This is a genomic window from Flavobacterium sp. FlaQc-48 (assembly GCF_044007335.1).
Classification (GTDB): domain Bacteria; phylum Bacteroidota; class Bacteroidia; order Flavobacteriales; family Flavobacteriaceae; genus Flavobacterium.
Window position 1 is genome coordinate 115,343 of sequence record NZ_JBIPCR010000007.1, and the last position, 57,671, is coordinate 173,013.

The 57,671-nt window shown below is 37.0% G+C and carries 34 protein-coding genes, 1 tRNA gene and 3 pseudogenes (1 of these 38 cut by a window edge); 32 read left to right on the forward strand and 6 right to left on the reverse strand.

The features are described 5' to 3' along the window. The 16 genes and pseudogenes from ACHRWY_RS13150 to ACHRWY_RS13225 form a co-directional block, all read left to right on the forward strand. On the forward strand, positions 1-13 hold the 3' end of the coding sequence (locus tag ACHRWY_RS13150) for a hypothetical protein (protein ID WP_395355191.1). It extends 563 nt beyond the left edge of the window; 13 of the gene's 576 nt are visible here — the last part of the coding sequence; its start codon lies off the left edge, out of view; the stop codon is at positions 11-13. Between the two features lie 27 nt (positions 14-40). After that, the gene (locus ACHRWY_RS13155; RefSeq protein WP_395355193.1) at positions 41-688 is read left to right on the forward strand and encodes a hypothetical protein; all 648 of its coding nucleotides are present in this window, start codon (positions 41-43) and stop codon (positions 686-688) included. Positions 689-770: 82 nt separating this feature from the next. Next, positions 771-1,502, forward strand: a complete 732-nt coding sequence (locus ACHRWY_RS13160; RefSeq protein WP_395355195.1) for a hypothetical protein — start codon at positions 771-773, stop codon at positions 1,500-1,502. Then, entirely contained in the window at positions 1,499-3,127 is a 1,629-nt protein-coding gene (locus ACHRWY_RS13165) for a hypothetical protein (protein ID WP_395355196.1), read from the forward strand. The genes ACHRWY_RS13160 and ACHRWY_RS13165 overlap by 4 nt, the downstream gene beginning before the upstream one ends. A gap of 13 nt (positions 3,128-3,140) precedes the next feature. Beyond that, complete coding sequence (locus ACHRWY_RS13170) at positions 3,141-12,647, forward strand: DUF6603 domain-containing protein (protein WP_395355198.1); 9,507 nt, start codon at positions 3,141-3,143, stop codon at positions 12,645-12,647. Between the two features lie 7 nt (positions 12,648-12,654). Continuing rightward, positions 12,655-14,157 carry a hypothetical protein gene (locus ACHRWY_RS13175; RefSeq protein WP_395355200.1) on the forward strand — a complete coding sequence of 501 codons (1,503 nt, stop codon included), beginning with the start codon at positions 12,655-12,657 and terminating at the stop codon, positions 14,155-14,157. Positions 14,158-14,161: 4 nt separating this feature from the next. Continuing rightward, a complete protein-coding gene (locus tag ACHRWY_RS13180) occupies positions 14,162-15,097 on the forward strand; it encodes a hypothetical protein (protein WP_395355201.1) in 936 nt (311 codons plus the stop codon). A gap of 2 nt (positions 15,098-15,099) precedes the next feature. Continuing rightward, the gene (locus tag ACHRWY_RS13185; RefSeq protein WP_395355203.1) at positions 15,100-19,077 is read left to right on the forward strand and encodes a hypothetical protein; all 3,978 of its coding nucleotides are present in this window, start codon (positions 15,100-15,102) and stop codon (positions 19,075-19,077) included. Between the two features lie 17 nt (positions 19,078-19,094). Continuing rightward, the gene (locus ACHRWY_RS13190) at positions 19,095-20,513 is read left to right on the forward strand and encodes a hypothetical protein (protein WP_395355204.1); all 1,419 of its coding nucleotides are present in this window, start codon (positions 19,095-19,097) and stop codon (positions 20,511-20,513) included. 2 nt (positions 20,514-20,515) lie between these two features. Then, on the forward strand, positions 20,516-27,574 hold the full coding sequence (locus ACHRWY_RS13195; protein ID WP_395355206.1) for an SDR family NAD(P)-dependent oxidoreductase: 7,059 nt from the start codon (positions 20,516-20,518) through the stop codon (positions 27,572-27,574). Between the two features lie 17 nt (positions 27,575-27,591). Further along, complete coding sequence (locus ACHRWY_RS13200) at positions 27,592-28,359, forward strand: aspartyl/asparaginyl beta-hydroxylase domain-containing protein (RefSeq protein ID WP_395355207.1); 768 nt, start codon at positions 27,592-27,594, stop codon at positions 28,357-28,359. Continuing rightward, positions 28,346-29,003: pseudogene (locus ACHRWY_RS13205) on the forward strand (IS6 family transposase). The gene ACHRWY_RS13200 and the pseudogene ACHRWY_RS13205 overlap by 14 nt, the downstream one beginning before the upstream one ends. A 106-nt stretch (positions 29,004-29,109) precedes the next feature. Next, the gene (locus ACHRWY_RS13210; RefSeq protein ID WP_395355209.1) at positions 29,110-31,602 is read left to right on the forward strand and encodes a T9SS type A sorting domain-containing protein; all 2,493 of its coding nucleotides are present in this window, start codon (positions 29,110-29,112) and stop codon (positions 31,600-31,602) included. Positions 31,603-31,683: 81 nt separating this feature from the next. Next, a protein-coding gene (locus ACHRWY_RS13215) for an IS6 family transposase (RefSeq protein ID WP_395355211.1) occupies positions 31,684-32,348 on the forward strand; the annotation gives its coding sequence in 2 pieces (ribosomal slippage) (positions 31,684-32,059 and positions 32,059-32,348; 666 coding nt in all). 309 nt (positions 32,349-32,657) lie between these two features. Continuing rightward, on the forward strand, positions 32,658-33,611 hold the full coding sequence (locus ACHRWY_RS13220) for a hypothetical protein (RefSeq protein ID WP_395355213.1): 954 nt from the start codon (positions 32,658-32,660) through the stop codon (positions 33,609-33,611). Positions 33,612-33,872: 261 nt separating this feature from the next. Then, positions 33,873-34,214, forward strand: a pseudogene (locus ACHRWY_RS13225) (DDE-type integrase/transposase/recombinase); the annotation flags it as partial. A 150-nt stretch (positions 34,215-34,364) separates the two neighbouring features. On the opposite strand, the gene ACHRWY_RS13230 reads toward ACHRWY_RS13225, so the two are convergent. From ACHRWY_RS13230 to ACHRWY_RS13250, 5 genes and pseudogenes are all read right to left on the reverse strand, one after another. After that, positions 34,365-34,445, reverse strand: a tRNA-Tyr gene (locus tag ACHRWY_RS13230). Between the two features lie 582 nt (positions 34,446-35,027). Beyond that, a pseudogene (locus ACHRWY_RS13235) lies at positions 35,028-35,414 on the reverse strand (peroxiredoxin family protein); the annotation flags it as partial. An 18-nt stretch (positions 35,415-35,432) separates the two neighbouring features. Continuing rightward, complete coding sequence (locus tag ACHRWY_RS13240; RefSeq protein ID WP_395355215.1) at positions 35,433-36,197, reverse strand: DUF4369 domain-containing protein; 765 nt, start codon at positions 36,195-36,197, stop codon at positions 35,433-35,435. Positions 36,198-36,456: 259 nt separating this feature from the next. After that, a complete protein-coding gene (locus ACHRWY_RS13245) occupies positions 36,457-36,897 on the reverse strand; it encodes a KTSC domain-containing protein (protein WP_041515768.1) in 441 nt (146 codons plus the stop codon). Between the two features lie 341 nt (positions 36,898-37,238). Then, positions 37,239-37,490: a hypothetical protein gene (locus ACHRWY_RS13250; RefSeq protein WP_395355217.1), complete on the reverse strand. Its 252-nt coding sequence runs from the start codon at positions 37,488-37,490 to the stop codon at positions 37,239-37,241. Positions 37,491-37,577: 87 nt separating this feature from the next. Here ACHRWY_RS13250 and ACHRWY_RS13255 point away from each other — a divergent pair, with 87 nt between their 5' ends. The 12 genes from ACHRWY_RS13255 to ACHRWY_RS13310 all read left to right on the forward strand — a co-directional run bounded on the left by ACHRWY_RS13255 (position 37,578) and on the right by ACHRWY_RS13310 (position 48,813). Then, entirely contained in the window at positions 37,578-38,120 is a 543-nt protein-coding gene (locus ACHRWY_RS13255) for a hypothetical protein (protein ID WP_395355219.1), read from the forward strand. Continuing rightward, positions 38,120-38,269, forward strand: a complete 150-nt coding sequence (locus ACHRWY_RS13260) for a hypothetical protein (RefSeq protein ID WP_395355221.1) — start codon at positions 38,120-38,122, stop codon at positions 38,267-38,269. Before ACHRWY_RS13255 ends, ACHRWY_RS13260 begins: the two co-directional genes overlap by 1 nt. 272 nt (positions 38,270-38,541) lie before the next feature. Then, entirely contained in the window at positions 38,542-38,769 is a 228-nt protein-coding gene (locus tag ACHRWY_RS13265) for a hypothetical protein (RefSeq protein ID WP_168199968.1), read from the forward strand. Next, positions 38,741-39,136, forward strand: a complete 396-nt coding sequence (locus ACHRWY_RS13270) for a YchJ family protein (protein WP_395355223.1) — start codon at positions 38,741-38,743, stop codon at positions 39,134-39,136. The genes ACHRWY_RS13265 and ACHRWY_RS13270 overlap by 29 nt, the downstream gene beginning before the upstream one ends. A 106-nt stretch (positions 39,137-39,242) precedes the next feature. After that, the gene (locus ACHRWY_RS13275) at positions 39,243-40,361 is read left to right on the forward strand and encodes a VWA domain-containing protein (RefSeq protein ID WP_395355224.1); all 1,119 of its coding nucleotides are present in this window, start codon (positions 39,243-39,245) and stop codon (positions 40,359-40,361) included. A 138-nt stretch (positions 40,362-40,499) separates the two neighbouring features. Continuing rightward, a complete protein-coding gene (locus ACHRWY_RS13280) occupies positions 40,500-41,963 on the forward strand; it encodes an AAA family ATPase (protein WP_395355226.1) in 1,464 nt (487 codons plus the stop codon). A 220-nt stretch (positions 41,964-42,183) separates the two neighbouring features. Beyond that, positions 42,184-42,777 (forward strand): 2OG-Fe(II) oxygenase, encoded by a 594-nt coding sequence (locus ACHRWY_RS13285; RefSeq protein ID WP_395355228.1) that lies wholly within the window; start codon positions 42,184-42,186, stop codon positions 42,775-42,777. 268 nt (positions 42,778-43,045) lie between these two features. Beyond that, positions 43,046-43,486 carry a MarR family winged helix-turn-helix transcriptional regulator gene (locus ACHRWY_RS13290; protein ID WP_395355230.1) on the forward strand — a complete coding sequence of 147 codons (441 nt, stop codon included), beginning with the start codon at positions 43,046-43,048 and terminating at the stop codon, positions 43,484-43,486. 1 nt (position 43,487) lies between these two features. Next, positions 43,488-44,813: a serine hydrolase gene (locus ACHRWY_RS13295; RefSeq protein ID WP_395355232.1), complete on the forward strand. Its 1,326-nt coding sequence runs from the start codon at positions 43,488-43,490 to the stop codon at positions 44,811-44,813. Positions 44,814-44,843: 30 nt separating this feature from the next. Beyond that, positions 44,844-45,698 (forward strand): EamA family transporter, encoded by an 855-nt coding sequence (locus ACHRWY_RS13300; RefSeq protein ID WP_395355233.1) that lies wholly within the window; start codon positions 44,844-44,846, stop codon positions 45,696-45,698. A 460-nt stretch (positions 45,699-46,158) separates the two neighbouring features. Continuing rightward, positions 46,159-47,445, forward strand: a complete 1,287-nt coding sequence (locus ACHRWY_RS13305) for a Glu/Leu/Phe/Val dehydrogenase (protein ID WP_395355235.1) — start codon at positions 46,159-46,161, stop codon at positions 47,443-47,445. Between the two features lie 144 nt (positions 47,446-47,589). Next, positions 47,590-48,813: a sterol desaturase family protein gene (locus ACHRWY_RS13310; protein WP_395355237.1), complete on the forward strand. Its 1,224-nt coding sequence runs from the start codon at positions 47,590-47,592 to the stop codon at positions 48,811-48,813. A 263-nt stretch (positions 48,814-49,076) separates the two neighbouring features. Here ACHRWY_RS13310 and ACHRWY_RS13315 read toward each other — a convergent pair whose 3' ends face one another. Then, the gene (locus ACHRWY_RS13315; RefSeq protein WP_395355239.1) at positions 49,077-50,675 is read right to left on the reverse strand and encodes a DUF6377 domain-containing protein; all 1,599 of its coding nucleotides are present in this window, start codon (positions 50,673-50,675) and stop codon (positions 49,077-49,079) included. A 480-nt stretch (positions 50,676-51,155) separates the two neighbouring features. Here ACHRWY_RS13315 and ACHRWY_RS13320 point away from each other — a divergent pair, with 480 nt between their 5' ends. From ACHRWY_RS13320 to ACHRWY_RS13335, 4 genes are all read left to right on the forward strand, one after another. Next, a complete protein-coding gene (locus ACHRWY_RS13320; RefSeq protein WP_395355240.1) occupies positions 51,156-51,680 on the forward strand; it encodes a DUF5004 domain-containing protein in 525 nt (174 codons plus the stop codon). An 8-nt stretch (positions 51,681-51,688) separates the two neighbouring features. After that, entirely contained in the window at positions 51,689-52,771 is a 1,083-nt protein-coding gene (locus ACHRWY_RS13325; protein ID WP_395355241.1) for a hypothetical protein, read from the forward strand. 121 nt (positions 52,772-52,892) lie between these two features. Next, positions 52,893-55,913, forward strand: coding sequence for a SusC/RagA family TonB-linked outer membrane protein (locus ACHRWY_RS13330; protein ID WP_395355242.1), 3,021 nt, complete (start codon positions 52,893-52,895; stop codon positions 55,911-55,913). Between the two features lie 25 nt (positions 55,914-55,938). Continuing rightward, entirely contained in the window at positions 55,939-57,444 is a 1,506-nt protein-coding gene (locus ACHRWY_RS13335; protein ID WP_395355244.1) for a RagB/SusD family nutrient uptake outer membrane protein, read from the forward strand. Positions 57,445-57,671: the final 227 nt, after the last annotated feature.

Consider the following 57,671-nt stretch of genomic DNA (forward strand, 5'->3'; position numbering starts at 1 on the left):
TACACAATTATAATCTAATAACCTTAAATCTTAAAATAACATGGAAAATAAAACAATAAGTTTTGTACCTACGAATCCTACTACTCCTGCACCTAATGGAAAAGATGGGCCAAAGGGGGCAAGCGGAACAAACGGAACTGACGCTTCTTATAGCTATGACGGAGGTAACTGCAAGCATAATTGCTCAAGCCCGGCTACTAGAGGTTCAGATGGAGGCCAGGGTGGTGCTGGCTTAAAAGGTACAGATGGGTTCGATGGAGTTGCAGGGCCTATCTCTACAATGACTTTAACTACTGTTATTGGAGACCTTACAGTTGTTGCCGGGGCCGGAAATGGACAAACCGGTGGTAACGGAGGTAATGGCGGGCCAGGAGGAGACGGTGGCTATGGAGGTAACTGGAATCCTAATGGTTATACTGATATAGGAAATAGCTGTAATGGCGGAAGCAATGCAGCTAACGGAAATACAGGTCCTCAGGGAACGGGCGGCCCAGGCGGTAATGCCGGTAACGGTGGGGCGGGAGCTCAGGTAATAATTTATTACACCGAAATTACAGGGAACATAACAACTAATATTGTTAACAGCCAACCTGGTGCAGCTGGTTCGGGTGGTGCAATAGGAGGTACTAATGGTGCTCCGGGTAAAGTAGGCGTACCGTCTAAAATTACGCTAATCCCATTAACGTAGTAAAAAATATTTGTTACATAACATTCCGGATACTTAATGCATCCGGTATTTTTCTATTCTATAATAATAATCTTAATGTATTATGATAATCAATGGTATAAACTATAGTATTTATATATCTGCAAAAGATGGATTAAATGGTACCCATGGCGCTAGTGGCATTATGGGTGCGAACGGAATTAATGGGAACAATGGCTCACGCACTGGAGGCTGGTTTCCAAAATGTACTTGTGCAACAAATGGCACACCGGCAGGTAATGGTACAGATGGAATCATTGGAAGCGATGGGACACCAGGTTCAGATGCTCCCGCCAGTTTTGTTATGACTGTCACGGATTTTGTCATTACTGGCCAAGCACTTAATATTTTAAGTCAGGCGGGGAATGGCGGAAATGGCGGAAATGGTGGAAACGGCGGAAACGGCGGAAACGGCGGAAATTCAGGTGTAAATGTAAGCAAGTGCCTTAGCGATAACTCATGTCCTTCTGCTACAGGAGGTAAGGGAGGCAATGGTGGAAACGGTGTTACCGGAGGCAATGGTGCTTCCGGGGGTGATGCAGGTAATGTTACAGTGTATTACTACAACTATTCTAACGATATGAGTAAGATGAACTTAAGCACTAATCCAGGACTGGGAGGACAGGGAGGTCTTGCGGGAAATCCTGGAAATCCTGGAAATGGAGGTACTAATGAAGGCGGTCCGTCACATGCTCCAAACGGTTATCCCGGAGGAAATTCGGGCGGAGGAAATCCTGCTGATAATGGAGCTGCGGGAATAGTTACTTTAAAAAAAATAACAAAAGTAATGCAATGAAAGATAGTGTCGCTTCTTTACAGGTTTTAATGGTACAGCTGGCCTCTCAGGCCGCTTTACCTACTCTTATTAAATCAGGGCCGCAGTTGCCGAATGGCTGGGTAACCTTAACAATATTTACTAGCAAGGCCTTAGGGACTGTTACACCTGTACAGGGCTTTTTGTCTGTAGGACCTGTTAATGAGGATGGTGACCTGGCTGTTACACTTTCCCTTGGAATTACGTGGAGTGCATATTATAAAAATAATGTAACGGGGTTTCCGGTTCCTGAAAACGACCTTAAACCCCTTCCATTAAGGATTATAGGTAAAAATGCGCCGCCGACAGTGCCGCCTGCAAAGCCGCCAATGGTATTAACGGTATTTGCTAATGCTTATTCCAACGTGCAAAACTTTATATGGGATAGCTTAACATTTATTGAAGAAGAATATAATGATATACCGTTCTATATAACAGGCATGGGGCCGGGAGCACCAATAGCCCAAATTTGTTCACTGGATTTTAAAAATGGAAATATAGGTCCCAAAAAACAGGATCCTCCAGCACAATTGGCAGAAGGATATACTTTTTCGACACCAGCATTTACAAATGTTGAATTTCAGACTTTTTATAATTCTTTGATCACCAAAAAAACTATGCCTGCACAGTATGCTGTTTGTGCAGCAACACCAAGCATAAGAGCCGATTTTTTTCCTTTAAATGATGGTTACTTTGCACTTGGGGCAATACAGTATATTAGGGGCTTAACTCTCCCTCAATATGATGTTCCCTGGTGGAACCGCAGTGATGTTTATTATTTAAAGCAGCTAGGAGGTGAACCCAAAAAAAATCTGATTATTCCGGTGTTAATTTCAAACCCGCCTGCCTTTTTTTCGCAAAATATGGCGTTTGTGTTATCGTTATTGACGGCTGTAACGTATCAGTTGGCACAGCATCCTGAATCAATAATAAAAATAAACATAACCCCTTACACACTGTATAAAATTATTGGTGACGGTACTACTTTTGCGGCCATTTTTCAAAGTCCTGATTCGGTTGTCGTGGCTTTTAGGGGTACAGTAAATTTTAAAGAGTATTACACCTATAATTGCCAGTCTACATTTGCTTCTGTTAATTTTATTAAGGATTCCGCAGCAGCAGTACATGCCGGTACAGCAGCAATTTATAATCTGCCTATTAATAATGCATCAACAACAGTAGCTGCTGCATTAATAGCAGAACTTAAAATTATTGCCCCAAATAAGAAACTGTATCTAGCAGGCCATGATATAGGCGGTGCAGTAGCCAGTCTGGCAGCAACAGATTATGCAATTAGCAAGTACGGCTTTAATGTAACGGCACTCTATACATTTGGCAGCACCTTATTTTCCAATATTACCTTTAAAGAATATTTTGAAAATAACATTGGCCCAAACAGTTATCAACTGTTAAGGCTTAAGGATACATCACCCAACGCAATTGTAACATTAGGATATCTTAGTTTGATGAACCCGATAACGGTAAATGGGCAGCTTGAAACAGAGGAAGCTACTTACCATTCGCTTGAAGGGTATATCAATTTGTTAAATCCTTATGAATCTTCACAATCTGCAAAGGATACAAATAGCACACCTACAGAACTATAAGTTTTATCATCCCATGGAAAACACATATTTTAACGATACAGAAACATTCACAGAGGATGCCTTAGGAGGCAATAACGGTGTTACATTTTCCGGTTTGGATCCTATTTTGGGCAGTCTGGGTGAAATGGTGGGCCTTCTTGATAAAGAAGAGTCTCAGGATGATACCTACAATCTTAATAATGCATGGTTTACAGATCCTATAGAAAAGACTAAAAGCGGATTTACAGAAAAATCATCTAATTTGGGAGATTTACTGGGTCAGATATTAGGCAAGGTAGGAGGTAATTCGCTTGGCATTCCGGTAAAAGATCCTGCTTTACTGGGTACATGGTATCCCGTAAAATATGATGATAAGGAAACCGGACTTTATTTTGTAACCTCTCAAAAAGGTACAGAAACTGTTTTAGGGCTGGGTATTCTGCACAGTTGGACAGTGACATCAGAGAATCCATTAATAAAGGTTAATGTTTGGGGCCAGATCCCTTTTATCAGGATTGATAAAGGAGAGGTTAACATTACTTTTGATACAAAAGGATATCCTATCAATTTTGGAATAGCGTTAGAAGGGGCTAAAACCGACAGCCCTTTAATAGATATTAATGATGTTTCTTTTAATGGAGTAAAAGTAAATGCCAGTATAGATCTTGCTGCTGCTTCTCCGTTTGATCTTTCGGTTATGGTGCTGGCTTTAAAGCTGGCAGGAGATAAAAAACCAAGCGACCGCACCCTTGCTGACCTTGAAGCCATAACAGGCCAGCAGATACTGGAAACGGTATCCAGCCTTTTTATTGGGGCTTTAAGTAAAGTGTTTCCAGATGAGAAACAACAAACAAGAATAGGCTATTTTGCTCCTTTAATGGGATTAACTTCTATAATTCCTAACTCAGACCAAAAATTACCTGTATTGGAATGGTATGAGTTGTTTAAAATAGCTTCAAACCCAAGTCAGTATCCTAATGGTGCAGCAACACCATTTTTAAACTGGTTTAATACTCTAAGTTCTAATCCTGAACAATTAAAAGCGTGGCTTTCCTGTCTGGGAGGTTTTATAAGCGATACTCCGGTAACTGCTACAGGAAGCGGTACAAGAGCAAATCCTTTCCAAGTCTCACTAATTAGCGTTGACAGTATTGGAAAACTAAATTTTACAGTAGGTACCGATGTAGTTTTAGAAGGTACCCGTTATTTTTATCCGGGTATATCATTTTCGGGCAAAGATATAATACTGGGCGATTCTGATGTTGCCTTTAATGTGGAAGCCGATTTGGAGTTCGCAAAATTCCAGCTAAGCGGAAGGAATGTATCGGCAGATCCTACAATCAATTTTCAGTTTAAATGTGCCCTTAATAATAAAACAGCTGGTAAACCGCTATGCGAATTTAATGAATACAGTTTTGGTAATCTTGAAGGAGGTATGTCATTTGGTTTATCCGGAAGTGTGGTTCCTTATTTCAGATTAAATAAGGTTGTAACCGATACCAGCTCTTTTGATACGATTGATCTGCTTTCTCCTTCTCAATTAGCTAATGCAGGTGCTTCATTATTGAGTGATGGTATCAAGACTTTACTGGGAGTGACATCAACTTCAACAAATACATTTGCTAATGGTGTAGCGTCGCTTATAGGTCTTACACGTCCAACAAGTGCTGCATCAGACTGGCCTGCAGAATTAGCAGTCCCGTTTGACGCTCAGCAGATGATTAATTCGATAACAAATCCAATAGGTGCATGGGCAGGATATTATCTGGAAGTCCTTAAGTATGCACCATTGGTCAATAATAAAACAGCATTTACATATATAGTGCAGGATTTTGCACAAATGCTAAATGCAGCAACTGGAGGAGAAACCATAACTGTAACCGGTGATGGTACGGCTGATTCACCTTGGAAAGCAGGTATCTCACTGGATGATATTTCTTTGCCTGCTTATTTAACGGCATATAATACAGTATTACCTAACGATGATACAAGGCTTGTTTTGGGATTATCATTAGAGCCGGAGCTAAACCTGCTGGATGTAAAGGTTGTTCCTTCTATAACGCTTGATTTTGTAAGTGTGGATTTCCCTTCTGGAAGTACAGGAAACACACAAATAAGCGCTAACTGGCTGCCACTTATTGCCGCAAAGTTAACATTGCCCGACGGTTTTGAGACACCCGAAGCAGCAGGTATTTCTGTAAGTGTGGATAAATCTCAGCTATCTGCTGCATGGAGTAGATTTAGTGGCTGGAACTGGTCGTTATTTGTAAATAAGCCAACTTTGAAACTGGATGGTAACGATCTTGCACTTGGACAGGACCTTAATTTTGATGACCAGTCTGCACTGGAAGATCTGGTAATAAACGGTGTAAAAACTTTTGGACCATTTCTTGTAGGGGCATTGGGCGCTTTCTTAATGCGTACTAATACGAGAGCCGGATTATTTACAACAGGGGCTTTTGGCCTGCTCACAGATATTTCTAAATCCACTATTTATCCGAAAGGGTTTAAATGGGATGGTTTTACACAATTTAAAATTTCAAGTTTTGCTGCTCCCTGGGGAGATATAAGAAACCAGTTTGCCGATAATTTCAACACCGATAATAAGGCTAAAAGTTTATTGGCATTGCTTTCATGGACCATTAATCCAGATTTACAAACACCTCCGGATATAACGGGCAGCGGTACCTTTATTGATCCTTATAAAACACCTATACCTAAAAACTTTGAAATACCGGTATGGTACGATACAGTCAGTAAGGTAATAGGAACAGGAATAGGCCGTAATGATGTATACCAATACAATGACAAGAAAACGAATCTTAATTTCCAGTTTGATCTTGAGACAAGGTTAAATGCCATAGAATTTTCTTTGGCAACCGGAGATTTTATAACTACTAATTGTCCGTCTTTCAGCCTTCTGGGAACGTTATCTAATCCTGATGGCCTTTTGATAGATTTACCTCTTAATGCAGGAAGTGTTGGCAAGGTAATATTAGGATTAAATTTAAGCATAGCAGACTCAGGTATAAAATTTGAACCTGTAGTAACTATGCTTGATGTAACGCTGGCAGGACAGGAAAAAAGGGATTCGTTAACGCTTGAAGAAATTTTAAGCCCTGATTTTGCAGCGAGCCTTCAGCAGGCATTTTATACCATCTTAAATGAGGCGGTACAGGTTGCCGTTGCACAGGTAAAAGATGTACAAGGCTTTAAAACGGCATATGAACTTCTGTCTTTATTAGGACTGGTTATAGTCCGGGTAGAAGAAGAAGATCCTTATGCCATAAATATTGCAGGGTGGAACGGACTTATTTCTAATTTTGATACCTATATCGAATCGCAGCTATCTTCCTTATTGACTGATGTCAATGTAAGAAAGCAGTTATTCTCCTTTTTAGAAGATATTTTTGATATTAAAATTCCTGACTTTCCAAAACCACTTCTCGATCTTTTAAATGCACTGGGTATATGCGGGCCGGCTTCCCAAGGGTATCCTTTATATCCTAAAGCTTTACTTGAGATAGCTTCAAATCCGGTTAACAGTATAAGAGACAGGTTTGAAAATTTATTCACTAATACAGAAGTATTACAAGCACTAACAAGAGAGCTTGTACAGGATCTTCAGCCGGCAAAATGGGGTAATTTCACTTTTAGTACAAACAGTAGTGGAGTAGTAACTCTGGCGATTTTACCGGAAAATGCATTTAAGCTGGGTACATTTGCAGAGTTTAGCGGTACTATAATTCTGGATCTTATTAACAAATCTATGCAGTGCACGCTTAATGCCTATTGTCCGGTATTAGAGTTGGCATTAAGTAATACTATAAATTTAACCTATCCTTTAACTACAGATAATATCTTCACTTCAAAATTAATTTGGGGTGATGGCAGTAAACCTTCTGCAGATCCGCTGCAATTGTATCCTTTTGATGGAGGCACTTTTGTAGATCAGTTATCTAAAATAGCACCAGCTTATGTCCTTAATGTGCTTTTAAATGCAGTTCTGGAAGACAGCTTGTTAAATAAGTATCCTTTCCTGCAACAGGTATTTGAAGGTCTTGGTTTAGCTAAAAAAACGAATAGTTCCCAAAATAAGGATCTTCTTTTAGCAGCATCAAACAGTCAGGAATGGAGCATGGAGTCTATATTAGGGATACTAAAAGACCCGCTGCCATGGCTTTTATCAGATAGTGTACTAGGACTTAACGGCAAGTTTAATGTAGCTTCACTTGTAAAACTTCTAAGTAATTTACCCGAAGTGTCAACTGCAAATGGTATAAAGGCAGCTCCACTTACAAATGGGGTAAGTATTACTGGTCTGCCTTATGATCTGGCTATAAACCTGACGGGAGAAAACGGACTGGCTTCATTTCAGTTTGGTACTACAGAAATAGACATTGCCGGAGGTACGGCTGTGTTGGATAATCTTAAATTAAAAGTAGATCTTGACGCTAATTTTCAGCCCGCATTTTCGGGAGGAGTAGATATTTCTACTAAATCGGCTGATATTCCTTTCTTTATATCTACCGGGTTTGATAAAGAATTTCTACTTAAAATATCAAGGGGCACTCCGGCAGAACCGGAAGACTTAAACCTGCAATTACTGCCATTTTTAGGATGGGGGAATATCGCAGGCCAGGCTGCGGGACTAGCAGCTGTAACCCTTATTAAAGACCTTACACCTAAATTGCTCACGGCATTGGCACAAACAGGAGCAAAACCATTTATAGATAAAATGACAGACTTTGCATCGTCTGTAGAGGTAGGTAAACTAGCCGATGCATTATTAAAAATACTTACGCCACAAAACTTTATAGATAAAACACAGCCTGAATTACTTGAGTTAATCGAAGAGGCGGGCTTGAAATGGTTAAAAGAGAGGTTCAGCGAAACGAATTCCGCAACAACTGCTATTGCTGTAAAAACATTACTGGATACGGTATTGCCTACCCAGATATCGACAGACAAGGGACTTGTGTTGTTTTCTCCGGGTGCGAATATGCCGGTAATAAAAGCAGGTTTAAATAACAAGAATCTGTTGGGCTTATGGGCTGGGCTGGAAATGCCTTCACTTAAGATAGTTGATATTACTATTTCTGATACAGGTGCAGGTATTGATATTGCCACAGGTAAATTCGATTTTAATTTTGGGTTTAATGTTATGGTACCTATTGAAGGTACTTCGGGACCGTCTATTAATCTGGAATACGTTTCGGATAAAGGTTTTGTATTATCTCTGGATCCACTGACCAATAAGAAAGAATCGGGTCTGGAAAATTCAAGCCTTAAAAGGCAGTTACTGCCGGAGTTTTTCCCTGGGCAGGGTTCATTATCCGACAGGATGTCCGAATGGATATTCAGCGTATTTAAAAATGTTGTTCCAAGATATATATCCGCATTGGTGCTTAATCAGGATAGTGTGCATACATGGCTGGAATCGCCGGTTATAAGTACTGGATCGGGAGTGCCAACACCTGCATTGCTTCTTGAAGCAACCTCACTTATTATTGGCGAGGGCAGTACCGCTAAAAAATATTACCTTAACTCTTTTGATAACCTCAGCAATATAACGCCGCAGGCTTTCTTTGGGAATCTGCTTAAAACGTTGATGCAGAATGAGATTACGATACTGACTTTTGGAAAAGATAATAAATCGAAGATAGTAATAGGTCCGGAATCTGGTAAGACGGGCAGTTATGGCCTTCATCTTTTTGCACCCGATCTTAAGATTGCAGCACTGCCTAATATTGTGTTGCAGTTAGGCGATAAAAATGATGACTGGATAAAAGGCAGTGGCGGTGAAGTTAGCAATTCCGGGATTGGTATATATATACCTATCACTGTAGATGCTAAAACTAACGAAATATCGGCCGATTTTAGTAATATAAACCTTGTACTGGATAATGTAGGATTCGATATTGTAGGTACTGAGGGTAAACCTCTCGTAGACTTCAGCAGGTTTGTAATACAAGCCATTAAGCCAAGGGTTTTATTTGATCTGAAATTAAATGGTGGCGACCCTACGGTAACATTTGGTGCTGGGGTTACGCTGGAAAATATAGGAGTTTCATTGTCACCTTCTACAATGGCATCTGGGGGTAGTGCAAATCCTATTGCAAGCAACTTGTTAGGATCAGGTGATGAAAAAAGTAAAGATAATCCGCCAACCAACCCTACATTTTCTGTAACAGCAGGTTATATCAATAAGGCCTATATTAATCTTAAGAGCAATACAGGCAATGGTACCGAGGTTATACTGCCTGTTCAAAGGGGATTTGGGCCACTGTTTGTAGACAGTCTGGGGTTACGCTGGGATGCTGAAAGCATAGAGAAGTATTTGCATTTTCTTTTTTCAGGAAGCGTAGAACTTGCCGGACTAAAAGCAACACTTATAGGGCTGGACGTAGGATTGCCTACAAAAAAACCAACAGATTTTGGTATTTATACTCTGGATCTCCAGGGGTTGGATATTAGCTTTAAGGGAGGAAGCGTTAGTCTGGATGCAGGCTTACTTAAACAAACAGAACCGTTTTTATGTTATAACGGAACAGCAGTTATTAAAGGAGGTTCATTCTCTTTAATGGCATTGGGATCTTATGCACAAATACCGGTATCTGATAAACAAGGTGCAGACACAGTTCCGTCGTTATTTGTATTTGGGGTATTGAATGCTCCACTGGGAGGTCCGCCTGCATTTTTTATTACAGGCATAGCCGCAGGTTTTAGCTACAACCGCTCTATCCAGATTCCATCTGTAGAGAAAGTACAAAGCTTCCTGTTGGTTAAAGGTGTAGTAGATGGCAGTTTTACAAGTAATGACCCTGTTAAAGCCCTTACAGAACTTTCGGAAATTGTTAAACCGGAGATAGGGCAGTATTGGGTAGCCGCCGGATTAAAATTCAAATCATTTGAGCTTATTAATACCGTTGCAATATTATTTCTGAGCTTTGGTAAAGAATGGGATATTAATTTGTTGGGGTTAAGTTATGCAACCCTGCCACCGGAAGTACCGGATATCGCAATTGCCTACTTTGAGCTGGCTATAAAAGTATCATTCAAACCAAGTGAAGGAATCATATCGGCAGAGGCAAGGCTGACGCCAAACTCATATGTGCTTACTAAAGACTGTAAAGTAACAGGAGGATTTGCCTTTTACTTATGGTATAAAGACATTACTACGAAAGATTATAAAATAGCTGCGGGTGACTTTGTAATAACATTGGGTGGCTATCACCCGGCGTTCAATGCACCTGTTTATTATCCTGATGTGCCGCGTTTAGGAATGCAATGGAAAATGGATATTGCTGTAGGTAAGATAAGTATATCCGGAGGCGTATATTTTGCACTATGCCCTACAGCCATTATGGCGGGAGGTTACCTTAATGTAAGCTATGAGCTTGGGCCGCTTAGTGCCTGGTTAAATGCTTATGCTAATTTCCTTATTGAGTGGAAACCATTCTACTTTAATGTAGGTATTGGTATTACTGTCGGGGTTTCTTTTGGAACAACCATTGCCGGTGTATCTATAACGCTTAAAGCTGAGCTTGGTGCTAAACTTAATCTTGAAGGTCCTCCTACACATGGATCCATAGAGGTGAACTGGTATGTAATTTCATTTACGATACCTATTGGATCTGGTAAATCTCCAATAGATAACCAGCTTACCTGGGCACTTTTTGAACAAAGCTTCCTGCCAAAATCAGGGCAATCAGTTTCAAAAAACTTAATGCTTAAAGATACCAGTGGTGGTTCACAGGAAATTGTGAAATGGAATGCAGATTCCGGTTTGCAAAGCACCAATAAAGATAGTGCGGTATGGATGGTAAATCCGGTTCCATTCTCTGTTTCGGTTCAGTCGGCAATCCCTGCAAATTTAGTAACCGTAAGCAACTCAGGATTTGAACAGAACGGTAAGGCGGTAGGAGTACGTCCTATGGGATATATCACAAACCTTGAAGCGCCATTAAGTATCTCTATAGTTGATGGAGCTGGGAATGAGGTTGATCTTTCTGCAAGAGGAATTACAATGACTGCTATAACAAACGGTGCCCCTTCAGCATTATGGTCAAAAGAAATGCTGGACAAAAAACAGGCACCAGACGCAGAAACGATGCTTATTGATGGAGCGTTGTTTGGGGTAACAATAACTGCAGATCATTATGTCATTGCAGGTAATATACCGGCATTTAATATAGATAATTTAAAATATGATAATAACGCGATCAGGCTGTTGCCATATGCTTTAGTACCAAATTATCCCGCAGCACCGCTTTACCCTGATCAGAACAGATCATACACGATAATCAAAGAGTCTATCATGAACAGTGATGTAATTGTTAAGCGTAACGCTGTGTTCAATGCTTTAAGGGCAAGTAGCATTGCAGCACCTGATAGTCCGGATCTTTCTGTAATGGCTTTTGCCGCAGAAATGATACTTCAGGATCTTCCGGTTATTGCAAGACTTGGCATTTATCAAAATGGCGGACAATCTGTAAAAGGAACTCCGAGAACAGCGGTAAGAGGAGTTAAAAAAGCAGCATCATTGAAAAAAGAAGTAAGGCAGCCGTTGTTACAGGGTATCTTAAAAAGATATACTACAAGAGCTGTTATGAAAGGCAGTGAAGACATATCTTCTTTAAGTGCAATGCCGCTATATTCAACCAAGGTAAGGGCTAAATGGTCTGACAAAACAGTTGATCCTGTTTCTGTGGATAAAAAAGAAATAGCTTCTGTGGATTTTATAACCATTCATGATGGAGGTATAGCTTTATGGGAAACGGATGTAAACACTGTTGTTACTGTGAAAAACGACGGTAATCTTCCTGTTCTTATATTCACTTTTAATAAATATGGGGAAATAACCAGCATGAAATATTTTGAATCCGGCGTAATATATACCCTTCCTGCTTTTACTGCACAGGTAGTAGTACAGGGCTACGGAGAAAATGTTGACAATACTGCAGGCTGGCAAAAAAATACGCTGCTTTCTAAAATCAATCCGATTTGGGCACTGACTGACAGAGCATTGATAAGGGTGCAAAACAGCCAGCGAATATTGATTCCGGGGACTAACAGACAAATGGGATTAATTGATACAGGAGACCTGCTGGAAAACAACAAGGTACACGGTGTAAACGGTTTGGAGCCTGGATGGATACAATCACTTTTCCCTATATCCTGCAAATTCATTGCTGTGATGACAGAAAGTATAATGGAAGGAGACGATGATGTCTTAGTAACTGTAGCTTCAGGGGAGATTCCGCTAAAAACCGGCTTGAACACACCTCTAAAATCATATATCCAAAATGGCAAAACAATCTTTGTTTATGCTGTTCCCGAAGCCAAATCGACAGATACCTATTATGGAGTCATTGCAAAACCAGATAATAGCAATTTAAATATTACAGGGATGTACGGACTTACAAATATGGAGGAAATTTCAGGAGAAATATGGAATGGACTTTCGCTTAATTACGGAGCCATAGACCTGGAAGCAGACAATAACAAATCGAGTGCTATACAAGTAACTGCTAAATAACGAACTAATGAGTACCAGCATAATAACACAACCGGATACGATAGGAGCAGGAGAAATTCGTTTTTACGATTATATCCAGCCACCTTTACCCGCCGGTAACTATACATTAAAAGCAAAACAAGAGGTAAAAGGAGTAACTGATGATCAGGACCCTTTATACGCTTCTAACCAGCCATTGCTTGTTAATGGTCCGCGATTTAGTATTGAGCCTAGTGCAATACATACTTTATACCCTCCGGCAAATCAATTGGGGAATTACGACAATTCATTACCACATATGGTATTTAATAACTTTTCATTACCATGGTCTCGTGAAATTAATCCGCCAGTAACCGATGCAGAAAGGAAATTAAGATTTAACAAGGCTATGGGGGATCCTGCCGAAATAAACCAGATTCCCTGGATGGGGTTATTAACAGTATATCAGGACGACATAGATTTGGGTAAAGTACCTGCCATACCCAGAGTAATGACTGTAGAAGAAATGCTTACACCAACAGATAAGGTTTTATTGCCAGTATTAGGAAAAGTAACGAATGGCACCGATTCATTAACTGTAATGGATGTTGATCTTGATTACTTTCAGGCGATAGCACCTACAATAACCGAACTTCCTTTCCTTGCACATGCAAGGGGTGTAAATACAGGTGGGAAAGTGATGCTGGGCATGGATGACGATGGATGTTTTTCTGTAGTCATTGGCAACAGGCTGCCAAAAGGCGGAGATAAAAATTATATTTATTTAGTGTCTTATGAAGGGCATCAGGATCATTTGAGCCCTAATAAGATTACCGGTTACGATAAGATAAGACTCGTAATGCTTGGATCCTGGCAGTTTACCTGTAATGAGGCAAGAGCCAGTTTTAAGACGCTAATGTCCGATTTGTGTCTGGAAGGCAGAGGAGGCGTCAGCCTGTTACAAATGCCTAAAATACCAGATACAGATACTAATAAATTGGCAAAAGAAGCTCTGGAGATAAGTTATGTGCCACTGCAAAACAATATGCGTGAAGGGGAAACCTCTACTTCATGGTATCGAGGACCTATGGTTGCAGCACCTACACAAAGGAGCTTTGCATATGGCCCATACTTGTACAGTGACCATGCTATTCATTATGATCCTGAGTATGGATTGTTTAACCATGCCTATAGTTCGGCATGGCAAATAGGACGTTTACTGGCTTTATCTGATGGCACTTTTGCCAACGGTCTTTTTAGCTGGCGTAATGCTTATTTAAAAAAACTCACCAAAGAATCTAAAAACAAACAACTGAAGGCAAAAGCAAATATACTGGCTGCTGCCGAAGTAAAAGAACCAAACATAGTATCAGGTACACTCAGCCTGTTTACTAATAAATTCAGAGATGTTGAGTGGCCTGTTTTTGAAACCCGCAGGGAAAAACTCTTGGGGAATCATTTACCGGGAGTACTAAATGATCAGGAGGTTAAAACGCTCATTAAAAATGATGATGATCCGCTTTTAGAACTTGTTAAAAAACTAAAAAAATAATCTTATGAAATCCTGGGGAAACAGAAATACACTGCATGAATCTATGGTGAAAAATATGATGGCTGCATCTGCCGGAAATAAAGGTAGTGATGCACCAGAATTGCCAGATGATCTTGCACAATGGTTAGCACAGCTTACACTTTTATATGGAGTTCCAACAGAATATCTGATACCAGATCCACGATTGCTGCCTACAGAATCCCTAAGATTCTTTTTTCTGGACAGGAACTGGATGGACAGGCTTGTTGACGGAGCCTTAAGCACAGGGGTATTATCATCAAGAGATCAGGTGTTTACAGAAGCCTTTTTTGAGAATATATACACACAGGTTGATGAAGCCCAGATAAAGCTTAGATCTACACTTCGTAACGAACCTTCGAATATAGGTACTACTGGTGGAACTATCTCGGGTTTTATTTTTCGCTCACAAGTAGTTTCAGGCTGGCCGGGAATAGAGATCAATGCTTATCAGGGAGATAAACTTCTTAATATAGTAAGGATGGACAGGCTTTCGCCTAATGTATTGCTTTGTCTGTTTTATGGTGTTCCAGATAAGGTAGATTTCTCTGAGCCTGCTGAAGGTCTGCATTTTGGGATAACAAGAGAAAAAGGGACACAGAGCTTTGAAGTATCCATGAGAGGACTTGGATACCCATCGGAAGCAGTTCATCCTGCGGGAACGCAAATAGGAAGTATTACTGCAGCCGGAAAGTTAAGAAATGGAACTCAGCCGGGTGTTGTAGATATAGCCGGACTTGCAGATTCTATTACAAAGGTGTTGACGGCCAATAATGCTCTTGCAGATAATAAGCTTACTCCGGGTGGTTTTGCTATACAGCTAACCCAAGGGGCAGGCAGGCAGTCCTATCAGATAAAAGACGATTCAGGGAACCAATATCCACAGTGCAATTATACAATTAACAGTATTAAAACGATATAATTATGTCAGATTCAAAACTTTCACCAGTATGGCCGGGTCCTTCTGTTTTGGTACCTATGGCAACTGATATTTTGCTTATCGGTAACATTGATTATTACTCGCAGACTAAATGGTCCAGCGTAAAAGATAATTACTATAACCTTTATTGGCACCAACTGCCCGACCAGCCGGCTCCTTTTGGTACTAAAACATGCCCCGATGTTGGAATCCATATTATGTGGACGCTTCCCTTCAGCATGAGAAGGGGGACACAAAATACCGAGACTAATGAAATAGCCTTTCCTGATGTTCCTAACAGATGGTTGATTACCCGTTTTGAATATCCAAAAAATATAAATGATGATAAAATTCCTAATGGAGTCCCTATAAATGTTATTCCGGTTATAAAGGATAATGGAGTTAATGTGTTAAAGAGCGATGATCTTTTTAATATTGACGACGCCCCTGACAATTATAATCAATACCCATATCCGGAAGATAAGGACGGAACTCCGGTGAGGGGTATCGGAAAAAGCTATATACTCAAAGACTGGACCGGCGAAGCGACAGAAGGGAAATCATTTTTACAGGCTGTAGGTCCCGGCGATGTGTCATGGTCTGTTGCTTATGATAATGTAAGAAATGTTTTTTCACTGCATGACACCCCGGGAGATGATAAATCCATATTTACATATTCTATCGTGGGCTGGTATGCAAATCCTCAAGATGATATTTTAATCAATATGCCAGTAGGCAATAACGACATTTGGGAACAGGCATTAAGGGGCAAATATTCATGGTCTGTAGGTGATGGCACCGCTGATGTGGAAGATGCTGTTAATGCATGGTTGTACTGGCAAAAAGCGCATGGGCTACAGGAAGATTTTGATCCTGCATCCATCAACTTGCCGGAACAGGCTAAAAATGCAATACTGGCATGGCACAAGTGGCAGCAGGAAAATGGAGATATAACAGATCCCGCACCGTTAGCAACACAAACCCTTTGCCATTCTATGGTTGCAAACGTGGTTTGGGATGGCTATGATATTGCTTATGGGTCTGGAGCGCCTGGTGGGGGCACTACATTTCCTGATGTAGCCATAGGGTATAATTCTATTGAGGCCATATCTGCCTACATGGCAAATAAAGTAGCCAAAGAGCATGATCAGGAACCGTTTGTATTTGATATAGCAAGGGCACTCGAAGCCTTTCAAAAAGACCTCATTTTTGATCTTGACAAAGATCCTGTAAGAGTAGAGTCCACTTTACACAATTCCAGATTTGAAACTGCTTATGCGGGTCAGGAATGGATAGTGGTTAATGCAGAGCAGGGTGACAATGACACTGCAGAGACAGGAGGACAGCAAACAGTAGATCTTGATGAGAATGCTACAAAGGTGCTTACAAACCTTAATGTTTTACAAGAGGAAGTCAATATTCTTTACAGGCTTATTGCGAGCCAAAGGACAGAGTTGTTTTCTCTAACCCTTAAAAAAAATTACTTAGGAAGAAAGGTTACCACGGCGGTAAAACAGAGTATACAGGCAATTTCTGCAAATCTGGATTCCAATATTAAAGATCATAATACCAAATGGAATAAGGCAGCAAACGATGCAAAATCTTTTCAGCAGTCATTAGGCAAGGATTTTATAGTAAAAGCAGTTGACCAGGAAGCATTTGCCGCACCTAATGATCCTGTTATTATGGTAGCAGGGATTGGGCAGGATACAAAGCTGTCTGATCCAACAGAAAATCAGGATGGCAGTTTTTTAAATGTAAGGGTAACCGGGCAGACTGTATCTGCGATTGATGTAACTTATACTGTTGATAATGTACGGCAAACCCAAACAATTGGGGCATTAGAAATTTTGAATGCAGTAACAATGCCTTTATGGAATGCTATTCCTAAGGAAGTGATGGATTTATGGATTGAAACCTTATTACTGGACCAAAGCTGCGCAAGGCTTATAGCAACTGTATTTTTTAATAAATGCGGAGTTGCCAGCCCTTCCAACGAACAAATAAATCCGTTAGCTGAACAGGTAAGGATGCAGCAAACCATTATATGGAACGACCCTAAAACATTTGAGTGCCATGTACAAGCATTAGCCGATGTTGCTAAATTTAAAGGAGTGATTCCATCCGAAGTAGGAGTAGCTTACAGGACAAAACAACCCTGGTCTCCTATATACATGGACTGGAGTATACGATGGAGACCTTCTTCATTAGACGATTCACAGGAGCTTGCTTCTTGGAAACTGGGTGATATAGATTATGAATGGCAGGGTGACCACATAACGCCTATTCAAAATTTCCCTCCGTTTATGGGACGTGCTATTTTAAATGCCGATACTGCAAAAGTGATTCAGAGCAAGTTTGAGACCTTTACAACAGACTCCAATTATGATACATCAAAGATACCTTACTACATAAAAGAAGATCTTAAAATTGTTGCTAAGGAAATAGCAAATATTGACATACTAACGCAGTCAATGAGTGGATTATCAAAGCAGTTAACAACTATGCTAATGACTATAAACAATTATCCGGCAGACGATGATGTGATTAGTTTATTAGGAGATTCAAATTCAAATTTCAGGCCTGTAACCGGTAGCCTTGATGCTTCAAAACTGCAGCCTTTTTTCCCTATTCCTGCAGGTCATTTTGAAGTAATGGATATTTGGGTCGTTGATTCCTTCGGACAAATATTGAGAGGAGGCCAGCAATCTCCTATACCGGATATTTATTGGTCAGAAAGCCTTACCACTTCAAGCCCTGCTTATAAAGGTGATACTAAAAATTTTGGGCAAATGCCGCCAAGGCTGGCTCAGCATGCAAAAGTAAGCCTAAGTATGCTTCAAAGTGATAATGATACTATTAAAAGTAACTCTTCAGACCTTACCAGTCCTATTTGTGGATGGGTAATGCCTAACCACCTTGATAACTCATTAATGGTGTTTAATGCAGTTGGAGAAAATATGGGTGCTGTAATTAAAGTAGGACAGGAAAGCAGTAATGACCAGACAGGGCGCAGTTATAGTATAAGATGGGATGCCGTTCCCGGCAGTAATGCAGCATTAGGTGCTCCGCCAACATTATTTAATAAGCATTTGCAATCTTTTATTATACGACTTTTAGCCACCGCACCAGATGGTTCCGGATCTTATGATGACCTTATGTCTTCCATAGATGATTCACTTTGGACAATGGGAAATGTAGGCAATCAAAACGGTAACTTATCCATACTACTGGGAAGGCCGCTTGCTGTAGTACGTGCAGAATTAGATTTATCGCTTTCGGGCATGCCATTATTTAACCAAAGTTGGAGCGAAACAGGTAAATACTACAACCAAAATGGTGCTTATAAGCTTACGCTGCCTGATTTTTGCAATACACCTTTCAATATAAGAGTGGGTGATAGCAATGTGGATAGCAATGGAGTATTAGGCTATTTTCAGGATGATAATTATGATACCTTTTACTCTGTATATGGATCAAATGGGCAAACAGTAAGAATAAACGAATTATTTTCTAAAGCAAGTATGCCCAATAGCAAGCTCTTTAAGCTTATCGATGATGGTAAAAAAGTAAGGTATAAAACAGGCTATGTAAAAACCGACCATAAGGTCTCGCTTGGAGCCAACGATAAAACAGTAAAACTAACGCTATTGGTAGACCCTTCAGGAGATATACCTGTAGTCTCAGGCAGTTTGCCTTCCACCTCAACAAGCCTTCCAAATGGACCTGTATCTACAGCCTTAAATAATCTTAAAGCTACGTTTAGGGCAGGACCATTATTGCTGGATCCCGCGAGAATAAAAATGCCAACCCCGGCTGAGGTAAAAGGAAGCTGGTCCTGGATGGCAAGAAGAGATGTAACAAGCTGGAATGATGAGGTGGCTATACTTCCATCTACCCCGCAGGCTACGCTTAATTCTACAGCACCTTCACTAATAGAAGGATGGATTGTGCTAACGGGTTCTAACGCAACAAATAATTAACTTAAGCAAAGAAAGTAATGGAAAATTCAAGTATTTTACAATATTCTGTTCAACCTGATGAGGTTTTTATAAGCACTTCCACAGATCTTAAGCTGGTTATTACAAATCCGGTTAATGGTAAGCTTATCAATTTTACGGGAGGTCCCAATGGCGATAGTATTGACATTACGTTTCCTATAGGGAATACAGAGACAGATCTGGTAGAAACCTTAAATTTTAATACAAAAGCACCCACAGGCATTACTTGTGCAAAGTCGGCTTTTGGAAATTATTTTACGCTCAGGTTTACAAATAATTCGACAAAACTACAGCCGGGGCAACAGTTAACGGTAACGTTTCTGGCTGTGCCGATCAATTCAAAATGTAAACCTTCAACTCCGGCTGTCATAAAAATATCCGAGAATTTACAAAATGAACGTACTTCTACTGTAAATATAGATAAGCGCCCTGATAACACCTTAGATATTATAGCTTGGGTGAGTCCGTCAATAATAGCTTTAGGCCTTTCTGCTAAACTTTACTGGCAGTCTACTGGAGGTACGAAAGTAGTTGTAGGGCCTTTTAATAGTGGTGATAAAACATTCCCTGTGCAGGGGCCGCCGCCAAGTCCGGGTAATTGCAGTATCAATATACCTTCAACAACAGAATCTCAGCGAACGTATACCTTAACTTTATATACATCAGATCAACAGCATACTCAGGTTCCGGTAACATTAACGCAAAATCCTCCTCTTATAACTGCATTAACCAGTGATAAAAGCGGTTTTTTAAAAGTGGATGATTCCATGACACTGGATTGGTTTTTTTTATGGGGAACCTCATCGGCCATCGTTTCAAATTCGGGATTGCAGCTAAACAATCCTTTAACTGGTGTTACGGTTAATCCGGGCTATGAAGTTATGGAGTCCTACAGCAGCAATTATCAGAATATGCCATCTGTTATTTACTACGAACTGAATGTTAACGGCTTTAAAAATATGGACAGTAAACAGGTAAGTATAAATCTGGAAAAAGTACAAATGCTGTATTTTAAATATACTAAGAAGGATGGCAATGTATTAAGCAGAATAGCCAAAAGCTTTGATTGCCCGGGCTGGAAAGCTCAAAGGCTGGATATAAAAAACAATACACTGGCAGTACTTACTTTATATCAGCCCGGAGGTATCACCGAGGTATATTACCTCGGTGATGGAGATACAACCCATCCTCAGGTGCAGTATTTTGATTATACAAGCAAAGGCAATGGAATTTATGAATTATCATGGGTTACGGCAAATCTTGTTAAGTTGGAATTAAGTCCGGGAGAGGTTATCCCAACAACGGGAATTAAGTCAGGAAAACAAGATGTTAATCTTTCTGCTTCAACAACGTACATTTTAAAAGGTACTGCAGCCGATGGATCAGTAATAACAAGTCAGTTAAATGTAATAATTTAAGTATGAATAAAAATACTGTAGTTGATTTAGTAATAAACTATCCAGAAGAAAAAGGGGAACAAGTTGCCCTGATCTTTTTGGATGGATACGGTGTGGAGAAACAGCAATTTACATTTAATGCTCTTAAGGAAAACTGCCTGTATGTGGCATATAAGCTGTTACAGACTGTTAGTATCCAAGACACAATGCTCATAGTTATTGAAGATGAAGCCGATTTTGTCCTTGGTTTTTTTGGCAGTATGCTTGCCGGATACATTCCGGCACCATTGGCACCTGTTAGAAAATCAAGGAACGAGCATGGATATGAACGTTTATTGGAAATCATAAAAAGAGGGCAATCCAAAAGTATACTTATAGAAGATATACATTATAATCCTTTAATGGAAGTTCTGCAAAAGGAAAACAGAAGCGATGTTAAGGTGTTCACCATTGATTCGCTTAAAGGCAAAACAAATGCAGTTAAACTGCCAGCAATAAATGTAAATGATATTGCTTATATACAATATACTTCAGGATCTACTTCTGTACCTAAAGGGGTAATGCTTAAGCATAAGAATGTAATTAATAACATGGCAAAGATGCTTCGTGTTTTTGATCGTTCAGAATTGGTAAGGATTGCAGGCTGGATTCCCTTTCATCATGATATGGGGCTTGTCGGTCATTTATTTTCAGTATTATATGAATCGGGTTTTGGAGTCTTCCTGCCGGCACATTCGTTCATATCTTCACCCAATTTATGGTTGGAAACCATAAGCAGGTATCAGGCAAATACTTCGGCAGCGCCTACATTTAGTTTTGAGCATTGCGTACGCAAGGTTGATGAAAGTAAAGTACCCGACCTAAGTTGCTGGAAATACGCCTATGTAGGGTCAGAGACAGTATCATTATATATTCTGGACGAATTTTATAACAAGTTTAAAACAGCAGGATTTGCAAGAAGCACTTTTAAGCCTGTTTATGGATTGGCTGAAGCCACATTGCTGGCAGCAGGGGGAACAGACGGACTTCCGGAAGTAGAAAAGAATATTTTTTGGAATGAGCTGGGGCAAAAACAAAAAAGGCCTTTATTGCCGTACCGCATAAATAGTGAAGATACAATTAAAATTATAGACCTTACTACAGGCGAATTATGCAAGGAGGGAGTATCCGGTGAGATATGGATTGAGGGGAATTCAAATGCCGAAGGTTATTTAGATAAAATTCCTAAAGCAAATGAAGGAAATACACCTGTCAGGACAGGAGATACCGGTTTTGTTCTAAATGGCTTCCTGTACTTAACCGGCCGTGTAAAACAAATAATCATTATAAGAGGAGTTAATTATGACGCAGAAGATTTAGAGACCTGCAGCCGTTATAGGCTAACAGAACTTCGGACAAATGACCATACTATTTGTGTTTCCTTTATTGATGGCACAAAAGAAGAATTCTATGTGTTCCAGGAAGTGCACAGGCACACCAACAGAACAGAATTAGATAAAATAGCTTTTCATATCAAAGCGAATCTGGCAGAGGGGTATGGTATATTGCCAAACAAAATAATATTTGTTGCACAGGGGCTTATCCCTAAAACAAGCAACTATAAAATAGCAAGAACAGAATGCCTGGACCAATACCTATCGGGTAAAATGCAAGTAATACATACTACAGCCGAAGATCCGATAGAAAATGAAAATGCAATTGATGATCCGGTGGTGATAGTGGGTATGGCATGCCGTTTTCCTGGTGGGGCCAATGATCTGGATAAATATTGGGAACTATTATCTAAAGGTGTTGATGCCGTTACGGAGGTTCCGCCAAGTAGATGGAATAATGATATTTTTTATGATGAAAGACCCGCTGTTCCGGGAAAAGTAAATACAAAATGGGCAGGTTTTATTGATAAGATTGACCAGTTTGATCCTGCACATTTTGATATTTCTGCTGCCGAAGCCCCAGAGATAGATCCACAGCAAAGGCTGCTAATGGAAACTTCATGGAGGCTTCTTGAGAATGCAGGAATTAAAAAAGCAGATATTGCCGGTTCAGGCACAGGGGTTTTTATAGGTATGTCTACCAACGATTATCTGTATATGAAAATAAAATTAAGCCCTGGTATGGAAGGATTTAATGCTTATTCCGGCCTTGGCAACTCTAATAGTGTAGCCGCCAACAGACTTTCTTATTTTTACGATTTTAAAGGACCCAGTCTAACAGTAGATACAGCATGCTCTTCATCTTTGACAGCCTTGCACTTAGCGGCACAGGCTATTTTAAATGGTAACTGCACACAGGCTATAACAGGCGGAGTGAACGCCATATTATCACCAGGCCCTACAATTACGCTATCTCAGTTTGGGATGATGTCACCGGAGGGACGATGCAAAACATTTGATGCGAGTGCCGATGGCTATGTAAGAGCTGAAGGCTGTGGACTCGTAATGCTTAAAAGAAAATCGGCAGCTATAAAAGACGGAAATAAAATACTGGCAGTAATAGCTGCAACTGTTTCAGGACAGGATGGGCGCAGCCCTGGAATTACTTTCCCTAACGGTAAATCACAAAACTTGCTTATAGAGCGTACATTAAAAGCTGCAGGCCTAAAAGGTAAAGATATAAGCTATGTTGAAGCCCATGGTACAGGCACGGCTTCGGGCGATCCTATAGAAATGGAACAAATAAGAAAGCAATACGGTACGGGCACAAATGCATGTCATGTGGGATCTGTTAAGGCAAATTTAGGACACCTTGAAGCAGGAGCAGGTATAGCGAGTGTTATCAAGTCGGTACTAATGTTGCAACACAAACAAATACCACCTCAAATACACATAAAAACATTAAATCCGCAAATACAATTAGATAATACCCGATTAAAGATTGCGAAACAGTTGACCGATTGGGATACTGATCAGGTTCGAAGGGCCGCCATAAGTTCTTTTGGATTTGGGGGATCCTTAGCACACATTATTTTATCTGAGCCAGAAAAAATAGCAGAGACAGTTGAAAGTGAATCCTATTATGACCATGCACAGCGTCCGTTTATTTTTTCTGCTACGACAGTACAGGGATTGGTAAACCAAGCCGGTGTTTTACTGGAATGGCTTAATACAAATCATGGAATGTCTATACAGGATATTTGCTTTACACAGTCAAAATCTAGATCCGACTTAAAATATCGCAAGTATTTTATGATCAATTCTATACAGTCTTTAAAAGATAAACTTACTGATTTTATAAATTCTGATCAAAATAGTAAAGCAATCTCTCCTTTGGATACATGCTTCCTGTTTACTGGACAAGGCGAGCATTACCTTCATATGGGCAGGACATTATACCTTAGGTTTCCTGTATTTAAATCGGCTTTTGACAGATGTGCCAAAGTTGTAAATGATGAAATAGGCAATAATTTTAGTCTGGCACATCTTGCTTTTGAGGAAAAAGATACATCCTTCTGGCTGGATAAATACATGCAACCTATTCTTTTTGGTGTACAATACTCACTTGGAATATTATGGCAGGAATGTGGGGTAATGCCTCATTATTTAGTGGGACATAGTCTGGGCGAATATGCAGCTGCCTGCCTTTCAGGATGTTTTGAGCCCGAAACCGGAATGGCAATTTTGTTAAAACGTGCCAGTCTTATTGAAACACTTAGCGATAAGGGTATGATGGTAACCATTTTTGCTGACTCTCAAGAAGTTGCTAAAGTAATGGATAAAGAACATGTTAAAATTGCTGTTATTAACAGTGACAAAAAAACAGTTGTTTCAGGAGAAGTGGCAGCTGTCGCAAAAGTAGTGGAGTATTTTAGAGAATTGGGCGTAGATACCTATCATCTTAAAACATCACATGCATTCCATAGCCATCTAATGGAACCCATTGCACAAGAACTTGGTGAATATATTAAACTATTTAGTTTTAAGCAGCCCGAGAAGAGATGGATATCTTCTTTAAAAGGAAAAATAATGGATGAAGCGCCTAATGCTGATTATTGGGTAGAGCATCTGCTTAATACAGTGAATTTTAAGACGGCGGTAAATTTGCTTCCTAAAGATGATAGCATCCATTTTATTGAAATTGGCCCGGGTGCTAGTACTCTTGTAGCAGTTAATGATACATTGAGCCTAACCAATGCAATGTTATTAAGGTCATTGAATGTTAAAAAAGGGGATCGTACAGAGGATTACTTTTTCTATGACTCGATAGGCAAGTTTTATCAGTCGGGAATAAATATAAAATGGGACGCTATTGTAGAAGGGCGTGCTTATCCAGATCGCTTACCTGGGCAGAAATTTATGCACAAATCCTACTGGATGGCCGGAATAGATGCCGAAAGACTCTCTGAATTTGCTACTCCTTCACAGGGAGCGACGGTCTATAAGCCTGCTGTTAGTAATGATGAGACGTTAGTTACAGATACCTATCGCCTTAAATGGAAAGAAGTCTCAGATTTTGCACAAAAAAGTGTCAGTCTGGCGAAAGATACTAACTGGATTATAATAGGCGAAAGCAATGCTTTTGTTGAGAGCCTGTTACAGGAATTAAAAGACAATAAAAACGAAATTTTTTGGATAAGAGCCCAAACAGAAGGTACTTTTATTAATAAAATTAAGCCGGAGTTTACTGTGACTTCTAAAACAGAAACCAGCGAATGGGCCGATATTATTGATAAAATAGTGAACTTTAAAAGCCGTGATGGCAGTAAAGACTGGAAACTGGTCTTTATAACACCCGGGAATGATATAATAGATACTGAATTTGATATACCTTCTCTTGAGTATGGGGTTAGCAATGGTACTGGATTGCTTATACCTTTAATGCAGGCACTTAAAAAGAATGCCCTTGTTTTACCGGTATGGGTGGTTACGGCACAGTCGCAGTATATTGCCCAGCAACACAATGTTATAAACCTAAAGCAGGCTCCGGTTTGGGGATTTTCAAAAACCCTGTTTCTGGAACATCCTGAATTAAGGGGAGGGCTAATAGACATGGATCTGGAGACAGCTCCATCCATCATCCTGCATAAAATAACTGCTCCAAGTACTGAGCGCAGTATTGCCATACGGGAGGGTAGACACTATGTTGAATATATTGCTCCGCAGGAAAAAGCCGTAACCCGTACAGATGCAAAACTGCGAGCCGATGGTGCATATATTATTACAGGAGGTTTAGGAGGTTTAGGCTTAAAATGTGCCAACTGGATATTAGATAAAGGAGGTAAACATCTGGTATTGATAAGCAGGAAAACAATTCCGCCGGTTCATCTTTGGCCAACTATTACTGAGGACAGTCCGGAGTATACTACTATTCAGCAGCTTTTAGTATTACAGGATAAAGGTGCTACAGTTGAAGTAGTCTCTCTGGATATAAGGGATACTGAAGAATTAGGACAATTGTGTAAAGTACTTAACAGCAAAGGTATACCTATACGTGGAATTATCCATGCGGCTGGAGTAAACTGGTTTGGCAAGGTAATGAATCTGGACAGGAGTCACTTTTTAGAAACACTTAAAACAAAAGTTTCATCGTCATGGGCATTGCATCAGCTAAGTTTAACAATGGATTTAGACCTGTTTATACTGTTCTCATCGGTTTCTGCCTTATGGGGATCGGTAGAATTAAGCCATTACACAGCAGCAAACCATTTTATGGATATGCTAAGCCTTTACAGATGGCAACAGGATTTACCCTCCTTAAGTGTAAACTGGGGCCCGTGGGCAGAAGTAGGTATGAGTGCCGAAGAAAGAGAGTCTGACTTGCTTAAGAAATTAGGATTTAATTTAATGCATTCAGATGTAGCTTTAGCAGCTATGGAAAGGGAATTGGTTTTAAATGCACCACTCTCGTTGATTGCCGATATTGAATGGAAGAAATTTGGCACTTTTATAGACTTTTCATTACAGCCTTCCCTTTTCTCAGAAGTTTCTACATATGATGAGGAAGAAAAAAATCTTATGAGTGGCAACATTAAGTTAATACTGGAAAGCAGTCCTGAACAGGCAAGGGAATTAATTGAGAGTGCTGTTAGGATTAAGCTCAGAAATGTGATGCTTATAGAATCTTTTGATAAGATTGAAGGCGACCAGCGATTTAACTTTTTGGGTATGGATTCGCTTATGGCAATACATTTTGTTGTAGAGCTGGAGCAGTATTTTGGCTGTCAGCTTCCTAATACTTTAGCTTATAATTATCCAACCATTAATGCGGTAAGTGATCATATATTTTCCCTGGTATATAAAGTGTCGGAAAATGAGCAGGAAAATATAGTTGCAGAGGATGTTGAGGAATCGGAATTAGTACAGGCAAAAGAAGTAGAGACAAAACCCGATACCTTATTTAAGGTAATAAAAAGTGCAACTACCAAGATAAGGCTAAAAATATATTGTTTCCCTTATTTGGGTACAGGTTCATCGGTTTATGAAAAATGGGCTGGTATGTTTGGAAATGATGTAGAGTTAATTGCCATACAGCCTCCCGGACGAGAAGAGCGAAGCAATGCAAAACCGTTTGGTTCTATGCAGGAACTAATAGAATCTTTACTGTTTCATTTTAAAGAGCCTGAAGATGACTTTATATTTTTTGGGCACAGCTTTGGTGCGCTTATGGCTTATGAATTCTATACAGCTCTAAAACAACACAACAAGAAGCTGCCCTTTAAATTGTTTCTTTCTGCCTGCGAAGCACCACTAAAACCTTCAAACAGCAGATTGCATGAGTTGTCTGATACTGAGTTTATTGACGAAATTGTGGTTAAGTATGAAAATTCAAAAGATGTACAGTCAAGGAAGAAAGCGCTTAACGGCAATGCTTCATTGGTAAGGGCAGATGTAAAAATACTCGAAACCTATATTTCAGGTAAAGAACCTATCGATATCCCGCTGGCTGTTATTGCAGGAATTAATGATCATATTGCCGGGATTGATCAGGTAAAAAGCTGGATAAGTCTGTCCAGTAATAATTTTTCCATTCATTATATAAACGGAGGCCACGAACTGATTAAAGATCACAGCATTGAAATAGTTGAAATAATTAAAGAAGGTATAAATTATATCAATGCTAATGGATATAACTGCTTAGAAAATTAATATTATTACATAACATCATGAAACCTGAAATTATAAACGAGAGAAAACCATGGTACAATTTTGGAGGAGGACGTTACATGGGCGACCAGCCTTTCTTTTATCAACGTGAAAAATTACCGTGGACAAAAATTATTGAAGATAATTGGGAGGTTATCAGAGACGAAATTGTTGGGCTAATGATAGAGAAACCCCAAAACCTTAAGCCTTATTTTATTAATAAAAGCATGTCGTTTCCTCCTAAAAAATGGAAGACCATGGGTATTTATTTCTGGAAGTTTGTAATAAAGGAAAATTATAAAAAATGTCCAGAGACTGTAAAAATATTAAAAACCATACCAAGCCTTACTTCTTTTTCATTAAGTGTTTTAGAACCGGGTTCAAATATTAATCCACATCAGGGCGATACAGATGCAATTATACGCTGCCATGTAGGTATCGATATACCAGGTGCTCTGCCCGATTGTGGCTTTCAGGTAGGCACAGAAATAAAGCCGTGGGCAAACGGAATAACCTTGCCTTTTTGTGATGCACATACACATACTGCCTGGAACCACACTACTCAAAAACGTCTTATACTTATTCTGGATGTGATGCGTGAAGAGTATGTTAAGGAGCAAAATTCAATTTGCGCGCATGTATTAGCTTCTTCAGCTATTCAGATGATATATCAAAAATATCCCTTTTTTAATAAAAGAAGCGGATATGTCAAAAAAGGACTATACCATTTTATTAGAATATTTGTATTAGGTTTTTTACCCGTACAAAGGTTCTTTGCATTTTTGTAACTCCTATACAAAATCCTTTCAGGCAGTATATTTCAAATTAAGATTTACACTTAGTTACCGGGATGTTGAAGAAATAATGCAAATTAGAGGATTGATTGTGGATCATGCCACAATTCAGCGCTGGGTTTATAAGTTTACACCTTTGATTGAGGCAGAGATGAAGAAGAGAAAAGGCAGATTGGGTACGAGTTGGTGAATGGATGAGAGGTATATTAAAGTAAAAGGTATTTGGTGTTATTTATATAGAGCAGTAGATAAATTAGGCAATACAGTAGACTTTCTTTTGACCAGAAAAAGACAGAGAATGAGCGGGTAGTTATTTCTAATTAAAGCAATTAGTAATATACTACAAGCCAAGAGTAATAAACATTGATAAAAGTGGCTCTAATACTGCCGCTCTCAAATTCTATAACAAGCGTTCGTTCCCAAGGATTAAAATCCGACAGTGTAAATAGCTCAACAATATTGTCGAACAGGATCATCCTTTTATCAAGTAGCGCATACAAAACGGATTGGGTTTTAAAAGTTCTGAATCGGCCAAACGAACTTTAAGCGGAATTGAAGTTGTAGATATGCTGAGAAAGAATCAAATGGTTGGACCAGTGATATGCATGTTTAAATCATTCTGTAAATTGGCATGCTGACTTTTAAATTACTTAATTACTTATATTTTATTCTGACAGATGGGACAGAACCTGTATATTTGAATTTAAAAATGTAATTCACAAATCCAATACTAATAATAAGCCTATGAGAAAAATTATACAATTAATAATACTAAGTTTATCAATATCAGGTTATGCACAGGATGGATCTTTAGATATGAGTTTCAACCAGCCGACAGGAGTTACTAATGGAGATGTGTACGCCGCAGCAGTACAATCAGACGGGAAAATAATCGTTGGCGGTGATTTTAAACTTTTAAATAATACAGCTTGTAATAAATTAGGACGGTTGAATGCAGATGGAACCATTGATCTTTCTTTCAATTTATCCTCGGGATTTAATAATACTGTCAATGGAATTAAGATACAATCCGATGGAAAAATAATAGTTGTTGGAAATTTCACATCCTATAATGGAATTCAAAAAAATAGAATAGTAAGGCTAAATGTCGATGGAACGCTTGACACAACATTTAATATTGGATCTGGAGCAAATAATTCCGTATATGCTGCAGTTGTACAGGCAGATGGGAAAATACTAGTTGTTGGTGCATTCTCATCATTTAATGGCAATTTAAAAAATAGGGTAGTTAGATTAAATGTTGATGGAACCGTTGATTCAACATTTAATATAGGTACAGGAGCAAATAACAGTATTAATTCGTGTGTTGTACAGTCTGATAGCAAAATTTTAATAGCAGGTGATTTTACATCATTTAATGGGGCGGTAAGAAATAGAATAGCAAGATTAAATACAGATGGAACCCTGGACAACACATTTGCTTCAAGTGGCACATTTAATAACAGTATAGGAAAAGTTTGTTTGCAATCAGACGGAAAAATAGTTGTTACTGGTTATTTTACTTCTTACAGCGGCACATCAGCTAATTATATTATAAGATTAAATTCGGATAGCAGCATAGATAACACATTTGCTATTGGAACCGGTTTTGATTCTCCTGTGAATTCCATTATTATTCAGGCTGATGGGAAATTAGTTGTCGGAGGAAATTTTTTCGTGTACAATGGCAGTGATTGTAGGCGACTAGTCAGATTAAACAGTGACGGCTCAATAGATTCTGCCTTTAGTTCTAAACCTAATTTTGGAACTGATCAGACTATCAATGCTATGGTAATCCAATCTAATGGAAAAATACTACTGGGAGGGGCTTTTTCATATTGCAATACTTTTTCGAGAAACAAAATAGCGAGTTTAAATACTGATGGAAGCATTGATACTGGCTTTAGTCCGTTTTTAGAGAATGGCATTTCCACAGATGGACAAATTTGGGCAGTTGCGGTCCAGCCAGATGGGAAGATAATTATAGGAGGACTTTTTAGTACCTATCGCGGTCTGCCCTCTAAAAATATTGCAAGGTTAAATGCCGATGGAACAATGGATGAAACTTTTAAAGTCGGTACTGGAACCAATGGCACTGTAAAAAAGATTGCAGTTGCCTCAAATAATCAAATTATTATTGTTGGCGATTTTAGAACCTACAATGGCGCTAGTATTATTGGTGTTGCTCAGTTGAAAACTGACGGAACTTTAGATGCTGCTTTTAATTCAGGAGGCTCCGGTGCTAATAATTTTGTGAATGCTGTTTCTTTACAAACAGATGGAAGAATCCTTATTGCAGGGGATTTTAGCACTTTTAATGGTATCTCAAGACAAAAATTAGCTAGGCTAAACGCAAATGGTACGCTGGACAATTCTTTTACAACAAAATTAAGTTTTCCAGGATCTATTTGGACAACTTCAATACAGTCCGATGGTAAAATAATTGTAGCGGGACTTGCACTAGAATACAATGGAGTAAATGTTGGAGACATCATCAGATTAAATGCTGATGGAAGTTTGGATAAAACCTTTAACTCCGGAGGTGTAGGCACAGATTATTTCGTTTATACCAGTTCAGTTCAGGCTGATGGCAAAATCATTTTAGGTGGCTCGTTTAGTACTTATAATAAAATACCTTCAAAAGCACTTGTGCGTCTGAATGTTGACGGAAGCCTAGACACGTCGTTTAATGCTCCTGTATTTAATAAAAATACGATTCTTTACAGTAGTGCTATCCAGAATGATGGGAAAATTATCATTGGAGGATACATTCCTTCAGTTGCTGTCGGTGCAGGTAAAAATATAGTTAGATTAAATACTGACGGGACATTAGATGCCGCTTTTGTGACAGGAACAGGATTTGATTCTTTCGTTATGGCGTTAGCATTACAAAGTGACGGTAAAATACTGGCAGGGGGAAATTTTGTTTACTATAGCCAAACTGATATAAATTATATTGCCCGTTTAAATAGTTCTAACAATTTAAGTACAGATTATTTCAATTATGATAATAAGATTAGTGTTTATCCTAATCCTGCAGACAATTATCTAAAATTTATCCTTCCTAATGGCGTAAATGTTTCAGGTTTTGAAGTCTTTGACGTAACTGGAAAAAAAATAGATTCTAATTTGTTGTATTCAAATTATTTAGATCTTAATAATTATAGTAAAGGGATTTATTTTCTGCGCTTAAAAACAGATAATGGAGTTTTGAATGCTAAGTTTATTAAAAAATAATTCAGTTACCTATTTATTTGATTAACAGTTCTGTCGCATTTGGAATACGTTTTATCTTTGGTTTTTCAAAACTAACAAAAAATGAATACTAAAGGTCATTGTTATCCAAAATCTATTATTCTGCAGGCAGTATATTTTAAGCTTAGGTTTACTTTAAGTTATCGAGATGTTGAAGAAATAATGAAGATTAGGGGAGTGCTTGTGGATCATGCTACGATCCAACGCTGGATTTATAAATTTACACCTTTCATTGAATCAGAGATGAAGAAGAGAAAGGTCAAAGTGGGGGCAAGCTGGAGATTGGATGAAACCTATATCAAAGTAAAAGGTATATGGTGTTATTTATATCGAGCTGTAGATAAATTGGGCAATACAGCAGATTTTATTTTGACCAGAAAAAGACAGAGAATGAGTGCCCAGTCATTTCTAATTAAAGCAATTAGTAATAATGCCGATCAAGAGTAATAAACATTGATAAAAGCGGTTCTAATGCTGCCGCTCTCAAAGTCTATAACAAGCGTTCGTTCTCAAAGATTAAAATCCGGCAGTATAAATATCTCAACAATATTGTAGAACAGGACCATCGTTTTATCAAGTGGCGCATACAAAACGGATTAGGTTTTAAAAGTTTTGAATCGGCCAAACGAACATTGAGTGGAATTGAAGTTGAGCATATGCTGAGAAAGAATCAGATGGTTAGACCAGGGATAACTATGTTTAAATCATTCTGTAAATTGGCGGGCTAACTTTTAAATTACTTAAATTCTTATATTTGATTCTGACAGATGCGACAGAGCCGTTTTTATAGCTATTGCTTTGATTACAAGTTAAATAGTGCAAGATTTTTAACTACCTTCGTAAAGATCTAAATCTAGTAAAGTGTTGGAGGAACTTTAAACCAACAGCATATTTATTATTGGTGGGGTTTTGCCCCAAAGACAGTTTTTTGATTATACAAAGTGTAATTCTATAAATAAACATTTTTTGTACTGAGAAGCCTGCCTATTGCAAATCTGCAAAACATAAATGATTTTCACATAATAAGCAAACACAATATGAAATCAATTTTATCTTTATGTTTAATCATCATATCAATACATCTGCAAGCTCAGATTGGTATTCACAATACTAACCCGCAAGCAACACTTGACGTCACAGGTGAACCAACAACATTAACAGTAATGGATGGGATTATTCCACCAAGAATCACAGGTAATCAATTGCAAACCAAAACATATACTTCTTCTCAAAATGGAGCAATAGTCTATGTAACACAAATAAGTAGTGTTCCTTCTGGACAGGTGCTAAATGTAACAAGTGAAGGATTATATGTGTTTAACTCTTCATTAAATCAATGGTTATCAATAGCAGGCAGCACAAATTCTTCGGGAGTAAATGTATATTGCAATACTAATGACCCAAACACTGCTACAATTTTTGATGATGTATTACCGGTGGTTGCCAACGATGCTTCTTTACAAAATAATTTTAAAAATACTTATTATGGCCTGGATGCTTCTATTTGGATTTGGAACGGAACAAATTATATTTCGTATAACCAAAACTTTAATCTAAGCGTAGGGCAAAGAATAAGTACCTACAAAACTATGGCAACTAACGCAGCTAACGGAACAATCTTGCCATCCACTGGTTTAATTGTATTAGACGGATTAGTTAGAGTTGGCTTAAATAGAGCTGATGCAACTTTCTATAAACCATACCTTGAGAATATAAGTTCAAGTGCTATAACCATAACTTTTGCAAGTGGATTTAGAGGTTCAACTGCGGAAAATAATCAAGGAGTTAATGTATCAATAGCTGCGGGGGCAAATCAAGGTATTGATGCTAATAATATTGCATATTGGTCCACAACAGCAACAGAAATATTAACAGCAGATGTTATATTGCCAAATGGTAAATGGTATGAAATTCAATGGATGGCATATCAAACAGGTGATAACACTACAGGTAAAAAAAATATTTTTATGTCAGCTTATAGAAAGTTTTAGAAATACGGTTCTGTCGCATTTGGGAATAATTTTATCTTTATAATTTTAAACCCATCAAAAAATGAATACTAAAGGTCATTGTTATCCAAAATATATCATTTTTCAGGCAGTGTGTTTTTAATTAAGATTTACATTTAGCTATCGTGAAGTTGAAAAAATAATGAAGATTAGAGGAGTGCTTGTTGATCATGCCACGATTCATTGCTGGGTTTATAAGTTTACACCTTTGCCTGAGTCAGAGATGAAGAAGAGAAAAGACAGAGAATGAGTGCCCAGTCATTTCTAATTAAAGCAATTAGTAATAATTGTCGCCCAAGAGTAATAAACATTGATAAAAGCGGTTCTAATAGTGCAGCGATCAAAGTCTATAACAAACGTTCTTTCTCAAAGATTAAAATCCGGCAGTGTAAATATCTCAACAATATTGTAGAGCAGGACCATTGTTTTATCAAGTGCCGCATACAAAACAGATTAGGCTTTAAAAGTTCTGAATCGGCCAGACGAACGTTAAGCAGAATTGAAGTTGTGCATATGCTGAGGAAGAATCAGATGATTAGACCAGGGATATCTATGTTTAAATCATTCTGTAAATTGGCGGGCTAATTTTAAGATTACTTAAATTCTTATATTTGATTCTGACAGATGCGACAGAACCGATTTACAGATTTTATAGGATTTTTAAATTTACTGAAGATTTTAATTTGGAATTTTTAGCCATAAAAAAAAGCCCTAATTTTTATTAGGACTTTTTTGTGGGGAGAGCAGGATTCGAACCTGCGAAGTTCACACAGCAGATTTACAGTCTGCCCTCGTTGGCCGCTTGAGTATCTCCCCTAAGCTTGTATTTGTTGCGCTTTGTTGTTCTAAGCGGTTGCAAATATAGGAACGTTTTTCATGTTTACAAACAAAAAATGAACTTAATTTTAAGTTATTTTAAAGTTATTTTTTAATTCGTTGGAATTGAATAAAATAAAAAAGCTGTGTCAGGAAGTTTTTTTTGATTTATTTTAAAAAGTAGGATTATTTTTCGGATATTTTTACGTTTTTTGTTTTTAATTTTAGATGTAGAAAGTGTTCATTACATACTTTTCCTGATGTCTCAGTAATAAAAGTTGATGGAATACATTCTACTCCGGATTTTTTTTCAATTGAATCTTACTTAAAATTTCAGTTTAGAAAGCTGGCTGTAGTTAAAGCATGTTTTTATAGCAGCTTTTTATTGGTTACATCTTTTTATCCAAAGTAAGACCAGTACTATTCAATCATTTTGACGTTTGGTTATTTTAAATTGGTATAAATGTTTTTCTTGTGTTTATAGAAAAAAGAGGAAAAGAATTTTCAATTATTCTTTTAGTACTGAATAAAACAAAAAAAATCTCCACTAGGGAGATTTTTTATTTTATTCTGAATAAGGGCTTATTTAGCCAAAAGCTCTAATATTTTTGCTTTTAATTCAGGTCCTCTTAAGTCCTGAGCAACTACTTTTCCTGATGCATCAAGAATAAAAGTTGCCGGAATAGATTCTACTCCGTATTGTTTCGCAATTGGTTCTTCCCAAAATTTAAGGTTAGAAACCTGAGTCCAGGTTAAGCCATCTTTTGCAATAGCTTCTTTCCAGGCTGCTGCTTCTTTATCTAAAGAAACACCAATAATGTTTAATCCTTTTGAGTGTAGTTCTTTATAGATTGCTACAACATTCGGGTTTTCTTTTCTGCATGGTCCACACCATGAAGCCCAGAAATCTACAATAGTTACTTTACCTAAGCTTTCTTTAAGTGAAACTACTTTTCCTTCTGGATTGGGAGCTGAAAAATCTGCTCTTCATTTAGGGCTACCAACAGGAGGAGTAGCTGATGCTCCAACTGCAGGCATTTTCAATTGGCCTAATTTTGTTTTGATTTCTTTACCAGGAGTACTGTTTTTTAAAGACTCATCTAATGAGTTGTATAAACTTTCTGCTTTTTTAATATCAGTACTTGGATCATTGATCATACTTTGAATAATCAAAGCTGAGATATATGCTTTTGGGTGACCTTCAGCGTAAGCTAAATATTTCTTTTTAGAGTTTGCCTGAACTTCAGTTTGCAACGTCATGTATTGTTTCATTAAACCATTGATTGTTGCAGTATCCTGAGCTTGTTGAGCTTGTTGCATTTTTTGAGTATTCTTTTTTTGAAAATCAACTAAACTTTTTTGAGTTTTTGTCATATCTTCATTGAATTTTACATACTCGTCATTGTTATAAGTTCCGGATACTTTAGATTTGTGGATACTATCTTTATCAATTGCAATAGTAATTTCTCCCGTTTCTAAAATGAAAGGAATTGGACCATTAGCACCCTGAAGGATTAAAGTATGAAAAGCCGGTTCTGTTACTTTTCCTTTTATTTCGAATTTTCCGTTTTCAACTTTTACTGTGTCAAGAGATACCGGCATTTTGGTTGCAGGATCCTGGCCCTGAAGAATGATTGTTTTTCCGTTTTCAATTCCAGTTGCAGTTCCTGTAATTAGGTATTCTCCGTCTTTAACTTTGCTGCATGAAATAATCGCTACAGAAGCGGTAAGTAAAAAAAGTATTTTTTTCATTATAAAAAATTAATTAGTTAATTGATTTGTGCAACAAAAGTATCTAAAATTATAAAACATAAAGAATTTTGTAACCTAAAATTTTGTTATAGTTTTTTGAGGGGTAATTCGCATGTAATCAGCTTGTTTGTTCGCTTTATTTGATTTAAAACTCTTAATTGTATTGTTATAACGAATATAAATTGACAATTTTTTGATTTTTATGCATAAAAAAAGCACCCTGATATCAGAGTGCTTTTAGGAATATTTCAGACTAAATCTATTCTTGATTTGTTTTCTTTCTCCAGGTAAAAGAGTTCAAAATGTGTCTTTTTGCGAATCTTCCAGGAGAATCAGCATTTACCATTTTCACGTAAGTAGCTTTAGGAACACTTATGTATTCGTAAACACTTCCGTTAGAAAAATCGATGATCAAACGACCTTCAACAAATTTATAATCAGTAATTGATGAAGTTGCGATAGTTTCAGTATATTCAGGTAAATTCGCTTTAATCGTCTCAGGATTAATGCTTACCAAAAAGTGATAAGCCTCAATAATAGCCTTACTTTTTTCTTCTGCTTCTTTTAAACCAGCATCATCACCTTGAAATTTATCAGGATGAGATTCTTTCATCGCGTTACGATAGATTGTTTTTAAATCTTTTAGTTCAGCAGTTTTGTCTACATTTAGTAACTTGCGGTATTCAACTATTTTTTTCATAAATAAAAGGTAACTTCTTGTCTATTAGTTTGAAATGATTGTTTTTTACTTCAAAACGACAAATTTTTGCAAAGGTACACTTTTTTTTAACTTTTTACTTTTGATAGAAAAAATATTCAATAAAATTGTAAAATGTTGATTGTTAAAGGTTAGAAAATCTGATTTAAATCAGATTAATTGAGCCTGGAGGAAGGCCATACCTAAAAATGGTTTTATAAAAAACGAAAAGTTCGCAAAGCCTGGTGTTGATTTAGCGCTGCGAACTTTGCAAGAATCCTTGTGTCCATTGTGCTTAATCTTTCTTATTTTCAGCCTGAAACTGAAACAAAGAAAACCTGAAACTATTTGTCTTCCGGCTTATTATTAGCTTTATGAAAGTTTTTTGATTTTTTTGGATATTTATCATAGCTGATATCGCTCGGGTTTTCAATCACGGATTTAATAGTAATCAAATCGCCGACAGCATGATTAGCATGCGCCATTTTATAATCTAAAAGATATTCACCACAAAAATAATTGTTGTTTTCATCTTTTTCTATGATGCCGGTATAAACTCCTTTTTGCAACATTTTTTCGTGTGAATCTTTAGACATGACTTTTTATTTTTAAAATTTATGGTACAAAGTTAATCAATTTATCTTTGTTTTGGGGAGTTCGTGACAATCTGAGTATATTTGCACATGCAAAAAAACTTTAAGCCACATCCGAATTCGTTTAAAAATACGTTTTGTGTTTTTCATGAAGTGCTTTCAAATGAAATTGAAGGTTTGAAGAAACAGTTTGAAAGTAAAGCCGGAAGTACCTATTATTATACCGAAGCCGGAATGTACCGCGTTTCGAATCATTGGGGAAGGTTAGCCAACAGCAAATGGCGTTTAGTAGCTCATGAGCCGGAAACCGAATCGAAAACAAAAATAGGTTTTGCCAGCTGGAACGAATTTTATCCTGATAATGCCGAAGAGAAACTATATTATATCGAAGCCGATTTTGATAAAAATACGGTGACCTATCAGCATAAAAAGAATCCAAAATATGATGGGAAACCAGTTTTAAGAACAAGCTTTGAAACCACAAAAAGAATCAAACAAATAAGAAACCTGCAGCAGTTAACATCATGGGCAAAACATTTTGATTATGATGATATCGATGATTTACGAAAGCAAATTATCAACGAATTGATTTACACCGGGAAAACTTTAGAAGAAATTAAAAGAGCAATATAATGGGACGCAACAACGAAAGGAATATAAAAAAGCACAATGACAAATTGCACAAAGCTCAGAATAAAGTAAAACAGGCTGAAATTGCACGTAAAGAAAAGCTAAAGGAAATTATCAGGAAATTTAACGAAGATAAAAAAGAAGAGAATTAAAAAAGTTTCAGGTTTCAAGTTTTTTTAGTTTCAGGTTTTCGAACCGAGTAACTTTAAACTTGAAATTTACCGCAAAGTTCGCTAAGAATTTATTATTTGATTATATATGGAAAATATAAAGTTCACAAAGCTTTGTATTGATCAGGCTTTGCGAACTTTGTTTTTTTTTATAAAACCTTAGATATTAGAAAAAAACTTTGCGCACTTTGTGGTAAATTCTCATTTCAACCTGAAACTTGAAACCTGAAACAAAAAATAACAATACAAAAAATATGAAATTCGAAGATTTAAAAGTAAGTGTGCAGGAAATTATTGATCTAATTGCTGCAAAAAATAATAGAGAAGCCAATAACAAATTGCTTGAAGTAAACGAAACTTTAGACGAAATGCTGGATCATGCAGAAGAAGATGAAGATTTAAGAGAAATCAGCAGATATCAGGTTTTATTGAATCAGTTACACGTAAAAATTAATGGCGAAGAGCAGGTTGATGGAGAATAAATGCTTTTGCGATACCGGTTTATTATTTAAAGATTGCTGCGGATTGTATCTTGAAAAGAATCAAAAAGCACCAACAGCTTTGGCTTTAATGCGTTCAAGATATTCGGCATATGTAACTCATAATGCGGATTATCTATTAGAAACTACCCATATTTCAACGCGAAAATATTATTCAAAAGCAGAAATCCTAAAGTGGGCAACCACTAACGAATGGCGACAATTGAGCATCAACAGTTTTACAGAAACTACTGTAGTATTTAATGCTTATTTTTTTGACGAAAATAAACAGCCTCAAACGCATTACGAATTTTCGACTTTCAGATTCGAAAACAATGCCTGGTATTATCTTGACGGAAAGTTTGAATAATTACTAAATTTATAAGTAAATTCAACCTGTTTTGTTTCAATATTTTAACTAAAAATTAATAAACGTTTCTTTTTTCGTAATTCTAAAATAGCGTAATTTTAGAATTATGAAAAACGAATTTAAAAAAGGTTTTTATTTTAAGACATACGAAGCCCCATTTCAGTCTCCGTTTGAAAAACTTTTTGGCATTTTTAAAGAGTTAATCACCCATACTTCGGGCGATTTTGATGAAGCTATAGACTGGCTTCGGGAGTTGGACAAAGAATATAAACTGACGGACGAAAACTACACAATCGATGATTTTATCGAAGATTTAAAAAAGAAAGGTTACATAAAAGACGAGGTTAAAGAAGACGGAACAGGAGGTTTTGGAATCACTGCTAAAACAGAACGTGCCATTCGCCAACAAGCTTTAGATCAGATTTTCGGAAATTTAAAACGTTCCGGAGCCGGAAATCACAAAACCAAACATGCCGGAAATGGAGATGAACATACCGGAGAATTTCGGGAGTTTAATTTTGGAGATGGCTTAGAGCGTATTTCGTTGACAGAAAGTCTTAGAAATGCCCAAATCAACAACGGTGTCGAAAGTTTTATGCTGACCGAAAATGATTTGGTGGTAGAAGAAACGCAATACAAAGCCCAAATGAGTACGGTTTTGATGATTGATATTAGCCACAGTATGATTTTGTATGGCGAAGACCGGATTACACCAGCTAAAAAAGTAGCCATGGCTTTGGCCGAATTAATCACAACACGTTATCCAAAAGATACACTGGATATTTTGGTTTTCGGAAACGATGCCTGGACAATTCCAATCAAGGATTTGCCGTATTTACAAGTAGGTCCTTATCATACCAATACAGTTGCAGGGCTTCAGTTGGCAATGGATATTTTGCGCAGAAAACGAAATACCAACAAGCAAATTTTCATGATTACCGATGGAAAACCAAGTTGCGTTCGTGAACGCGACGGTTCGTATTATATGAACAGTAACGGACTTGATGAATATATCGTTGACAAATGTTACACACAGGCTCAGCAAGCGAGAAAATTACACATTCCGATTACAACATTTATGATTGCAAACGATCCGTATTTGCAGCGTTTTGTCAATCATTTTACCGAAGCCAATCAGGGAAAAGCATTTTATACCGGACTAAAAGGTCTGGGCGAGATGATTTTTGAAGATTATGAAACAAACAGGAAGAAGAGAGTTCGCTAATTAGGTTCAAAGCTCCATAGTGACAAAGGTTCAAAGGTTTCTACCGTTCTTTGGTTCAGGATGCTTCCCGAATAAAAAATAATCAAATATCAATTGAATTTTTAAATCTTTCAATCATTCAATTTTTAAATAAATAATATGAAAATAGAAAATATAAATACACTAGGTCAGTTAAAAGCCTCAGGATATAATAGTATAAGTATCAAAGACGAATTGCGAAATAACCTTCGGGAGAAAATCAAATCAGGAAAACCGGTTTTTGAAGGCGTTCACGGTTTTGAGAATACAGTTATCCCGGAATTAGAACGTGCCATTCTTTCTCGTCATAATATCAATTTGTTGGGACTTCGTGGTCAGGCGAAAACGCGTTTGGCTCGCAAAATGGTCGAATTATTAGATGAATACATTCCGTTTGTAGCGGGATCTGAAATCAATGATGATCCGTTGAATCCAATTTCCCGTTTTGCAAAAGATTTAATTGCAGAAAAAGGAGATGAAACTCCAGTTTCGTGGTTGCACAGAAGCGAACGTTTCTTTGAAAAATTAGCAACACCAGATGTAACAGTTGCCGATTTAATAGGTGATGTTGATCCCATAAAAGCAGCGAATTTGAAATTATCTTATGCGGATGACCGTGTAATACATTTTGGGATGATTCCACGAGCGAACCGTTGTATTTTTGTAATCAACGAATTACCTGATTTACAAGCCAGAATTCAGGTAGCGCTATTTAATATTTTGCAGGAAGGTGATATTCAGATTAGAGGATTTAAACTAAGAATGCCGTTGGATATGCAATTTATCTTTACAGCCAATCCGGAAGATTATACCAATCGTGGAAGTATTGTAACCCCTTTAAAAGATAGGATTGGATCTCAAATCCTGACGCATTATCCGGAAACTGTTGCCATTGCCAGAACCATTACAGAACAAGAAGCGAAGTTAGACGAAACACAACATAAATTGGTTTATGTGCCCGGTTTAGCCAAAGATATCTTAGAGCAAATAAGCTTTGAAGCTCGTGATAGCGAATACATCGATAATAAAAGTGGTGTAAGTGCGAGAATGAGTATTACCGCTTTTGAGAACTTAATGAGTACAGCAGAACGTCGTGCTCTAAAATCCGGAGTAGATAAAACGACTTTAAGATTATCAGATTTTATTGGAATTATTCCTGCAATTACCGGAAAAGTAGAATTGGTCTATGAAGGAGAGCAGGAGGGAGCAGCTGCGGTGGCTCAGAATTTAATTGGATCTGCTATCCGGACTTTATTCCCAACGCTTTTGCCTAAGATCGAAAAGTTAGAAAAACCGGGAGAGAAAACACCATATTCAGATTTGATAGAATGGTTTTTTGCCGAAAGCGGTTTCGAATTACTGGATGATGCTTCGGATAAGGAATATCAGGCTATTTTAGATGAAGTAACTCCTTTAGATACTTTATTGAAGAAATATCAGCCGCAATTAGATAAAAAAGACCAGTATTTCATGAAAGAATTTATTTTGTGGGGATTGGTAGAATATAAAAAATTAAGCAAAGATCGTTTTGCGCAAGGACATCAGTTTAAAGATATGTACGGAAGTTATATTAGTAAATTGTAGGCCAACGTTCTCATAGTCAAACCCGACAGTTCCGAAGCCTCGGGATAAAACTTTTCGGGTTTACTTTTTAAAGAATATTAGTAATTACAATAAGCTCATCAAACCCAACAGGTTTTTAAAACCTGTTGGGTTTTTTAATTTATTCAAAAATAAAACATTACCATTTTTATTTACTCTACCTTGCTCCGTTGACTGTATTTGCAGTTTTCCCAAAACAAAAATGGAAAATGGTTTCGAAGATCTGATAGCGAGTTATATTGAGAATAAAGTAGGCATATCAGAACATTTTTTAAGTTCTGAGTTAGCCAATCATTTAAAACAGAATCTAATCCATTTAAACGAGAAAAGTTTATTGCTGGCAGCCGGAATTGGAAATTCAGAAAAGGTTTCTTACGATGGAGCGATTAGAAGCGATTCTATATACTGGCTGGACAAAAAAAATAATAATGTTTTCGAAAATGAGTTCTTTGCTCAGATCGATGCTTTTATCATTTATCTGAATGAGAGCTGTTACGCCGGAATTACAGGCTATGAATTCCATTATTCTTTATACGAAACAGGCGATTTTTATCTCAAACACTTAGATCAGTTTAAAAATAATCCAAGCCGGAAATACTCCATGATAAGTTATCTTAACAGCAACTGGCAGGAAAGCGACGGCGGAGAACTCATGATTCATCAGGAAAACAACCATCAGAAAATTTCGCCTACTCAGGGTAAAACGGTTTTCTTTAAAAGTAATGAATTGGTTCATGAAGTTCTGGTTACCCAAAACACAAGAATGAGTATTACCGGCTGGCTTAAAAGTGATTAGTTTTTAGAAAATAGAAAATAGAAAATGAGAGTTTTAACCGCAAAGCTTGCTAAGATTTTTACCTGGTATTACGTTAAGAAAACACAAAGTTCGCAAAGCTTTGTTTTGAACCAGCTTGGCGAACTTTGCTTTCATTAAAAGTTGCTTAGTTAAAATGCTTTGCGGTTAAAACGCTTATTTTAATATACAGCAAAGATTTTTTTTATAAAATTGATATTTACTTGAATTTATATTGATATATCAATTATATTTGCATCAAACAAAAGACATGAAACTTGAAAATCCAACCGGAACAGTGCTGTATTCAATAGAAAAAGCAATTAAAGAATATCGAAAACTGGCGCAGAAAAATATTACCAAAGTGGTAAAAGATATTACAGTAGACCAGGGCCTGATCTTAATTATACTAAACAATCATCAGAATATTTCTCAAAACGAATTGGCTAATCTCGTTTTTAAGGACAATGCTTCAATTACGAGAATGATTGAATTAATGGTAAAAAAAGAATATCTAACCCGAGCAATTCATCCCGAAGACAGAAGAAAGTTTAATCTTGAAATTACAGATAAAGGACTAGAAACCCTGAAACTGATACAACCGGTTATTAAGGTTAACAGGCAAACGGCACTTGACGGTTTATCACTGGAAGAAATAGCATTACTGGAAAAAACACTCCATAAAATAATCATTAATTGTAGAAATAATTAGAATGAAATCAAGATTAACTCTCATCGTATTGGCGGTATTTACTTTAGGATATTCACAAAAAGAACTGGGTAATAAACTAGAGAAATACATGGATGCACAATTTGCTATTAATGATTTTAGCGGTACAGTTCTCGTTTCTAAAAACGATTCGATTGTATTTAAAAAAGCTTATGGTTTTGCTGATTACGAATGGAAAGTGAACAATACGATAGATTCAAAATTTAGTTTAGCTTCGGTTTCAAAGCAATTTACTGCGGTTGCCATTTTGCAATTGGCAGAAAGTAAAAAACTTTCATTAGAGGATCCTTTAAGTAAATATTTCAATGATTTTCCTAAAGGAGATAAAATAACTTTAAAGATGATGTTAAGCCATAATTCAGGATTGCAAATGGATTATGATGAATTGTATTTGTCTAAAACAGATCTTAATAAAGATTCTGTTTATACGTATCTGGCAAAAAAGCCTTTGTTATTTGAACCTGGAACCAGTACAGCTTACAGTAATATTGGTTATTATTTATTAGCACAAATTATAGAGAAAGTAACCGGACAATCTTATTCGGCGTATTTAAAGCAAAATTTATTTGATAAGGCAAAAATGTACAATTCCGGAGTGTCAGCTAATGATGCCATAGTGGATAAAATGACTCAGTTGTACTATTTCAACGATAATAAATTAGTAAAAAATCCGTACATCAACTGGAATTTTAATTTAGGGCACGATGGCGTATATTCAACAGTTGAAGATTTAAATTTATGGAATAAAGTGCTTTTTGATAGCCAGACTTTATTATCTGAAGAATCAAAAAAGAAAATGTTTACTTCGTATAATGATCAAAATTATGGATATGGAGTTGTAATTAATCCTTTCTACAATCAAAATCATCAATTAATTGCTCACGATGGAGGCTTCTTTGGCGCAATGACTTCTTTTAATAAATTTACAGAAGATAAGGTTTTTATAACTGTTTTGTCTAATAATCAATCAAAGTCGTATTATATGGCTTATGGACTTGCAGGAATTTGTTTTGGGAAAGAAGTAGATTTGCCGTACCAGCACATTCAGATAGCAATAGATGCCAAAGTTTATGATCAATATACAGGTGATTATGAAGGTATCAAAATTTTACAGAAAGACAACAAACTTTATTATCTTGATTACAATATAGAATTGCTGCCGGAGTCTCCAACCAAATTTTTCCGTTCAGACAATACCAATACGACACTTGAGTTTGTTAAAAATAAAAAAGGAAAAATTACGCAGTTAGAAATAAAAAAGGCTGGAGTTAAAGAAATAAAAACAAAAAACAAAACCAAAGGAGTTTAAGCACTATTTTTGTGCTATAAATTTAATCCTATGTTGTTTCTTGTTTTAAGTATTCTTTGTAGTGTAATAGTTGGTGTAATTTTCAAAATCACCCGAAAATACAATAGCAATCCAATTCAGATTATAGCCCTTAATTATTTGACAGCTTTAGCGCTTTGTTACTTTACTTTTAGTCCAAATCTGGCCGAAGTTGATGCAAAGGCGCCCTGGAATATTTACATTGCCATTGGGGTTTTACTGCCTTTTATTTTGTTGGTTTTAGTAGCTTCAATAAAGCACATGGGAATTGTAAAAACAGATGCAGCCCAACGTCTGTCACTATTTATCCCAATATTGGCCGCTTGGCTGATTTTTAAAGAAGAGTTTAATTCTTATAAGGTTGTGGGACTTGTTGTTGGTTTTCTGGCTCTTTTATTTATCTTGAGAAAACAATCTGAAAATACACAAAACAAATGGTTTTTGCCCGCAGCTGTTTTAATTGGTTTTGGAGTAATTGATATTCTTTTTAAGCAGGTAGCACTGTATACGACATTACCTTACCCTACTTCTTTGTTTGTTGTTTTTTGCATTGCTTTAGCTGTTGCAATTTTAATTTCTATCTATGAAATGACAACTAAAAAGACAAAATTAGCACCTAAAAATATTCTTTTTGGCGCTTTAGTCGGCATCTTCAATTTTGGTAATATTCTTTTTTACTTAAAAGCGCATAAGGCTTTCGCCGAAAATCCTTCGACAGTTTTTGCCGGAATGAACATGGGAGTTATCATTTTAGGAAGTCTGACGGGTTTGCTTTTTTTCAGGGAGAAATTATCTAAAATTAATTTTATTGGAATCTTTTTGGCCTTAATTTCGATTATTTTGATCGTTATTTCTCAATTTAAATAAACTTTTATTACCTCTTAAGGGTTTAATTTACAGGGGTTTTTGAGTCTTATTGAATAATATTTAAAATAAACCCGACTAATTCTATAGAATTTATAAATATAATTTATAAATTTGCCCTAACAATGAAAAACTATATCCTATATATCATCCCGTTCATGTGCAGCTTCACGATGTGTTGCATGATGAATTATGTGATGAAATGGCGTTAATAGAGAAAGTACTTGTTAGTTATTTTTTTTTTTTAGCCTTTCATGCACCATGAAAGGCTTTTTTTAGAACTATTAAAAAAATGAATAAATGAGGTCAAATCGAAATACAAACATAATGATGCAATGTTGTCTAATGAAAATTCCATGTTGCCGTTGCCAAATTGATTTATAAAAGTAAATGCTGTGTAAATCCTTAAAATAAAAATGATTTAAAAAAGTAGACCAAATAACCCAAATTTAAAATATATATCATGAGTACAGAATTAATAAAACAGAATCCTTTTCAATCGATGATTGATCGTTTTAATATCGCTGCCGATATTCTTAATTTAGATGAATCCATCAGGCAGAAATTACAGCGACCTGAAAAACAAATTGTAGTTAATTTTTCTATCACATTAGATAATGGTACAGAACAAAATTTTGAAGGCTATCGTGTAATTCACAATACTGCTTTAGGGCCGTCAAAAGGAGGAATTCGCTATGATAATGCCGTAAACCTGGATGAGGTAAAAGCACTTGCTGCCTGGATGACCTGGAAATCTGCCGTAACCGGAATTCCGTTTGGAGGAGCAAAAGGCGGAATCATTTGTGATCCGAGAACACTTTCGAAAAGTGAATTAGAAAAAATTACAAGAGCGTACACTAAAGCGCTATCCGATATTTTTGGACCTGAAAAAGATGTTCCTGCACCAGATATGGGAACAGGCCCGGACGAAATGGGCTGGCTTATGGATGAATTTTCATTGGTGCACGGTAAAACCATCCATGCTGTTGTAACCGGAAAACATTTGCATTCAGGAGGTTCATTAGGAAGGGTAGAAGCAACCGGAAGAGGGGTAAGTATTATAACATTACTGGCCCTTCAAAAATTAAAATTAAGACCTGCACGATCAAGTGTTGCGATTCAGGGATTTGGTAATGTAGGATTGCATTCAGCTTTGTTTTTATATGAAAAAGGATTAAAAGTAGTAGCTGTGAGTGATGTTTCTGAAGCTTTCTATAACCCTGAAGGACTTAATATCCCGGAATTAATCCTGTATTATAATCTGAATAATAAAAGCATCAAAGGGTATCCAAATTCGGTTGCCATTAAACACGAAGACTTATTATTGCTAGATGTTGATGTATTGATTCCCGCAGCAAAAGAAGATGTGATCACGCAAAAAAATGCGAGTGATATTCGTGCCAAAATTATTGTAGAAGGTGCAAACGGCCCGGTTTCGTCTGATGCGGATCAAATATTGCACAACAACAATGTTTTGGTAGTTCCGGACATTTTGGCAAATGCGGGAGGAGTAACCGTTTCCTATTTTGAATGGCTTCAGAATTCACTTTTGGAATCCTGGAGAATTCACCAGATTAATACCCGTTTGGAAGATATTTTGGAAAAAGGTTTCGAAACTGTTTTCAGGATTGCTGCCAAACACAATGTTACGCCACGCATCGCTGCCTATATTATTGCTTTACAAAAAGTTGCCGATACACAATCTGTAAAAGAAGTAGCGTTGGCTGAACCAAAATTTAAGCAAAACTAAAAATTAGGTTTTAGAATATAAAGACTGTTTTCATTGATTAATATTATTTTCAAAAGAAGGTATTAATCGATGAAAATATCTTTGTTTTAAGTTTATAGTAAAATGTATTGGAGTTTTTTATGAATCAAAAAAGTAATTTTTAAAATGAAACATATTAATTTTCTAGCTTTTGCAATGCCCGCTTTTTTTCTATTCTTGTTTTTGGAATATAAATTAGCACAACGCAAAAAGAGACCGGAAATTTTTAATTACGAAAGCTCAGTTTCAAATATCAGCATTGGTATTGCTGAACGGCTGATCAACTTATTTATAGCAGCAAGTTTCTATCAGTTGTATTATTTGATTTATGACAATTATAGAATTCTGGATATTCCGAGTAATGTTTTTGTGTGGTTTGCCTTGATTCTCGCTACCGATTTTGTTTGGTATTGGTACCACAGATTGGGACATGAAGTTAATTTTTTCTGGGCCGCCCATATCGTACACCATCATAGTGAAGAATTTAATTTTACGGCTGCTGCCAGAATTACTACTTTTCAGGCTATAGTCAGAACCGGATTTTGGTGTGTACTTCCGTTTGTGGGTTTTCATCCTTCAATGGTAATTACCATGCTGATTGTACATGGAGCGTATTCATTTTTTACACATACACAGCTTATCGGCAGCATAAAATGGCTGGAATATGTTTTTGTGACACCCTCTGTGCATGGAGTTCATCATGCGTCTGATGAGAAATACTTAGATAAAAATTATGGTGATATGTTCACCTTCTGGGACCGTCTTTTTGGAACTTTTCAGCAAGAAGAAGAGAAACCAAAATATGGATTAACACATCCTTTAAAAAGTTATAGTTTCCTGTGGCAACATTTTCATTACTATTTTGAGATTTATGAATTATGGAAACGCTCTAAAGGTTTTAAAGCCAGATGGAAAGCCGTCTTTGGAAGTCCGGCCCACATGGATCAGGATATTCGTCCAACACTCGAAAAACGTTTTCTGCAGGATAAAGCAAATCCGCATCAAAGATTAAGATTTAAGAATTATCTCTACATTCAATTAGGCGTTTGTACTTTGTTCTTAACCGTTTTTACGTATTATTTTGAATACCTAAATGGTATTGATAAAGTTTTTGTTCTTTCGATTATTCTCATCACATTGGTCAATTGCGGCGCTTTGTTAGAACAGCGAAAATGGATGTATTATCTCGAATATGCCCGTATTTTCATGGTGACGACTTACTTTTTGTACCAAGAAAATTTAATTTCCTTTTTCTTTATTCCGTTGGCGATTATGATTTTTGCCGAGCAGTTGTTTTCATTAAGCACACGATATCAAAATGTGGTACTTCAGTTAGAAACTTCAGATTGAGGGTAAAGAGTAAAGAGTAAAGAGTAAAGAGTAAAGAGTAAAGAGTAAAGAGTAAAGAGTAAAGAGTAAAGAGTAAAGAGTATGGAAGATTATGGGCGGTATATTCTTTTATAGAAAATTATAATTCCATTCCTGGAACTCCGGCGGAGTGACATATCTGCATAATAAAGCAAAAATTAAATGTCGCTCCGCTGGGGCTTTTATTGAAGAACATATAAAAGGGCTATCAATATGTCGTTCTGCTGAAGCAATCAGGTCAAAAATTAAATCGTCTTAATCGCCATAATCTTCTCTTCAAAAGTATCTTTAAAGTCTGATTTGCTTTTGATTCTGGTTTTATACGTATAAATTGTAGCTACAGAAAGTTCCAGAAACTCTGCCATTTGATTGCTGTCCTGTATTCCTAATCGGTACAAGGCAAAAATACGGAGTTCTGTATTTAGTAGTTCCCCTTTTTTAACCACGCATTTATGATCATTGGAGAATAGGTGATTAAAATCGCTTACGAAAGTAGGGAACAGCTTCAGGAAGATTTCATCGAATTGATGAAAGAGATTTTCACGTTCTTCCTTAACATTATAACGCTTTAAACTCGCAATAACTTCATCTGTTTTTTTAGTGATGATTTTATGCAGTGTACTTTTCTGGATATGATCTATTTTATTAATAAAAGCTGAGGTTGCCTTAATAAAATAGGTAATATATTCTTCCTTAATTGCATTGGCTTCACTTAAACTAATATTCATTTCCTGAAGCTGAGCGTAGGATGAAGCCATGATTTTCCTTGCCTTATTTCTTTCTTTTAATTGTTTGAAAATAATAATCGAAAATAAAATGATGATCAGTGTTAAAATGGTCAATAGAATAATAATCTTTTCGAGTTTATCATTTTTGTCTTTAACATTATTCAATTGTGCTTTTTCGATAATAGGCAAAATTGATGAAATTTCAATTTTACGATGTCTCGCATTGTAAAACGTTGCATCATCCATAGCAATGTTAATATATTCATTTGCCTTGTCAAGATAACCCATTTTAAAGAGTTCATTGGCTAGGTTTCTTAGTGCTACAGTTTCTTTTGTAGCATTTTTAACATCGGCAATAGCGGCAAGTGCGAGATACTGAATCGCCTTTTTGGTATATCCTCTTTCTGAATAGATATAACCTAAACTTGAGGTCGCAATTCCATAATAATCCGGTGGTAATTTGTAATTATTGATCCAGTAACTAAAAGCAAATTCAGCACCACGCCAATCTTGTTGCTTTAATCTTTTTAAGCTTTCGGCAGCCCAGTATTCGTTAGTGTTCGTTCCAATTAATTCCAAAGCCTTTTTCAGGAAATGATTTCCCTGTTGCACATAATGAATATTAAAACGCTGATCCCGGTTGTAATCGGCTAAATCATAGTAGGCACGCGCTTTAATAGAATAATATTCAAACTTATTTTTAAGGTCAAGTTTTTTGTCATCAATTACATTGAGGGTATCAATAGCTTCTTTAAATAGCCCGGACGAAAGCAATACAAAGCCTTCTTTAATTCGGCTTTTGGCCAGGTATTTTGGTTCCTTTAAAACAATAGCCTTGATTTTGGCTTGTTCTAAATAATAATAAGCTGAGTCGTATTTGAAAGATTTATACTCTTCAAATAACAGCATATAATTATCATACAGTTGTTCGTCGTTCTGGCTTAAAGTAAACTTGGATACATTTTTTTTTAAGGCATCTATTTTACGAAATTTCTGTTTTAAATAAATATCCTTTTTAAGGAGTACTTTATCTAATTCTTCCAGAACAGGATTTGTCTCTTTCGCAGTTAGAGAAAAACCCGCAATGAAGAAATATAGAATTACTATTCTTCGCATGTTTTTGGTTTGGTTTAGGGTATAAAATGTTTTAGTTCTGTTTGAGTTAATTCGTTTTTAATTCAAAATTAGTTTAAGAGTTGTGGATTAGCAACTTTTAAAAATCGGGTTGCTTATCTTAATGAAGCATTAAAAAAGCCGGAATATAAATGAGAAAGTGGTTTTGAAATGTTAAAAGTAGTCTAACGACTTGCAATTATACAATAAAAACTAATTAAATAAATATATAGTGAAAAAATAATACGCTTTAATTTAGATATTGTCATTTTTACCATATTTTATTTGCGTTTTTCATCTCAACAATACCTTGATTTTTATAAATAGTGAAACGAGTTAAGTGTTTGTTTTTTAATGTTTTATGTGTTTTGGTGCGCGAATTATATCTTGATTTTTCGCAGATGTTTTTTTTTAGATTTATTTAACATCTAGTTTCGTACTGTCCTTTTAAAGGGATAAAAAACTAACAAAAACCAAAATTTTATGAGATGTAAAAGTATTTACTGGTTAGCTGTTTTGATGTGTTTATTTGCGATTTCCTGCGATAACACAGAAGATGGAAGCTACGCTGATCCCATTACCATTTATGAGAAAGTGAATGGAAATTGGGGATTAACAAATTTAAAAATGGTCGATGAATTTGCCAAAGCAAGTAAGATCGAGCCAAGCGAACAAAACTTGAGTACTTATTTTAACTACGAGGATTTTAAAATTAAATTCAATGTAGATGATCAGAACAGTCCAACAAGTTATGAAGTGACAGGGAATGTGCCTCCTTTATTTGCTCCAAAAGGATTTTGGCAATTAAGTTCAGATTTTCAGCCAACGAGCCCGGGCAATGCTATTAAAATTTACTTGTATAGTGATGCACAAAAAACTCAAAAAACAGACGAGCTTAGGTTATCATCAGTTCCGGGAAAAAATGGTGAGATGGAAATTCAGTTAGTACGGACTTCCGGCGGAATTGCGTTTGTGTCTTACGTATTTAAATTAACTGCTATTAATTAAAAAGTAACATGAAAAAATTTATATATACAATTTTACTGGCCCTTTTTATGGCTCCTAATTTTATGCAGGCACAAGAAACTGCCGGAGCTGTGGGTGCAATGTCTTCATTTCCTGTTGTATACAAGTATGATGAACAGGTTACCTGGTTTTTTGACCTTTCGGGAACCACCTTTGCAGAGAATGAAGATCTTTATATCTGGATCTGGTCGCCATCAGAACCGGATGCGGGGCATTGGGAAAACTCATCTGATTTTGCCAAATTAACACACGTAAAAGACAAAATCTGGAGTTTTACTTTGACCCCAACTCAATATTTTTCTAAAACCCCGGCTGAAATTGCAGCAAGTGCAGGATTCTGGTTGCGTCTAAAAAATAAAAACGGATCTAAGCAAAGTGAAGTGGCAAATATGCCGTACACTGATTTTTCCTCCTTTTACACGGCTAATGAGCTGATCAGAGCTTATCCGACCAAACCAACAATTGATAAAGGTGTAAGTATCCTTTTTAATGCCAATTTAGTACCCGGATTTGCAGGCGCTACAAGCGTTCACATGCACAGCGGACTGAACGACTGGGACATTAAACAAGAATACCAGTCATGGTTGCCGGAAATTGTTGCCAAAACAAAATTAAAAGATTTAGGAAACGGTTTCTATAAAATGGATCTGGTTCCAAAGGACTATTATAATGCTCCGGATGGTTATGAAATGAAAAATTTAGTTTTCCTGATGGTAAAAGACGATTGGGCGGGAACAACGCCGGATCAGATTTTATATGCAGGCGCTTATGTACCGCCGCCGGCACCGGTTTTTGGATTTTTCCCTTTACAAATCAGTCAGAAAGATTTTCTGGGAATGTCAAGAAAAAATAATGAATCAGGTGTAAACAAATTGATTTATACAATTACAGCGGGAAGCAAAATAATTCAGGGTGAGTTTACAGGAGGAACGGCAGAGATCAAAGGATTTGTCAACCTGGTTTCAGAGCTTAATGGTATTCCGAATTTAGCTGAAATACATGTTTTGGTAAAAGACAATAAAGACAAAACGATTTCAGATACGACCATCCCTCTTAAAACTTTAGACAAATAAGTCACGATCAAATTAAAACATCAATTCTAATTGAAATGAGCATAACCCGAAATTTGTTTATAAAACCAATAATGGCTATGCAAATTACATAGGACCGACAAAAAACAATAAATAACTACATATGAATAGTAAAAATAAAAAAATAGTCCTGCATCACATGTGGACTACTAAAAATGTGGTATTCATGATTTTCATGCTTTTTCTTTCGGCAGGAATGTTTGCGCAGGAAAAAAAGCAGGTATCAGGTACCGTTTATGATAACACAGGAAGCGTATTGCCCGGAGCGACAGTACTTGAGGCAGGGACCAGAAATGCAACTACTACAGATTTTGACGGAAAATTTGCCTTGACGGTAGCCGTAGGAGGTTCGATTGAAGTTTCATTCATTGGATCCACGACTCAAAAGATTCAGATTACAGCAGCAACAAAACCAAACTTAGACGTTCGTTTACAAAATGACGGTTATATGCTTGCCGAAGTCCAGGTCGTTTCTGTTGGATACGGAACGCAAAAAAAATCAGATTTAACCGGAGCCATTTCAAGTGTAAAAGCAGATGATTTAGTAAAAGGAACCATCTCTTTTACAGAACAGGTGCTACAAGGAAAAGTAGCGGGATTAAATATTATTCGTCCTTCGGGAGATCCGGCTGCAGGTTCTACCATACGTTTACGTGGCGGAACCTCATTAACAGCAAGCAATAGCCCGTTAATCGTAGTTGATGGTATTGCAGGGGTTGATATTAATATCGTTCAGCCATCCGATATTAAATCGGTAGACGTTCTGAAAGATGCTTCGGCGACAGCCATTTACGGATCCAGAGGAGCAAACGGAGTTATTATCATCACGACTAAGTCAGGTACAAAAGGAGTTTCTGTTACTTATAGCGGGTTATCGAGTGTGGGGTATGTTACAGATAATTTAGATCTTCTGTCAGCCAATCAATGGAGAGGTTACGTTCGTAGCACAGGAAATAAAGACGCTGTTGATTATGGCGGAAATACAAACTGGCAAAAAGCAATCGAGCAAACTGCTATTTCGCAATCGCATACTTTGAGTATCAATTCCGGTAAGGCTGACAGTGGTTTTAGAACTTCACTTTCGTATTTAAATAATGAAGGAGTTATAAAAAAGACCGGTCTTGAGAGATTAAGCGGAAACATTAATGCCTATCAATATCTTGGAGATAACAAAGAGGTAAAATTTGATATGGGGTTATTTGCCAATGTCGACAAATGGCACCCTATGGATTATAGAATTTTTGAGCGTACTTATAATTTAAATCCAACCATTCCCGTATACGATTCTAATGGGAAATTCTCAGCTGTTTCAGGAAATATTTACGAAAACCCGGTTGAAATTTTAACTAACAGAACAGTTGATAACGAAAGACACAGGTTGTTGGGATATTTTAAAACCGAAGTGAAATTTGCTAAAGATTTTCTTGCTGTAGCCAATATTTCGTATGAACATAATGCCGTAAAAGGAAGTACATACAAACCAAGTTATGCGGTTATGGAAGGAACAACTGAAAATGGTTATGCGCAAAAAACGTATGCAGAATATGCCAATGCACAAGGCGAACTGTATGTCAATTACAATAAGGTGTTCGATAAACATACAATTGGGGCTCTTGCCGGATATTCGTATTTAGAGAACATTTACGAAGGTTTTGGTGCACAGCGTAGTGGTTTTGTGACGGATGCTTTTAGCTATAACAATCTTGGTGCAGGTTACAACTATCGTTTGGGCGATGTGTATTCGTATAAAGGAAAATCAAATCTGGTTTCATTTTATGCCCGTGCCAATTATTCGTATGACGGAAAATATTTGCTAACGGGTACTGTAAGAAGAGATGGCTCAAGCCGTTTTGGAGAAAACAATAAATGGGGAACTTTCCCATCAGCTTCTGCTGCCTGGAAAATCTCAAGCGAAGAGTTTATGAGTTCAACAAAAGGATGGCTGGATAATCTTAAAGTGAGAGTGGGTTATGGAGTAACAGGAAATCAGGACGGAATTGGAGAGTACAAATCGCTTTCGATTTTAGGAGTTGGAAATGACAGTTACTACGATCCAACAACAGGAACGTGGAGTTTGGCTTATTCTCCTAAACAAAATCCTAATCCTGATTTGAAATGGGAATCAACCAAACAATTAAACATTGGGGTAGATTTTAGCCTGTTCAACAGAATTACAGGTTCATTCGAATATTATGCTAAAAACACAGACGATTTATTATATACTTACGAAGTGCCACAACCGCCTTATTTAGTAGGAACGATGTTGGCAAACGTGGGAGAAATGTCCAACAAAGGAGTTGAACTTACGTTGAATGCAGATATCGTAAAAGGAGATAAATTTACCTGGAATGCAAATTTAACGTTGGGACACAATGTTCAGAAAATCGAAAAACTATCCAATCCAACGTATAAAACAGATGTAATTTACAGCGGATCGCTTCACGGTTTAGCAGGTATGTCAGGACAATACTCTCAAATTATTGCCGAAGGTTATCCAGTTGGAACGTTCTGGGGCTTTGAAAGCGCAGGACTTGGCGCCGATGGAAAAATGTTATACTATAATGCTGCCGGTGATAAAGTATTAGATAATGCATTAGTAGATGCTGATAAAAGGGATTTAGGAAACATCCAGCCTGATTTGACTATGGGTATTGGAATGAATTTTACGTATGGAAATTTTGATTTAGGTGTTACAGGATACGGAATGTTTGGGCAAAAAGCACTAAACGCCACCAATATGATGTTGAACGATCCTAACAGATTGCCCACTTTTAATGTTCCGGATGATTTCCTGAATAGCGGAATCACATCTGCTCCAAAATACTCCAGCTACTGGATCGAAGATGCTTCTTTCTTCAGGCTTCAAACACTTTCTGTTGGATATACTTTGCCTTTAAAATACAAAAGCTCAAAGTTGAGAGTTTATCTTATGGGAGAAAATCTTGCAGTATTTACTAAGTATAAAGGCGTAGATCCCGAAATTGGTTTAAATGCCCAGGATGGAATAAACCAAACCGGAGTAATGGACTTAACAGGATTAGCAGCTCCCGGAATTGACAGATATAATAATTATCCGCGACCAACAACAATTTCTGTTGGACTAAATTTTACGATAAATAACTAAGTCAATTAACTCAAAAATATAAAAAATGAAAATCAAAATAACAGCAGCACTAGTAGTTAGCATGCTTTTTACGATATCATGTACCAATTTAAATGAAGATTTATACGATAAAGTAGAAGATGGAAATTTTGGAAACACACCAAAAGAAGTTGATGCATTAGTGGGCGGAGCTTATTCTTCGTTAAGAGGATTTGCAGATGGGATCTCTAATAATTATCCAACTTCTGAGTATGTATTCTTTTTGAACGAAACCGTTTCAGATGAAGCGACAATTCCAACAAGAGGAACCAACTGGTACGATGGCGGTCAATATCAGGATGCACAAAAGCATACCTGGAAAGCAGACAATCGCCTTATTCTGTCGGCCTGGCGTTACAACTACACCGGGATAGCCAAAATCAATTCGATTATCTATCAGGTTGATAAATCATCCCTTACTGATGTGGCAAAAGCACCAATTTATGCAGAACTAAAATCATTGAGAGCTTATTATTACTACAATCTTTTAGATGCATTTGGAAATGTGCCTATTGTGGTTAATTTTGAAGATACCTCTTTGCCATCCAATTCTACCAGAAAACAAGTTTATGATTTTGTAGAAAAAGAATTACTGGACGCAATTCCGCATTTAAATTCAAATGTGGTGTATTCTAAATTTACAAAAAATGTTGCCTATTCTTTATTGGCAAGATTGTATCTGAATTCTGAAGCCTTTATTGGAACAGCGCGTTGGCAGGATTGCATCAACATGTGTCAGAAAGTGACCGGATACACTTTGACGCCGGATTTCTTTGCCAATTTTGCGACACAAAATGAAAAATCAACTGAAATTATTTTTTCGATTCCTTACGATCAGAAAGCAGGAACAGTGGGTAATTATATGAACTCAATGTCTTGTCACTATTTGCATAAACTGACGATTTCGGCTTCCGGAAATGATTATCCGTGGAGTGCTAACGGAATGTGTGCACAGCCAGGGGTTTATTCAGCATTTGCAGCCACAGATAAAAGAAGAAAATGTATGGTTGCCGGTGACCAGATTAGTGTAGCAACCGGGCAGGTTATTGTAATGGACAACGGAGAACCGCTTACCTATACAGAAGAAGTTACAAGTGTGGCTGATGCCAAAGAAAACCAGGGAGTCCGTTTAGGAAAATACGAGATGAAAGCCGGTGAACAATGGGAACGCGACCATGATTTTGTTTTGATTCGTTATGCCGAAATTCTAATGATGCAGGCCGAATGTTATGTTCGTTTAGGATCTCCTGATTTGGCAAAACCTTTCATTCAGCAAATTACAACCCGTGCAGGAGAAGAAATGCCAACAACAATCGATCTTAATTTTATAGATAAAGAGTTGCTTAAGGAATTTACTTTCGAAGGAAGAAGAAGAACAGATAACATCCGTTTTGGGACCTTCTTCCTGCCTTGGTGGGAAAAAGGGGCAACACCAAAATACAGGGCCATTTTTCCAATTCCAAGCACCGTTTTAACTACAAATAAAAACCTGGTACAGAATCCCGGGTATTAGGTTATGGCATGCCAGTCTTCCATGTTGGTTAGTCGTGGAAGGCTGACATGTTTTTAAACATATTTAAGCTAACAGAGCTGCATTTGTAAAAATATATGTAACACATAGAAAAATAGAATTTTATGTGCAAAACAAAATATAAAAAGAAACTCGTTTCTCACACATAATTATGTTTGTTAATGCAAGTGAAACGCCTTTTTTATGAGGTTGAAAAGCGATATGTCTAT

What these genes read in the sequence shown, in the direction of transcription:
- ACHRWY_RS13155 (WP_395355193.1), top strand. Translation starts at nt 41, where the DNA reads ATGGAAAATAAAACAATAAGTTTTGTACCTACGAATCCTACTACTCCT.
- ACHRWY_RS13160 (WP_395355195.1), top strand. Translation starts at nt 771, where the DNA reads ATGATAATCAATGGTATAAACTATAGTATTTATATATCTGCAAAAGAT.
- ACHRWY_RS13165 (WP_395355196.1), top strand. Translation starts at nt 1,499, where the DNA reads ATGAAAGATAGTGTCGCTTCTTTACAGGTTTTAATGGTACAGCTGGCC.
- ACHRWY_RS13170 (WP_395355198.1), top strand. Translation starts at nt 3,141, where the DNA reads ATGGAAAACACATATTTTAACGATACAGAAACATTCACAGAGGATGCC.
- ACHRWY_RS13175 (WP_395355200.1), top strand. Translation starts at nt 12,655, where the DNA reads ATGAGTACCAGCATAATAACACAACCGGATACGATAGGAGCAGGAGAA.
- ACHRWY_RS13180 (WP_395355201.1), top strand. Translation starts at nt 14,162, where the DNA reads ATGAAATCCTGGGGAAACAGAAATACACTGCATGAATCTATGGTGAAA.
- ACHRWY_RS13185 (WP_395355203.1), top strand. Translation starts at nt 15,100, where the DNA reads ATGTCAGATTCAAAACTTTCACCAGTATGGCCGGGTCCTTCTGTTTTG.
- ACHRWY_RS13190 (WP_395355204.1), top strand. Translation starts at nt 19,095, where the DNA reads ATGGAAAATTCAAGTATTTTACAATATTCTGTTCAACCTGATGAGGTT.
- ACHRWY_RS13195 (WP_395355206.1), top strand. Translation starts at nt 20,516, where the DNA reads ATGAATAAAAATACTGTAGTTGATTTAGTAATAAACTATCCAGAAGAA.
- ACHRWY_RS13200 (WP_395355207.1), top strand. Translation starts at nt 27,592, where the DNA reads ATGAAACCTGAAATTATAAACGAGAGAAAACCATGGTACAATTTTGGA.
- ACHRWY_RS13210 (WP_395355209.1), top strand. Translation starts at nt 29,110, where the DNA reads ATGAGAAAAATTATACAATTAATAATACTAAGTTTATCAATATCAGGT.
- ACHRWY_RS13220 (WP_395355213.1), top strand. Translation starts at nt 32,658, where the DNA reads ATGAAATCAATTTTATCTTTATGTTTAATCATCATATCAATACATCTG.
- ACHRWY_RS13240 (WP_395355215.1), bottom strand. Translation starts at nt 36,197, where the DNA reads ATGAAAAAAATACTTTTTTTACTTACCGCTTCTGTAGCGATTATTTCA.
- ACHRWY_RS13245 (WP_041515768.1), bottom strand. Translation starts at nt 36,897, where the DNA reads ATGAAAAAAATAGTTGAATACCGCAAGTTACTAAATGTAGACAAAACT.
- ACHRWY_RS13250 (WP_395355217.1), bottom strand. Translation starts at nt 37,490, where the DNA reads ATGTCTAAAGATTCACACGAAAAAATGTTGCAAAAAGGAGTTTATACC.
- ACHRWY_RS13255 (WP_395355219.1), top strand. Translation starts at nt 37,578, where the DNA reads ATGCAAAAAAACTTTAAGCCACATCCGAATTCGTTTAAAAATACGTTT.
- ACHRWY_RS13260 (WP_395355221.1), top strand. Translation starts at nt 38,120, where the DNA reads ATGGGACGCAACAACGAAAGGAATATAAAAAAGCACAATGACAAATTG.
- ACHRWY_RS13265 (WP_168199968.1), top strand. Translation starts at nt 38,542, where the DNA reads ATGAAATTCGAAGATTTAAAAGTAAGTGTGCAGGAAATTATTGATCTA.
- ACHRWY_RS13270 (WP_395355223.1), top strand. Translation starts at nt 38,741, where the DNA reads ATGGCGAAGAGCAGGTTGATGGAGAATAAATGCTTTTGCGATACCGGT.
- ACHRWY_RS13275 (WP_395355224.1), top strand. Translation starts at nt 39,243, where the DNA reads ATGAAAAACGAATTTAAAAAAGGTTTTTATTTTAAGACATACGAAGCC.
- ACHRWY_RS13280 (WP_395355226.1), top strand. Translation starts at nt 40,500, where the DNA reads ATGAAAATAGAAAATATAAATACACTAGGTCAGTTAAAAGCCTCAGGA.
- ACHRWY_RS13285 (WP_395355228.1), top strand. Translation starts at nt 42,184, where the DNA reads ATGGAAAATGGTTTCGAAGATCTGATAGCGAGTTATATTGAGAATAAA.
- ACHRWY_RS13290 (WP_395355230.1), top strand. Translation starts at nt 43,046, where the DNA reads ATGAAACTTGAAAATCCAACCGGAACAGTGCTGTATTCAATAGAAAAA.
- ACHRWY_RS13295 (WP_395355232.1), top strand. Translation starts at nt 43,488, where the DNA reads ATGAAATCAAGATTAACTCTCATCGTATTGGCGGTATTTACTTTAGGA.
- ACHRWY_RS13300 (WP_395355233.1), top strand. Translation starts at nt 44,844, where the DNA reads ATGTTGTTTCTTGTTTTAAGTATTCTTTGTAGTGTAATAGTTGGTGTA.
- ACHRWY_RS13305 (WP_395355235.1), top strand. Translation starts at nt 46,159, where the DNA reads ATGAGTACAGAATTAATAAAACAGAATCCTTTTCAATCGATGATTGAT.
- ACHRWY_RS13310 (WP_395355237.1), top strand. Translation starts at nt 47,590, where the DNA reads ATGAAACATATTAATTTTCTAGCTTTTGCAATGCCCGCTTTTTTTCTA.
- ACHRWY_RS13315 (WP_395355239.1), bottom strand. Translation starts at nt 50,675, where the DNA reads ATGCGAAGAATAGTAATTCTATATTTCTTCATTGCGGGTTTTTCTCTA.
- ACHRWY_RS13320 (WP_395355240.1), top strand. Translation starts at nt 51,156, where the DNA reads ATGAGATGTAAAAGTATTTACTGGTTAGCTGTTTTGATGTGTTTATTT.
- ACHRWY_RS13325 (WP_395355241.1), top strand. Translation starts at nt 51,689, where the DNA reads ATGAAAAAATTTATATATACAATTTTACTGGCCCTTTTTATGGCTCCT.
- ACHRWY_RS13330 (WP_395355242.1), top strand. Translation starts at nt 52,893, where the DNA reads ATGAATAGTAAAAATAAAAAAATAGTCCTGCATCACATGTGGACTACT.
- ACHRWY_RS13335 (WP_395355244.1), top strand. Translation starts at nt 55,939, where the DNA reads ATGAAAATCAAAATAACAGCAGCACTAGTAGTTAGCATGCTTTTTACG.